Genomic DNA, 57671 nt, shown 5'->3' on the forward strand with positions numbered 1-57671 from the left:
GCTGCTCGGGCCGGTGAGCCGCGAAGCCTTGATCGCATCGCCGGAAGACTTCGTTCAACACCGACTGCAACGCCTGTACAACCCGTTCGACAGTGCTGGCATCGTGCCGATTGAACAGGACTGGTTCGGCCTCGCCGATCTGGCGCAACGGCAGCTGCCGCAACCGGGCAATATCCATCCGCGCCTCGATGGCATGCTGATCGCTGAACATGGCGGGCAGCGCTGGGCGGTCATCCATGCGCAAACCCATGGCGATGCGTTCGAAGATCGCCTGCCCATGCTGGTGGAGGATCTGGTCAGCGACGCCCGCCGTCGCGTCGAGGCAAATCAGGGCGAGCTGCTGGCCGCGGGCGGGTTGCTGCATGCCGCTTATGGGCAGCGACAGGCGCGCGAGGAGGCCAGCCTGATCGGCAGCATTTCGCTGGTAGCGACGCTCGCCTTGTTGCATGCACTGTTTCGTACACCGCGCGTCCTGCTGGTTGCGCTACCGGTCCTGGTCGGCGCGCTCAGCGGTGCCGCCGCCTGCATCGCACTGTTCGGCCAGATCCATGTGCTGACACTGGTGCTCGGCGCCAGCCTGGTCGGCGTCAGTATCGATTTCCCGCTGCACTATCTGTCCAAGAGCTGGACCTTGCAGCCGTGGCAGAGCTACCGGGCGTTGCGCCTGACGCTTCCAGGACTGGCGCTGGCATTGGCGACCAACGTCATCGGCTATCTGGCCATGGCGTTCACCCCGTTCCCGGCGCTGAGCCAGGTGGCGGTGTTTTCCGCCGCGGGCCTGCTCGGCGCCTTCGCCTGCGCCACGTGTTTGTTGCCATCGCTGCTGACCGCGCCGCTGCAGCCATGGCCCGCCCCACTGGGTTGGGCCGGGCATTGTTTGACGCTGCGCAATGCCTTGCTTCGCCGGCTCCCCACGCCGTGGCTGCTCGCCGGATTTGTGCTGTTCTGTATTGCCGGCGTCAGCCAAGTTTCCTTCAAGGACGATTTGCGCCAGTGGGTCAGCCGTGCGCCAGTGCTCCAGCAACAGGCCGAACGCATCGGCGAAATCACCGGCTTCGAACCGACCAGCCAGTATTTTCTGGTCCGCGCGGCGAATCCCGATGAGCTGCTGACGCGGCAGGAAGCGCTCGGCGTTCGCCTCGATGCGCTGGTTGCGGAGCAGAAACTTCACGGTTATTTGGCACTGAGCCAACTGGTCGCACCAACGTCGGCCCAGGAAAGCCTACATCTCGTGCTGCCGCACTTGCTGGAAGCCAGTCAGCCCCTACTGGAACTTGGCGTTACGCCCGAAATGCTCGACGCAGAGGTAACCGGCCTTCTGGCACAACCTCCGACGACCCTGGCAGATGTGCTTGCCGGACCGCTGGCAGAGCCATGGCGGCCGTTGTGGTTGGGCGTCCAAAATGATGGCTCGGTCGCTGGGTTGGTAAGCCTGCAAGGGCTTCGCGACAGCGCGGCGCTTCACGGCCTGGCCACCGATATCGATGGCGTCAGCCTGATTGACCGGCTGGCCGAACTGAACCGTCTGTTTGCCGATACCCAAGTCCAGGCCGCCCTCCTCAAACTGCTGGCCGCCGCGTTGATTCTCGCTTTGCTGTGCCTACCGTTCGGCTGGCGTGGTGCCCTGCGCTGCATTTCTGTGCCGCTGCTGTCGGCCCTCGGGAGCTTGGCCTGCCTGGGCTGGCTGGGTCAGCCGTTGACCCTGTTCGGTCTGTTCGGCTTGCTGCTAGTCAGCGCAATCGGTGTCGATTACGCCATTCTCATGCGCGAGCGAATTGGCGGCGCCGCCGTGAGTTTGGTCGGTACCTTGTTGGCGGCAGTCACTACTTGGTTGTCGTTCGGCCTCCTGGCCTTGTCGAGTACACCGGCGGTGAGCAACTTTGGCCTGGCGGTAGGGCTCGGTCTGGTGTTTGCCTTCGCCCTGTCGCCGTGGGCCGCCGAACCGGACGAGGAAGATGCATGCTGAGCTCGAAGCAAGCGGCCGCGCTGTTTGCACGGGCCCTTCAACTGAACCTGATTCCCTCAGCCTGCTGGGCTGCTTCCACCCTGCTGCCGGACGCGCTGGGCATCCGCCAGACATCAACCATCCCCTTTTGTCGAGTCAAGCAATGACCAAGGCATTCGTGAATCCTGAACAACGTAGCGTCGTCGTAATCGGAGCGGGGCCTTCCGGCGCCATCGCCGCCACCCTGCTCAAGCGCAAGGGCCACGACGTGCTGATCGTCGAGCGGCAGCGCTTCCCTCGCTTCTCCATTGGCGAGAGCCTGCTGTCGCATTGCCTGGATTTCGTCGAAGAGGCCGGGATGCTCGAAGCGGTCCGGGCCGCCGGTTTCCAGACCAAGCATGGCGCAGCGTTCGGCTGGGGCGAGCGCTACACCGATTTTGATTTCAGGGACAAATTCACCGAAGGCCACGGCAGCACCTATCAGGTTCAGCGCGCCGATTTCGACAAACTGCTGGCTGACCAGGCCGAATTACAGGGCGTGGAGATCCGCTACGAGGAAGAAATCATTTCGGTTGACTTCGAAGGCCTGCGCCCGTTGCTCCAGGCACGTCGTCTCGATGGCAGCGAATATGTGATCGAGGCGGACTTCATCCTCGACGCCAGCGGTTACGGCCGGGTGTTGCCGCGCCTGCTCGACCTTGAGGCGCCGTCGAATTTCCCGGTGCGCCGCGCCGTGTTCACCCATATCGAGGACAACATCGACGACCCGCGCTTCGATCGCGACAAGATCCTCATCACTACTCATCCCGAGCTTCGCGACGTCTGGTATTGGACCATCCCGTTCAGCAACGGCCGCTGCTCGCTTGGCGTAGTCGCCAGTGCCGAACGCTACGAAGGGCGGCCTCTCGACATGGATGCCTGCCTCAAGGCGTTCGTCAAGGAGGCGCCGAACCTCAGCGGCATTCTGAAGAATGCCGAGTGGGATACGCCAGCACGCTTGATCGGCGGCTATTCAGCCAACGTCAAAACGTTGCACGGTCCGGGCTTCGCCCTGTTGGGCAATGCGGCGGAATTCCTCGATCCGGTGTTCTCTTCAGGCGTGACCATCGCCATGCGTTCCGCGAGCATGGCAGCCGATGTGCTGCATCGCCAGCTGTCGGGCGAGACGGTGGACTGGGAAGTCGAGTTCGCCGCGCCGCTCAAACGTGGCGTGGATACATTCCGGACCTACGTCGAGGGTTGGTACGACTGCAGCTTCCAGGACGTGATTTATTACGAACACGCCCAGCCGGAGATACGTCGAATGATCAGCTCGATCCTCGCCGGCTATGCCTGGGACCTCAAGAACCCCTATGTCGCCGAATCCAAACGCCGCCTGCGTGTACTGGCCGAGCTCTGCGCGGCGGACACACCAGCATGAGCCTGTCGGCATGAACATGCTCGTTGTACGCATGCGAGCGCTGATATGGCTGCCGCTGCTGTTGTCACTCGCCGCTTGCGCCCAGCGCTTGCCGCTGCCAACGCAGACACCAGAGCTGCAGCTGCCCTTACAGCTGCATATTCAGCGCCACGGTTTCGGCGAAAGCCAGGACTGGCTGCTGGTCATTCAGCAGGACGGCGCCGCACTACGCTGGTCACTGCTTGATCCTTTGGGCATTCCGCTGGCACGCCAGCTTCTGAGCGACGGCGAATGGCACGCCGATGGTTTGCTTCCGCCCAACCCTGAGGCGCGCGAGTTGTTTGCCGCATTGCTGTTTGCGCTGACGCCGGCGGAGCAGTTGAGCACGCTGTATGCGAATACGCAGTGGAGTCAGCAAGAAAATGAACGAACGATGCGGCATGACGCTTCGTCGCCCTGGCGTGTGCGTTATCGACAGAATGACCGCTTCGAACTCGACGTCGGGCCGGCACTCACCTATCGTGTCGCCCCCATTGCTGCAGCCGCCGGAACCCGCCACTGATGACCGCTTATCTGAACGCCCTTGGGGTGATCTGCGCGCTGGGTCGCGGCAAGGCCGAGGTGGCGCACCGACTGCTGGCCGGAGACGGCTCCGGCATGCAGAACTGTCCAAAGAGGGTCGCCGGGCGCACGCTGCCAGTCGGCGCGGTAACTGCTGAATTGCCTTCGCTGGCGGGCGCCGAGTTGCACGATGCCACGCGCAACAATCAGCTGCTGTTGGCCGCGGCAGAAGAAATCCGCGCCGAAATCAGCGCGGCGATCATTCGCTTCGGCGCGGCCCGGATCGGCGTGGTCATCGGCACCAGCACGAGCGGCATTCAGGAAGCGACCCAAGGCGTCGCAGGGCTTGTCCGCGACGGACATCTGCCTTCCAGTTACCACTACCGTCATCAAGAGCTGAGCGCGCCGGCGAGCTTTCTCACCGATCTGTTTCAGCTCAGCGGTCCCAGCTATTCCATCTCGACGGCTTGCACATCCGGCGCACGGGCATTGCTCAGCGCCAAGCGTCTGCTGGATGCCGGCATCTGCGATGCGGTGCTCTGCGGCGGAGTCGATACGCTCTGCGACCTGACACTGCAGGGCTTTAGCGCTTTGGAGGCCACCAGCGAGCGGATCTGCAATCCGTTCTCCGTCTCCCGCGACGGCATCAACATTGGCGAAGCGGCGGCGTTGTTCCTGATGACCCGGGACGCAGCCCCTATCGCCCTGCTCGGCGGCGGCGCCAGCTCCGATGCGCATCATATTTCCGCGCCCGACCCGCAAGGCCAGGGCGCCATCGAGGCAATGCACAAAGCGCTGGCCAGCGCGTCGACTCGGGCGGAGCACATCAACTATCTGAACCTTCACGGCACCGCCACCCGCCACAACGACGCAATGGAAAGCGTCGCGGTCGCCGCGGTGTTTCCGGCCGGAGTGCCCTGCTCATCGAGCAAGCCCCTCACCGGACACACGCTGGGTGCCGCTGGCGCGCTGGAAGCCGCGTTCTGCTGGCTGGCCTTATCCGAGCACAACCCTACGCGGTTGCTCCCACCGCACTGCTGGGACGGCCAGCAAGACCCTGAATTGCCGCGCCTGAACCTAGTCGCAGCCGGCACGTCGATGGCAGCTACCGGCGCGCGGCGGATGATGAGCAACTCCTTTGCCTTCGGTGGCAACAACATCAGCCTGATCGTGGGGGACGCGCCGTGATCGACTGGCCGGTATCCGAGCTGCTGCCTCACGCAGGCGACATGATTCTGCTGGATGCGATCGAGGCATTCGACGCAGAGAGCATCGTTGCCCATTTGCAGGTTCGTTCTGGCGGCCTGTTCAACTTGGCCGACGGCAGTCTGCCAGCCTGGGTCGGCATCGAAATAATGGCCCAGACGGTTGCTGCGTTCGCCGGTTGCCAAGCGAGGTTGGCCGGCCAGCCGGTGGAGTTGGGCTTCCTGCTCGGCACCCGTAAATTTCAATGCAATGCAGAATACTTCCCCGTCGGTTGCCAGCTGCGTGTTCAGGCGCTTCGCTCGTTGCAGGATGACAACGGCATGGGTGTGTTCGAGTGTCATCTCGACGGGCCCGGCATCCATGCCGAGGCGCGTCTCAATGTGTTCCGCCCGCCCGAGGTGGCGAGCTATCTACAAGAGCCCACTCCATGACTGAAAGCATTCTCGTCACTGGCTCCAGCCGTGGCATCGGTCGCGCCATCGCCCTACGCCTGGCCAAAAGCGGCTACGACATCGTCCTGCATTGCCGTGCGCGACGCGACGAGGCCGAAACCGTACAAGCGCAGATTCAGGCGATGGGGCGTCAGGCACGGATTCTTCAATTCGACGTTGCCGACCGCGCTCAATGCCGCATGCAACTGGAAGCCGATATCGAAGCACATGGCGCTTACTACGGGGTGGTCTGCAATGCTGGTCTCACCCGCGACGGCGCCTTCCCCGCGTTGACCGAGGACGACTGGGACCTGGTGATGCGCACCAATCTCGATGGCTTTTACAATGTGCTGCAGCCGCTGACCATGCCAATGATTCGCCGCCGCCAGCCTGGGCGCATCGTCTGCATCACGTCGGTATCGGGACTGATCGGCAACCGCGGCCAGGTCAACTACAGTGCCTCCAAGGCCGGCGTAATCGGCGCAGCCAAAGCCCTCGCCGTCGAACTGGGCAAGCGCCGTATCACGGTCAACTGCGTTGCGCCGGGACTCATCGAGACGGACATGCTGGACGAAAACCTGCCCATCGAGGAGATGCTCAAGATGATTCCAGCCCAGCGCATGGGCTCGCCCGAGGAAGTCGCCGGTGCGGTGAATTTCCTGATGTCGGACGAGGCCGGCTACATCACGCGCCAAGTATTAGCGGTCAACGGCGGGCTGTGCTGATGAAACGTGTCGTCGTCACCGGCATGGCCGGGATCACTTCGCTGGGCAGCGATTGGGCTTCCATCGAGGGTAACTTCAGCGCCAATCGCAGCGGTATCCGCCGCATGCACGAGTGGGATCGCTTCACCGAACTCAATACGCGGCTGGCCGGCCCGGTGGACGATTTCGCCGTGCCCGGCCACTGGACGCGCAAGCAGCTGCGCAGCATGGGTCGAGTTTCGAAGCTGTCGGTGAAGGCTGCCGAGCAAGCATTGGAGCATGCCGGTTTGCTCGGCGACGGGTCGATTCGCGACGGCCGCATGGGTGTCGCCTGTGGCTCGTCCACCGGCAGCACCGAGGAGATCAAGGCGTTCGGCAATATGCTGCTGAACTCCGTGGCCGATGGGCTGAATGCCAACTCCTACATCCGCATGATGCCGCACACCACGGCGGCCAATATCAGCATCTTCTTCGGCTTGACCGGCCGTGTGATCCCCACCTCAAGCGCGTGCACCAGCGGCAGCCAGGGCATCGGTTATGCCTACGAGGCAATCAAATTCGGTCGTTTGCCGATGATGCTGGCGGGCGGTGCCGAAGAGCTCTGCGCCACCGAAGCGATGGTGTTCGACGCGCTCTATGCCACCAGCCTGAAGAATGACGCCCCTCACACATCGCCGCGCCCCTACGACGCCGGTCGCGACGGCCTTGTGATAGGCGAAGGTGCGGGCATGCTGGTGCTGGAAGAGTTGGAGCATGCCCTGGCTCGCGGTGCCACTATCCATGCCGAACTGATCGGCTTCGGCAGCAATGCCGATGGCTTGCACGCCACTAAACCCGAGCAGCTGACCATGCGTCGTGCGATGGAACTGGCGCTCGAGGATGCGGGGCTTCCAGCCGAGGCGATCGGCTACGTCAATGGCCACGGCACGGCCACCGAACAGGGCGACATCGCCGAGACGCTGGCGACTCAGGCACTATTCGGCTCACGCATGCCGATCAGCTCGCAGAAGAGCTTTCTCGGCCATACGCTAGGCGCCTGCGGAGCGCTGGAATCCTGGTTCAGCATCGAGATGATGAATCGTGATCGCTACATCCACACGCTGAACCTCGACAGCATCGATCCGCGCTGTGGCGAGCTGGACTATCTGACCGGCACACCGCGATCGATGCAGCATGAATACGTGATGAACAATAATTTCGCCTTCGGCGGCATCAATACCTCATTGATTTTCCGCCGCTGGGCTTGAGCGTTTACCCCCTCCAAAACACCGCAAGGAAAATGCAATGAAGAAAACCACATGGATCGGCGCCGCACTCGTGCTTTGTGCATTGCCCGGTATCAGCCAGGCCCGTGATACCACCCATTACCTGCCATTCGATCAGGTAGTCGCTGAAGCCACCGCCTCGGGCAAACTCGACGGCAGTGTCAAGTTCTACCTGGCCGGCAAGACGCCTGGCAGCGCGCAGGTCATCCGCCGAGATGTGTCGACCAGCAAGAAGACAAACGCCTTCAACAAGACCGACGAAGGCGCCTGCAGCTGGGCCCTGCAATCGGCGTTGATCAGCATGCAACAGGCAGCTAAAGCTGCCAACGCCAACGCCGTGGTGGACATTACAAGCAACTACAAGCACGTCGAATACAAGGACAGCCAGAAGTACGAGTGCCATGCCGGCGCTATCATGGCTGGTGTCGCGATCAAGGGTAATCTGGCCAAGGTCAAATAAGCCTGCTGCGCCCGGCCCCCTCGTGCCGTGCCGGGCGCGTGCTGACGTTTCGATCTCTCGCTTTTCTCTCCTCCGATTGTCAGTCGAGAACTGTACCCGACCGAACGAATAAGTGGACCCGCGAGTCAACAGAGTAGACCCGTTACTATCTTGAGGAGCAGCTCATGTTCGACAAACCGTCGCACAAATTCGAAGTCAATTACATCTTTCAGAACGACCCCCGCGTTCAGATCGTCGAGTCGGATGAAGAGCGTATGTCGCAGGGCAGCGCCGCGCGGCACCTGATTGAACTGCACAACGGCGATGCAGAAAACAGCCTGGTGATGCCCGATGCAGACGCAGATGAGGGCAAGTTGCTAGAGCAGGCCGAGGTGATGGGAATCACCGATATCCGAGTGACCAAGCTGATTCACGAGCATAAGCCAGGCACTACGCCCGGCCACTATCAACAGCCATAAACAAAAGAGCCGCTATAAGCGGCTCTCTTTTTCCATGTCAGCGGTGATATTGCGCCGATAGCTCGTGTACCGACTCGATAAATGCACCGGCATGGGCCGGGTCGACTTCTGGGGTAATGCCATGGCCGAGGTTGAACACGTGACCCTGGCCATGACCGAAGCTGGCCAGAATACGCCCGACCTCTGCACGGATTGCGTCCGGTTTGGCGAACAGAACACTGGGGTCCATATTGCCCTGCAGGGCAACCTTGCTGCCGACGCGTGCCCGTGCGGTGCCAATGTCGCATGTCCAATCGAGGCCTAGCGCCTCAGCTCCCGTATCGGCCATCGACTCCAGCCACAACCCACCTCCCTTGGTGAACAGGATCACTGGCACACGACGCCCGTCGTGCTCACGAATCAATCCATCAACGATCTTCTGCATATAAGCCAAGGAAAACTCTTGATAGGCCGCCGCAGAGAGGCTGCCACCCCAAGAGTCGAAAATCTGCACCGCTTGCGCCCCGGCGAGAATCTGCCCGTTGAGGTAGCTCGTGACCGACTGCGCCAGCTTGTCGAGCAGCGCATGCATGGCCTGAGGATTTTCGTAAAGCATGGCCTTGGACTTGCGGAAGTCCTTCGATGAACCGCCTTCAACCATGTATGTCGCCAGCGTCCAAGGACTGCCGGAAAAGCCGATCAGCGGGACCCGGCCGTTCAGTTCACGGCGAATGGTCCGCACGGCATTCATGACGTAGCCCAAATCCTGCTCAGGATCGGGAATCGGCAGCGCCTCGATGTCGGCCATGCTGCTGACGGTCTTTTTGAAGCGTGGGCCCTCACCGGTTTCGAAGTACAGGCCCAGGCCCATGGCGTCCGGCACGGTGAGGATATCGGAGAAGAGAATCGCAGCGTCCAGCGGATAGCGATCCAGTGGCTGCAGCGTGACCTCGCAGGCCAACTCGGGATTCATGCACAAGCTCATGAAGTCGCCCGCCTTGCTACGGCTGGCCCGATACTCGGGGAGGTAGCGTCCGGCCTGGCGCATCATCCACACCGGGGTGACGTCGACAGGTTGCTTGAGCAGGGCGCGAAGGAAGCGATCGTTCTTCAAGGCAGTCATGTCTGGGTTCCAGCAAAAAAGTGGCGGCATTGTCGCAAAGCGGAAAACAAAAGGCACGGCGAGTGCCGTGCCTTTTGTCTATAGGCCTGATTCAGGTCAGACGGGCTTGGTGCCGTAAAGCAAGCGTAGGGTGGATGTCGCTTTTTACATCCTCCTTGCCCCGCTCGTTGGGTCGGACAAGCGGGGCCCACCTACGAATCAAACTTCCAGGTAATCCAGAATCCCTTCGGCGGCCTGACGGCCTTCGAAAATCGCCGTCACCACCAGATCGGAACCACGCACCATGTCGCCACCCGCAAAAATCTTCGGATTGCTGGTCTGATGCTTGAACTCACCCATTTCCGGGGCTACTACGCGGCCTTGGTTATCGGTCTGAATGCCCTGACCTTCGAACCAGTCGGCCGGGCTCGGGCGGAAGCCGAAAGCGATCACCACGGCATCGGCGGGCAGCACTTCCTCGGAACCAGGAATCGGCTCGGGACTGCGGCGGCCACGGGCATCCGGTGCGCCGAGACGGGTCTCGACGACCTTGACGCCTTCGACCTTGCCTTCGCCTACGATGGCGATGGGTTGGCGGTTGAAGAGGAACTTCACGCCCTCTTCCTTGGCATTCTTCACTTCTTTGCGCGAGCCCGGCATGTTCGCCGCGTCACGGCGATAGGCACAGGTAACGCTTTTGGCACCCTGGCGGATGGAGGTGCGGTTGCAGTCCATCGCAGTGTCGCCGCCGCCCAGCACCACGACCTTCTTGCCCTTCATATCGACGAAGTCTTCCGGTGACTTCTCGAAGCCGAGGTTGCGGTTGACGTTGGCAATCAGAAAGTCCAGCGCATCGTGCACGCCCGGCAGATCTTCACCGGGGAAGCCACCTTTCATGTAGGTGTAGGTGCCCATACCCATGAATACTGCGTCGTACTCGGCCAGCAGCTGATCGATGCTGATGTCCTTGCCGATCTCGGTATTCAGGCGGAACTCAATGCCCATGCCGCCGAATATTTCGCGACGACGACTAAGCACGCTCTTTTCCAGCTTGAATTCAGGAATACCGAAGGTCAGCAGACCTCCAATCTCAGGATTCTTGTCGAAGACAACCGGCGTGACGCCGCTGCGTACCAGCACGTCGGCACAACCGAGGCCGGCCGGGCCGGCACCAATGATGGCAACCTTCTTGCCGGTCGGCTTGACCTTGGACATGTCGGGACGCCAGCCCATGGCAAAGGCGGTGTCGGCGATGTACTTCTCCACCGAGCCGATGGTGACCGCGCCAAAACCGTCGTTCAGGGTGCAGGCGCCTTCGCACAGGCGATCCTGAGGGCAGACGCGTCCACAGACTTCGGGCAGGGTGTTGGTCTGATGCGCCAGTTCGGCGGCTGCGAGGATATTGCCCTCGGAGACCAGCTTGAGCCAGTTGGGAATATAGTTGTGAACCGGGCACTTCCACTCGCAGTAGGGGTTACCGCAGCCCAGACAACGATGGGCTTGCTCGCAGGCGTTCTGCGGCTTGAAGGGTTCGTAGATCTCGACGAATTCCTTCTTGCGCTGACGCAGCAGCTTCTTCTTCGGATCCTTGCGCCCGACCTCGATGAACTGGAAGTCGTTATTCAGACGTTCAGTCATTTCAAAACCTCTTAGCGGCAGCCGCAAGCCCAAGGCTGCAAGCTGCATGACAATCACGGAGCGGGGCAAGCCTCAAGCTAGTGCCTGAAGCTGGCCGCTGAATCTGCTTTTTATTGGGGGTTCGCCCGAGTGCTCGACAACAGCAATGCCAGGTTCGCCGCCTTTGGCTTGACTAGCCAGAAGCGACGCAAGTAGTCGTCAAGGTTTTCGAGAAGCTTCGTACCCCATGCGCTGCCGGTTTCGGCGACATACTCGCGCAACACCTCTTGCAGATGACTACGGTGGGCTTCCATCGCCTCGCCCGTGATGCGCTGCAGGTTTACCAGTTCGTTATTTACGCGATCGACGAAGCTGTTATCCATGTCGAGTACGTAGGCGAAACCACCGGTCATGCCAGAGCCAAAGTTGTACCCGGTCTTGCCGAGCACGCAGACGAAGCCGCCGGTCATGTACTCGCAGCAATGGTCGCCGGTTCCTTCAACGACTGCATGAGCCCCGGAGTTACGCACGGCGAAACGCTCACCGGCGGTACCAGCAGCGAACAACTTGCCGCCGGTTGCGCCATACAGACAGGTATTGCCGATGATGGCCGAGTTCTGCGATTCGAACCCGCTGTTCTTCGGCTGGGTGACGACCAGTTTGCCACCGGTCATGCCCTTGCCGACGTAGTCGTTGGCGTCGCCTTCCAGATAGAGATGCAAACCACCGGCGTTCCAAACGCCGAAACTTTGGCCTGCCGTGCCCTTGAAGCGGAAAGTGATGGGCGCATCCTTCATGCCCTGGTTGCCGTGCACCTGAGCGATCTCACCGGAAACACGCGCACCGATGGACCGGTCACAGTTGCAGATATCCAGTTCGAATTCGCCGCCACTCTTGGCGTCGATTGCCGTGCGGGCGAGCTTGACCATTTCCTCAGCCAGCAGGCCCTGGTCGAACGGTGGATTCTTCTCCACCTGACAGAACTGCGGCTTGTCGGCAGGGATGTGATCGCTGCCGAGCAAGGGGGCCAAGTCGAGGTGGTTCTGCTTGGCGGTTTCACCTGGCAGCAACTCAAGAAGATCGGTGCGGCCGATCAGGTCCTGCAGGCTGCGTACGCCCAGCCTCGCTAGCCACTCGCGCGTTTCCTCAGCGACGAAGGTGAAGAAGTTGACCACCATGTCGACAGTGCCGATGAAATGATCCTTGCGCAGCTGATCGTTCTGCGTGGCGACGCCGGTGGCGCAGTTGTTCAGATGACAAATACGCAGATATTTGCAGCCCAGGGCAATCATTGGCGCAGTACCAAAGCCAAAGCTCTCGGCCCCGAGGATGGCCGCCTTGACCACGTCCAGACCGGTCTTCAGGCCACCGTCGGTTTGCACACGGACCTTGCCGCGCAGGTCGTTGCCGCGCAGGGTCTGATGGGTCTCGGCCAGGCCAAGCTCCCACGGCGAGCCGGCGTAACGGATGGAGGTCAGCGGCGAAGCGCCCGTACCGCCGTCATAGCCAGAAATGGTGATCAAATCCGCGTAGGCCTTGGCCACACCGGCGGCGATGGTTCCGACACCCGGCTCGGCGACCAGCTTGACCGACACCAGCGCCTTGGGGTTGACCTGCTTGAGGTCAAAGATCAGCTGGGCCAGGTCTTCGATCGAGTAGATGTCATGGTGCGGCGGCGGCGAAATCAAGGTGACGCCCGGCACCGCGTAACGCAGCTTGGCGATCAGACCGTTGACCTTGCCGCCCGGCAGCTGGCCGCCTTCGCCGGGCTTCGCGCCCTGGGCAACCTTGATCTGCAACACTTCGGCGTTGACCAGGTATTCCGGGGTGACACCGAAGCGACCCGTCGCGACCTGCTTGATCTTCGAGCTGCGCTCGGTGCGATAACGCGCAGGATCTTCGCCACCCTCACCCGAGTTAGAGCGCGCGCCGATGCGATTCATCGCAGCAGCAATGGCCTCATGAGCTTCCGGCGACAGCGCACCGAGCGAAATACCTGCCGAATCGAAGCGTTTGAGGATCTGCTCGAGCGGCTCGACCTCTTCGAGTGCCAACGGCTGATCCGAAACCTTCAGTTTGAGCAAGTCTCGCAGCATCGCTGCGGGACGCTGATCGACCAGCGTGGTGTATTCCTTGAAGCGGTTGTAATCGCCCTGCTGCACAGCGACCTGCAGCGCAGCCACCACGTCGGGGTTGTAGGCGTGGTACTCACCGCCGTAGACGAACTTCAACAGGCCACCCTGCTGGATCGGCTTGCGAGTACTCCAGGCTTCAACAGCGAGTGCTTTTTGCTCGGCTTCCAGGTCAGCGAAGCGCGCGCCCTTGATACGGCTGGCAACACCACGGAAGCTGACATCGACAACCTCATCGGCCAGGCCCACGGCTTCGAACAGCTGGGCGCCACGGTACGAGGTGATGGTCGAAATACCCATCTTCGAGATGATCTTAAGCAGTCCTTTGGAGATGCCCTTGCGGTAGTGCTTGAACACCTCGTAGAGGTCACCCAGCACTTCGCCGGTACGGATCAGGTCGCCGAGCACTTCGAAGGCCAGGAACGGGTAAACCGCCGTCGCGCCGAAGCCGATCAGCACGGCGAAGTGATGCGGATCACGTGCAGTAGCGGTTTCAACGAGGATGTTGCAGTCGCAGCGCAGGCCGGTTTCGATCAGGCGGTGATGCACCGCACCGACGGCCAGAGAAGCATGCACCGGCAACTTGCCCGGCACGATATGACGGTCACTGAGAACCAGCATGACCTTGCCGCTGCGCACCGCTTCCTCTGCTTGGTCGGCGATGTTGCGCACCGCGGCTTCGAGACCTATGGATTCATCGTAGTTGAGGTCGATCAGCTGCCGCTCGAAGCCCGGGCGATCGAGCTCCATGATGGTCCGCCACTTTGCCGGAGAGATTACCGGGGTGGTCAGAATCGCACGGTTGGCATGGTCTGCTGTTTCCTCGAAGACGTTGCGCTCGGCACCCAGGCAGGTCTCCAGCGACATCACGATGGATTCACGCAACGGGTCGATCGGCGGGTTGGTAACCTGCGCGAACTGCTGGCGGAAATAGTCGAACGGCGAACGTACGCGACGCGACAGCACGGCCATCGGCGTGTCGTCACCCATTGAGCCGACCGCTTCCTGGCCCTGCTCGGCGAGCGGACGCAGCACCTGGTCACGCTCTTCGAAGGTGACCTGGAACATCTTCATGTATTGCTTGAGTTGGTCGGCGTCATAGAACGCCGAGCCGTGGTCGTTATCGTCCAGGGTCGACTGGATGCGCAGTGCGTTCTGACGCAGCCAGGTTTTGTACGGATGCTGAGACTTCAGGCGGTTGTCGATGTCATCAGTATGCAGCACCTGCCCTGTTTCGGTATCGACTGCTAGGATCTGACCCGGGCCGACCCGGCCCTTGGCAATGACGTCTTCCGGCTTGTAATCCCATACGCCGACTTCCGAAGCCAGCGTGATGTAGCCGTTGGTGGTGGTTACCCAGCGCGCTGGGCGCAGCCCGTTGCGGTCGAGCAGGCAGATCGCATGGCGACCGTCGGTCAACACTACCCCAGCGGGACCGTCCCAAGGCTCCATATGCATGGAGTTGAATTCGTAGAAGGCTCGCAGATCCGGGTCCATGGTTTCGACGTTCTGCCAGGCTGGCGGAATGATCATGCGCAGGCCGCGGAACAAATCCATGCCACCGGTGACCAACAGCTCCAGCATGTTATCCATGCTTGATGAGTCGGAACCGGTTCGATTCACCAGCGGATCAAGGTTTTCCAGATCCGGAAGCAACTCATTGGCGAATTTCAGCCGGCGCGCCTGAGCCCAGTTGCGGTTACCGGTGATAGTGTTGATTTCGCCGTTGTGGGCAAGAAAGCGGAACGGCTGAGCGAGCGGCCATTGCGGCATGGTGTTGGTGGAGAAACGCTGATGGAATACGCAGATGGCGGTAGCCAGACGCTCGTCACCAAGATCCGGGTAGAACTGTGCCAGATCCGCCGGCATCATCAGGCCTTTATAGATGATGTCTTTGTCGGAAAGGCTGCAAACGTAAAAATCCTTGTCGCCAGCAAGAGCAACTTCGGCGCGGCGCCGGGCGAAAAACAGCTTGATGCCGAAATCGCGCTCGGACAGCCCTTCTGCCGAAACGAATACCTGCTCTATACGCGGCAGGCGCTCCAGCGCCAGGCGACCCAGCACGCTGGTATCGATCGGAACTTCACGCCAGCCGACCAGCGTCAAGCCTTGTGCGGCAATCTGCTCGTTAATGCTGGCTCGGGCCGCATCCGCTTTAGTCGCCTCTTGGCTGAGAAAGATCATGCCGACGGCATAGAGCGACGGCAGCTCGGCGCCGAAGTGCTGCCTCGCCATGGCTCGCAGGAATGCGTCAGGCTTTTGCATCAGCAGGCCGCAGCCATCGCCGGTTTTACCGTCAGCGTTGATGCCGCCTCGGTGAGTCATGCAGGTGAGCGATTGAATAGCAGTCTGAAGCAGGTGATGGCTTGCCTCGCCCTGCATGTGGGCGATCAGACCGAAGCCGCAGTTATCCTTGAACTCTTCAGGACGAAACAGACCTGCTCTCATAGGCACTCCACCAGCTAAAAACGTTGTAAATCAACCCCTTATTGACGGCGCACGGAACCGCCCCGTCATACACGTGGGCAAAAGGGGGAGCAGTTTACAAAGCCAGATAGAACGACACAATTTTATTTTTGCAAGCCCCAAAACGGTGCGCAACGCACTGTTTTGGGGCGACTATTAACGAGCCTGTACGATTTCCTGCTGCACGCTAGCGAAACTCCGCGCCCACGGCTTGCCTGCCTTCAACGAAGTCGGTAGTGCCTTGATGGCCTCAAGTGCCGCACTACGGTTGGCGAAATTGCCATGGGTGACCACATAGAGTGGCTTGCCCTCATGCTGTTTGACGAAATACCGATAGCTGTTGCCGTGCTGTTTCACCAAAGCTTCTGCATTGCTCCGGGTACGCGTTCCCAATACCTGAACCAGATAATTGGTGCCGGGCTGACTGGTATACCATGTCGCCGCGGAGGCGCCGGCCGCGGCAGGCTTTGTGACGATTTGTCGCTCTGGCTCGCGAGGAGCCTCGGCCGGAGCTGCTGGTTCGGAAGGCGGGTTTTGTACTGCAGAGGAGCCCGAGGCATCCTGAGCCGGAGCGACTTGCTCGTCGGGCGTTGCGGGCTCCTCCGGAGCCGATTCCGACGATTCATCTAGTTCAGCGTTGCCGGCGGCAGCGAGGGGCTCGCGAATAATGGGTTGTTCTGGCTGAGACTGAGTGTCGCCAGGCGTGGAATCACCAACAGATACACCAGCACCCGCGGCCTCCTCGCCCTTCGGCGAGGTCTCTGCAGAGCCCGTGCCGAGCGGCAGACTAGTGGTGGCAGGTACGGGCTGATCCCCCGCATCACGCATTAGAAACGCAATCACGACGACACACAGGACAGCAGCCAAAGCCAGAAGATGCTTCATCGGCAACGGCCAGCTCCATCCAGCCGATTTGCGAGCGCCCTTTGAGTGTTGCATCGCATCGATGAGCTCGTCCCGGGCCACCTGATTTATCGCACCCGGCCATCCGCCTGAGTTCTCGTGAATTCGCGCAATCTGCTCTTCGCTGAAACAGTCCAGGCTACTTCCGGCTCCTTCTAGGCGCAGCATCATATATTCCAGGGTCTCTTCTTCTTCGTAGGGCTGAAGCGCGATTACATGGAAGCGCTCCTCCCCTTCGACCAGCGCCTCCAGACGTGCCACCAGCGAGTGCTCACCGAACAGAAAGACGTGCGGCCGTCCTTCCGGGTTCCCCTGGGCCAATCGCAACAGCGTTTCTACCGCAGCGCCTGTAAGGCGCTCGGCATCATCGACCAGCAGGTATACCTCCTGCCCGGTCAGCGCCAATTGAATGATTTGTGCCATGATCGAATCGAAGTCAGCGCTCGGGCTACCCAACGCCTGGGCGATCTGTTGCAAGACGATGTTCGAATCGGTGGTCTCCTGTGGTGAGATGACCACGCTCTGAACCGATTGTTTGTTGCTGCTCGCAACGAGCGCCTGACGCACCAGCGTCTTACCACTGCCTTCAGGCCCAGTCACCACCAACAGCAACTGGCTGTAGCGGGCAAGATGATGCAACTGCCCCAGCACCGGCTTGCGCTGGGCCGGAAAGAATTTGAAGCCAGGCACGCGAGTAGCGAAAGGATCATGACTGAATCCGTAGTGGTTCAGGAATGAATCGTCGGCGGACAAACTGGTCATGGAATTAGGTTCTCGACTGTTGCATAAGCGCGTCGTAATTGACGTTCAATGTGGCTTCCAACACTTCGCGAGGGAAGTCGCCTGTTACCACGGCCTCGCCTAATCGCCTGAGCAGCACCAGTCTCAGCTGGCCGTTCAGGACTTTCTTGTCGACAGCCATATGCCGCAAAAAGTCATCGGCATTCATGTCGGCAGGCGGCACTACCGGCAGGCCGGCACGCGACAGCAAGCGCACGGCACGATCCCGTTCACCCTCAGAGATCCAACCGAGCTGTCGCGACATTTCCAGCGCCATCACTGTGCCGGCCGATACCGCCTCGCCGTGTAGCCAGACACCGTAACCCTGATGGGTTTCGATCGCATGGCCGAAGGTATGCCCCAGATTGAGCGTCGCGCGGATGCCCGACTCGCGCTCGTCCGCACCGACCACCTTAGCCTTTGCAGCACAGGACCGCCGAATTGCTTCGGTGAGCGCTGGCTGATCAAGCGCCCGAAGCTTGTCGACGTTATCTTCGAGCCATCCGAGGAAAGGCTCATCACAGATCAGACCATACTTGATCACTTCGGCCAGACCGGCCGACAGTTCACGCGCCGGTAAAGTCACAAGAGTGGCGGTATCGATCAACACTGCCTGCGGCTGATAGAAGGCGCCAATCATGTTCTTGCCAAGCGGATGATTGACACCTGTTTTGCCACCTACCGAGGAATCGACCTGCGACAAAAGCGTGGTGGGCACCTGGATAAAATCGACGCCGCGCTGGTAACTCGCGGCAGCGAAACCAGCCATATCGCCGATGACCCCACCGCCCAGCGCAATCACCGTAGTGTTACGGTCATGCCTGGCAGTTAGCAGCGCGTCAAAGATTGACTGCAATGTCTGCCAATTCTTGTGCGCCTCGCCGTCTGGAAGGATGACGGGGGTAATGACGTAATCGGAAAGGCTGTGCGAAAGGCGCTCAAGATACAGCGGAGCGACAGTGTCGTTTGTGACTATGGCAATTTGCTTGCCACGGATGTGACGGGATAACAGCTCGCTGCGATCGATGAGCTGCTCGCCAATGAAGATCGGATAGCTACGCTCGCCGAGATCGACCTGTAGAGTCTGCATGGGGCCCCCACGGTTAAAGGGAGCTAGGATAGCGCAGATCGGCCCAGGCTTTCACGAGGTGCAAGGGATTGAAGCTGATCGAGGATTTCCACCACAACCAACCGCGGAGGACGTTCATCCGTCTCGACGATAATATCCGCGATTTCGCGATACAGGGGATCCCGCACGGCCATCAAGCCAACCAGTATCTCGCGGGGATTGGGTGTCTGCAGAAGCGGCCGATTGCGGTCCCGAGAGGTTCGGTCGAGCTGCTGCTCGACCGATGTACAAAGATAGATTACCCGCCCGCCGTGCCGTAATACCCGACGATTATCCTGTCGGAGCACAGCACCACCACCAGTTGCGAGGACGACGCCGCGCATCTGGCATATGTCATTGATGGCGGCATGCTCTCGCTCGCGGAAACCTTGCTCGCCTTCGACATCGAATATCAATGGAATGCTGGCGCCCGTGCGCTGCTCGATCTCCTTGTCGGAATCCCGAAATGGCAGGCGCAGCTCCTTGGCGAGCAGGCGCCCAATGGTGCTTTTACCTGCTCCCATCGGGCCCACGAGGATAATGTTTTCCACCGATATCAACGATTCACTGCAATAGCCTGGTGATTGAGGATTCTCGGCGTCAGGAAAATCAGGAGCTCAGACTTCGCGTCAGATACGATGTCTCGCCGGAACATGCGCCCAAGATAAGGTAGATCGCCCAAGAAAGGAACCTTATCCACCGATCTGCTCTGCGTGTTGGAGAAGACGCCACCGATTACAACGGTTTCGCCGTCATTAACAAGAATCTTGGCATTTACCTCGTTCTTGCGAATGCTCGGGGTTCCGTTGACCGCATTGGCAAAGTCCGGCTCGTCCTTAGTGACTTTCACTTCCATGATAATGCGATTGTCTGGAGTGATCTGAGGTGTAACTTCAAGCGACAGAGCAGCCTCGACGAAGGTGACGGAGGTAGCGCCGCTGGAGCTGGCTTCTTGGTAAGGAATTTCGGAACCCTTAAGGATCTTGGCCGTTTCCTTGTCAGCAGTCATAACCTTCGGCTGGGATACAACCTCGCCATTACCGGACTTCTCCATTGCCGACAGCTCAAGGTCGAGAATAAGGTTATCGGTTATATAGCCAATCCCGATACCCGAGGTAGCGCCCGTCACTCCCAGATCAACAAACGGAACGTTGCCGTTGCTGTCCTCGCCCGAGTCACCGTTCTCATCACCCGACTCGTCGTTTCCATATACAAGCCCGCGACCATTGGCGAAAACCTGCGAACCACCCCAGCGCACCCCCAGGCTTTTGTCATAATCAACGTTGGCTTCGACGATCCGAGCCTCGATCATCACTTGCCGCACCGGAATATCCAGCTGTGCGACGATCCGCCTCAGCTCATCCAAACGTTCTTGTGTCTGATAAGCGATGATGTTGTTGGTGCGATCATCGACAGCGATCGAGCCACGGTCTTCGCTCGCGCCGTCCGTGCTCGTCACCGACTGGAACAATTGGGCAATATCGGCCGCTTTTGCGTAGTTGACCTGCACAACCTCGCGCCGCAGTGGCGCCAGCTCGGCAATCTGCCGCTGCGATTCAAGCTCTTGCCGCTCACGGGCAGCAATCTCGTCCGCTGGCGCTACCAGCAGCACGTTGCCAACCTGGCGCTTGTCGAGCCCTTTGGTTTTCAACACCAGATCCAGCGCCTGGTCCCAAGGAACGTTCTGCAAACGCAGTGTAATGTTGCCCTGCACCGTATCGCTGGCGACCAGGTTGAGGTCGGTAAAATCGGCGATCAACTGCAGAACCGAGCGTACATCGATATCCTGGAAATTCAGCGATAGCTTCTCTCCGGAGTAGGTGAAATGCTCTGTCTTGCGTTTCTCGGCATCGGCTTCGCTAAGCGGCTTGACACTGATAGTCAGCTTGTCGTCGGTCTGGTAGGCGAGATAGTCGTACCGCCCGGTGGGCTCGATTGCGATGCTCGCGCCGCCAGCCTTGCTGCTCGAATCAACAAACTTGACCGGGGTAGCGAAGTCCTGCACATCAAGTCTCACACGCAGCGCTTCAGGCAATTGAGTCTCGGCGAAGGAAACTCGAATCTTACCGCCCTGCTCTTCGATACTCGGACTGATCGAAGGATCCGACAGCGTAATGACCACATTGCCAGCACCGTCTTCCCCTCGACGGAAATCAACATTGTTGATCGCCCTGCTCACAGCTGCTTGGGCGATCGGAGCAGCCTTGCTCACTGGCGCCACCGGCGCAGCTGAGACCGCAGTTGACGATGCGCCGCTTTCGCCAAGCACGATGAATAGGTTATTGCCGTCTACACGAGTCGAATATGGAACCAGGGACGTGAGATTGACAATCAGACGAGTACGCCCTTGAGCTTCCACCACCGTCACGCTCCGCGCATTGCCGACACCGAGCTCGCGGGTTTTCATATCAAGATTGCTGGACACGCCCGGCAGATCAAGAGCAATGCGTGCAGGCTGATCAAGCGTGTAACCCCGCGGAGTGGGCACTGGCTCATCAAAAGCCAGCTTCAACTCGACACGATCGCCTGGTAACGATGCAACATCGAGGGTATTCAGAGACGCCGCTAGCAGAGCGGGCGAAATGAACGCCGCCAGCAAGGACAAGCCGAGACGAGAGAGGGTGGTATTCATAAAAGGCTTCCGTTGTGCAGACCGGTATAGGTTTTCCATTTTTGCCCCAACTCAGGAGCGCTCTTTCAAAGTCAGGCTACGCGGGCGCTCAAGCCACCCACCCTCTCCGTCAGGAACGATTTCAAGCACATCCACCTCGGCTTCGCTGATTTCAACGATACGGCCGTGATTGCGCCCCAGATAGTCACCGACCTTGACTCGGTGAACCCCGTCGCCACCTTTTATCAAGGCGTATTTACCGGCATCATTGGTCAGCGTGCCGACCATGACGAAATTTTCGATATTGAATTCTTCCAGGAACTGCTTGATACGCGTTTCGTCAGGCCGAATGTCTTTCGAGCCTTTCTGCCGCTGCGTCAGATCTATCTTCGTTGGCGGCTGAAACGGATGTCGCAGGGACGCAGCACTGTAAGTGAACGCCTCATACGGCAGGAACGCTGGCAGCGGCTCGATCGAGCCTTTTGGCTTGGCCCGTACCTCGTCCATGTATGCTCGCAAATCGTCGAAGTTGCCATTGCCACCACATCCGGCCAGCAGAGCCAGGCCCAAGCCCAGCGCGATAAGTCGGGCTCCATTCATTTCTGCAGCCCCTTGTCGTTATAGCGATACGTCTTGGCCAAGATACTCATGCGCAACTTAGAAGATGAATCCTTGCTTTCAGGTGCAATTTCGAAGTCATGCAAAGTGACGATCCGCGGCAGGCTCGACACTCCACTGACGAAAGTCGCCAGGTCGTGGTAGCTTCCGATCACCTTAATTTGTATCGGCAGTTCGATATAAAACTGCTGGATCACCTCCGGCAGTAGTTTGATTTCTTCGAACTCAAGCCCGCTACCTAAACCGGTACGAGTTATATCCTCAAGCAAACCAGGCACTTCAGTGTCGCTGGGCAACTGGCGCAGCAAGGCACCAAACGACGCTTCCATCTCGACCATCTGAGCTTTGTAGGCTTCGAGGTTCGCAGCTTGGAAAGCCTTCGAGGAGAACTGCTGCTTCAATGTCTCTTCTTGCGCCCTTTGCTGCTCAAGGCTGACCTGCATATCACTGAGGTAGAAGTAATAGCCACCTCCGAGAACCAGAACCATCAGCAGTATCGCGGCAATGACCTTTACCGCCGCAGGCCAGGAACCAAGATTATTCATATCCAGATCGGACAAATCGACGCTGCGGAGGCTCTCCATGGAGCTCGCCAGACTCATGGCTTATCTCCTTCGGTAGCAGCTGCCGGCTGCGTTTGCTGTACGGTGAGCTGGAAGACGTTCTCCTGCTCGACAGCGCCCGCGGTGACGGCCTTCACTTCGTTCAGATTTGGCGCTTCCAGCCATTCAGAGCCGTCCAAGTTGCGCATCAGGTTAGAGACCCGGTTGTTGGATTCCGCGCCACCGACAATGGCGATATTCTTGCCGGTCATCTTCAAGCCGGTGAAATACACGCCATCGGGCAGAGTACGTACCAGCTGATCGAATATCCGACCGATGATGGGCCGATTGCCCTGCAAGTCCTGAATGATCTTCATCCGCTCAAGCAATTGCTGCCGACGCTCTCGCAATTCTTTGATTTCCACGATCCGTGCATCCAGTACGGCAATCTCTTTGCGGACGAAATCGTTGCGCGCGTTCTGCTGCTCGATGGCGTGAGTAAAATATTGATCCGCGAGAAACAGCATGCCCACCGCCACGAGGGCAACGCCTGCGAGGGAAACCAGGAAGCGCTGCTTACGCTCTTCGCGAAGCTGCTCACGCCAGGGCAGAAGGTTAATCTGGGCCATCAGTCGAAACTCCTCAACGCCAACCCGCAGGCAATCATCAGGGACGGCGCATCGCTGGCGAGAGCGCCCGCGTTGACCTTGCTGCTTAAGGCCATATCGGCAAACGGGTTGGCGACTAAAGTCTGGGTTCCGATTTTCTGCTGAATCAACCGATCCAATCCGGGAACCGAAGCAGTTCCGCCCGCCAGAAGGATGTAGTCCACGTCATGGAACTGCCCCGCTGCGAAGAAGAATTGCAGCGAGCGTGACACCTGCTGAACGACTGCTTCCTTGAACGGTTGCAACACTTCGCTGTCGTAGTCATCTGGAAGGCCACCCTGTTTTTTCGCCAGGCCAGCTTCCTCCATCGACAGACCGTATCGACGCTGAATTTCTTCGGTAAGCTGCCGTCCGCCAAACAGCTGCTCGCGCGTATAAATGGTGCGACCGTTGTGCAACACGCTCAGCGTGGTCATGGTGGCGCCGATATCCACGAGCGCGACGGTGAGCTCATCGTGACCAGCATCCAGCTGCGGCGCGAGCAGCCCGTAGGAGCGCTCCAACGCATAGGCTTCGACATCTACGACCTTGGCGGTCAGCCCTGCCAAGGCGAGAGCCGCCTCGCGAATTTCCACGTTCTCCTTACGGCACGCTGCGAGCAGCACCTCAACACGGCCGGGAGAACGAGCTGCAGCCCCCTGCACCTCGAAGTCGATCGCAACCTCTTCGAGCGGATAAGGAATGTACTGGTCTGCTTCTATCTTCAGCTGGTTTTCCAGGTCGTCGTCGGTCAGACCTGCTTCCATCTCGATGCTTTTGGTGATAACTGCCGAGCCGGAAACTGCTACGGCGGCCGACTTAACCCCAGTTTTAGCCTTGGTCAGCAACCGGGTCAGCGCCTGACCCACGCCCTCCAGCTCGGCGATATTCTTTTCCACCACAGCATTTGGCGGAAGCGGTTCGACTGCATAAGACTCAACCCGATAACGGGAGCCCGAGCGGCTTAATTCGAGTAGCTTGACGGATGTCGAACTGATGTCGATCCCAAGCAGCGTGTTCGCTTTCTTCGTGAAGAGCCCTAGCACGGCCGATTTCCTATCTTTATCCGCTACTTACGGATTAATTATGTTTATCCACATTAGATAACAGCCTTGACAGAAGCGCAAATGGCTCCCCAGCAAAAAATCCGCTTATAATGTGACCGGTTTTCCCTTTCGGCATCGTCTGCGGCTTACACCCCATTCCCCACCCTGGATTCAACGAACCCTGATGCGTTTCCTGAAGTTTTTCTTATGGTCGTGCTTGGCTATTTTCTGCGGACTTCTGCTCAGTCTCAGTGGCGCTTTTCTCTATCTCGGCCCTAATCTGCCATCGGTCGAATCGCTACGCAGCATACAGCTCCAGATTCCTCTGCGTGTCTATAGCAATGACGACAAGCTGATCGCCGAGTATGGCGAAATGCGCCGCTCCCCAATTGGCTTCGATGAAATACCTAAAGACTTCATCGCCGCGCTATTGGCGGCCGAAGATGACAACTTCGCGAATCATTATGGCGTTGATGTTTCCAGCCTGATGCGCGCTGCCACGCAATTATTGAAAACCGGCGAGATTCAGACCGGCGGTAGCACCATTACCATGCAGGTTGCGAAGAATTACTTCCTCACCAGCGAGCGAAGCTTTTCACGCAAGATCAGCGAAATTCTTCTAGCTCTGCAGATCGAACGAGAGCTGAGCAAGGACGAAATTCTTGAGCTGTACGTCAACAAAATCTACTTGGGCAACCGCTCCTACGGCATCGAGGCGGCAGCTCATGTTTACTACGGAAAATCAATTGGCGAGCTGAGCCTGGCACAAATGGCAATGATCGCTGGCTTACCCAAGGCTCCATCGGCGTTTAATCCGCTGGCCAACCGAGAGCGTGCCAAGGAAAGGCGCGACTGGATTCTTGGGCGCATGTATGGGCTTGGGTCAATAGACGAATCCCGTTATCAGCAAGCGATGGCGGAAATCGTGGACGCCTCCTATCACGGCTCCTCACCAGAGCTCGACGCCCCTTATGTAGCCGAGATGGCACGCGCCGAGATGGTTGGCCGCTTCGGCAGCGCCGCCTATACCGATGGCTTTCGCGTCTACACGACGCCCACTAGCGAGCGGCAGGTCGCTGCCAATCGATCCCTTACGCAGGGACTGATCGAATATGACCAGCGTCACGGCTATCGAGGGCCGGAAGCCCAACTGGGGGGCACTGATCGTGAAACCTGGCTTAAGGAACTTAGCGAGTATCGAAGCCAATCCGGCCTGCTACCCGCTGTTGTCAGTCAGATTTCCAACGACGCAATCCAGGTCATGCTCCGTGATGGTACCGAGCGAAGCGTTAGCTGGGACAGCATGAAATGGGCTCGCCCATTCATTAATACCAACAGCCTTGGACCGCAACCCAAGGCTCCCTCCGACGTGGTCAAGATGGGAGACGTCGTCCGCGTTCTTATCTCGGATGGTGAATTGTTGTTCAGCCAGACACCCCAAGCCCAGGCTGCTCTGGTATCGATCGACCCCCTTGACGGATCCATCGAAGCGCTGACCGGCGGCTTTTCTTTTGGTCAAAGCAATTACAACCGCGCCATTCAAGCAAAACGTCAGCCAGGCTCCAGCTTCAAACCCTTCGTCTATAGTGCGGCACTGGACGCGGGATTCACAGCCGCGACCTTGGTTAACGATTCGCCCATCGTTTTTGTCGAGGAAGATCTAGACCGTGTTTGGCGGCCAAAAAATGATAACAACACGTTCCTTGGCCCAATCCGTCTGCGCGAAGCACTTTATAAATCCCGCAATCTAGTCTCGATTCGCCTACTGCAGACCCTTGGAATTCCAGACACTATCGACTACATCAAACGCTTTGGATTTAAAGCCGAAGACCTGCCTGCGAATCTATCACTGGCGCTTGGTACAGCGACCCTAACGCCAATGGAAATTGCCATCGGCTGGACCGCGTTCGCGAACGGCGGCTATAAGGTGGATCCCTATCTCATCGAGCGCATCGAGGATCGAGACGGCAAAGTAATATTCGAAGCAAACCCGGCACGCGTACCCGAGGACAGCACTGCTCGTTCAGCTCAGGCAGAAGAAGATCAAGCAGCGATAACCACCTATGCACAGAGCGACAAACCGCTAATTAGCGATTCGGAGCTAGTCAAGCAGCCGCCAGTGTACGCCGAGCAAATCATCGACGAACGCACCGCCTATATCATGACCAGCATGCTGCAGGACGTTATCAAGCGCGGGACAGGCAGAAGAGCCCTGGCGATGGGCCGTGGTGATATTGCGGGCAAGACCGGTACTACCAATGAATCCAAGGACAGCTGGTTCTCTGGTTATAACGCAGACATCGTAACGACCGTCTGGGCCGGCTTCGATCAGCCGCAGAGCCTAGGTCGTCGGGAATACGGGGGGACGGTGGCGCTGCCTATCTGGATGAAGTATATGAGCTCGGTACTGGAAGGCACGCCCGAACATGCACCTCCAGAGCCAGAAGGAATCATGACGCTGCGAATCGACCCCAAGAGTGGTCGTGCAGCCGCCCCCGGAACGCCCGACGCCTATTTCGAACTGTTTCGAAGCGAAGACTCCCCGCCTAACATGGACGAGTTGGCTCCGGGCTCCGTTGTGCCCGGCAGTCCGCTGCCGGCATCCGAGGCAGCACCGCTCGACCTGTTCTGAAGGTCCGAGACATACTGTTCAAACACGGCTGAAAGCTGGCTGGCGGATGGATCCGCCAGCCAGCTTGAGGGCGAAGGCCCCGAAGTTATTTTTCATACCCGGCAAGCCCCATGGCTTTAATGCCGAACGCGAAACGTCGTCCTTGCAATGAAGGTAATCAGCCGGCTCCTGGAAAAGCGATAGCAGACAAAACAAAACCCCGACCGAAGGGCCGGGGTTTTGTTTTGTCTGCTACCAGCCCTGCCGAAGCAGAGCCTTATTCAAGAACGAGCGGTGTCCAGCTAGCCGTTGAATACGTCGTCAACCGATTTCAGCGGATAGTTCGACGGATACGGCAGCGTCGCCACGCCGCTTTCGATCGCGGCTTTGGCCACGGCATCCGAAACCAGGGTGATCAAGCGGGGATCCATCGGCTTCGGAATAATGTATTCGCGACCGAACTGCAGCTGATCGACACCATAAGCAGCCGCGACTTCCGCCGGAACCGGCAGCTTGGCTAGATCGCGCAGGGCAACTGCAGCAGCGATCTTCATCTCTTCATTGATGCGTGAAGCCCGAACATCCAACGCCCCACGGAAAATGAACGGGAACCCCAGCACGTTGTTGACCTGGTTCGGATAATCCGAACGGCCAGTGGCCATGATTACGTCGGAGCGGGTTGCGTGCGCCAGTTCCGGGCTGATCTCGGGATCGGGGTTCGAGCAAGCGAACACTACCGGGTTCGCCGCCATACGCTTGAGACCTTCGGCACTCAGCAGATTGGCGCCAGACAGACCGACAAAGACGTCGGCGCCGTCGAGCGCGTCATCTAGGGTGCGCTTGCCGGTTTCATGGGCAAACACAGCCTTGTATTGGTTCAAATCGTCCCGGCCGGCGTGGACTACGCCCTTGCGGTCGATCATGAAGATGTTCTCGATCTTCGCGCCCATACTGACCAGTAGCTTCATGCAGGAGGTTGCCGCAGCACCAGCACCCAGGCAGACGATCTTGGCTTCCTCAAGCGTCTTGCCCGCGATTTCCAATGCATTGAGCATGCCTGCTGCGGTCACGATGGCGGTTCCGTGCTGGTCATCGTGGAACACCGGAATATCGCACTGCTCGATCAAAGCCCGTTCGATCTCGAAGCACTCGGGTGCCTTGATGTCTTCCAGGTTAATTCCACCGAAGGTGATAGAAATACGCTTGACCGTATCGATGAACGCCTGCGGGCTTTCCGCATCGACCTCGATGTCGAACACATCGACGCCGGCGAAACGCTTGAACAGAACACCTTTGCCTTCCATCACGGGCTTGGAGGCCAGAGGCCCCAGATTTCCCAGGCCAAGAATTGCCGTGCCATCGGAAATTACCGCTACCAGGTTGCCTTTACCGGTGTATCGGTAAGCCAGTTGCGGATCGCGGGCGATTTCTCGTACCGGCTCCGCTACGCCAGGACTATAGGCCAGCGACAGATCGCGAGCGGTGGAGGTGGGCTTGGTCAGCTCGACACTCAGCTTTCCCGGACGGGGCTGCGAATGATAGTCGAGAGCGGCAGTTTTCAGGTCAGTCATGAGGCATTCCGCTTATTTTTTCTGGGACAGACAGGCGGTCGAGGATACGCCAAGATCGATCGCCGTCACAAGCCAATGGGAAAGCTGCCTGTCAAGAGCTCGGCCTACGACTTTCAGCTGACGGGCGAGCCAACTACTCCGCATTCCCGCGTAACCCGGGACTCACGTCAGGGTAGCGGAGCAAGCATCGAAGGATGGTCGACCTGAAGCATCCAGCGGGCCTGCCGCGACAAATCCGCACGCCCCTTACGATCAATCACCCACCCTCTCGCCTCAATCTCCCTGCCTGGCAAATCCGATAGCGAGTACTCAGTGAACGCCGCAGCGGCCCGATAGGGAATCTTCAATACCATCGAGCCTTTCAGCTCCAGCCAGATACCACCCCGATTCTTCTCCAGCCGATCGACACGCGCCTTCACAACCGCAAAGCCACCTCGGCGCAAGCGCTCGGCTGCAATTATCGGCGACTGACGCCATACCCCCTTTCCAGTGGCACGAGCCTTGCGCTCGGCGCCTCGATGGCAGCTCGCCAACAATGTATTTGGCGCAATGGCGACGAAATAGCCCAACCCTTCAGCGAGCAGGGCAGCTTCGAGATTCTCGCCGCGCTCATTGAATACATGGGCTAGAACCCGACCGTAATGGTCTTTGGCGTCCTGGCCAAGACGCAGATTTACATGTCCATCACTGGCGCTGATCAGTGCCTGCAGACGCCGCTTGGCCGCCTCTGCAAAGGGTTCGGCGTTGCGACCTTTGCGTCCTACTTCAGGTGCGTTCAGACCAATGAGCCGGACATTGCGTCCGTCTTCCAGACGAAGCGTGTCGCCGTCGATGACCTTTGCCACAACCACTTGAGACAGCGGACCGCTGACAGAACAAAGCGCCTGCGCCTGCAGGCTGAAAATGGCGGAAACGAAAAAGGCGCCCACTAGGGACGCCTTTTTTAGGTGCACGGAAAGCCTCATGGGACTCCCGTCGCGGCGCTGCTTACTTGGCGCCGAACACACCGAAACGCTGCTTGAAGCGGTCGATACGGCCGCCGGTATCCAGCACTTTCTGCTTGCCGGTGTAGAAAGGATGGCACTCGGAGCAAACGTCGATGCTCATGTTCTTGGCCAGCGTGGAACGAGTCTTGATGACGTTGCCGCAGCTGCAAGTGGCTTCGATTTCTACGTAGTTAGGATGGATATCGGCTTTCATGGAAGAATCCTCTAAGACTTGTGCCGCCACCCGACCCTATGTCGAGTACCGCACGGAAGGACGCGGATGATACCAGAGCAGGGTGTCGATGCAAGCGCAGGCGGTCGCGCGGCTGGGCAAGGCGGGGATACCTGCCGCTTTGCATGCGGCTCGACGATTGTTAGCGGGTCGGCGGGCTGCCGGATCGTTTACCATCTACATCCGTCGTCAAGGACCTCCGTGTGCCTCAGCCCATACTTCGCCTCGCGCTGCCTTCTCCCCTGCGCAGACTTTTCGATTACCTGCCACCAGCGGGCGTGCCCTACGCCGTATTACGGCCCGGCATGCGGCTACGTGTACCCTTTGGGCGACGCGAGGCGATCGGCGTTCTGGTGGAGCTGGTGACACACAGCAAAGTGCCCGAAGGGAAACTCAAACCCGCGCTGGAACTCCTCGACGCCCAACCGCCACTGCCATCTGCACTGTTCAAGCTGTGTCTATGGACAGCGCAGTACTACCAACACAGCCTCGGCGATACCCTCAATTGGGCGCTGCCGGTGCTGCTGCGTCAGGGTGAGCCTGCCGAAGCGCGGCAGGAGCGCTTCTGGCATGCCGCGACCGGCGCACGGCCAGAAGATCCGCGACTGAGCCGAGCGCCGCGCCAGCGCGAGGCGCTGAAAGCCATCGCCCAGCACCCGCATGGTGTCGCCCATTCCCTGCTGAACCAACTCCAGCTGAGCAAAGACAGCCTCGACCTGCTGTTGCAGAAAGGCTTGCTGCGGGTCGAGACGCGGCGCAACCACCAGTCCCCACGACACCAAGGCAGCTGGTTGCTGCAGCCTGAGCTGCCGCTTAACCAGGAACAGCGCGCCGCGTTCGAGGCCATCCGTGCCGGCTTCGATGGCTTTCAGGTGGCGCTGCTGGCAGGCGTCACCGGCAGTGGCAAGACTGAAGTCTATCTGCAGCTCATCCATCGAGTGCTCGAAGCCGGCAAACAGGCACTGGTGCTGATTCCTGAAATCAACCTCGGCCCGCAGACCCTGGCCCGCTTCGAGCAGCGCTTCAATGCCCGCATCGCCTTGCTGCACTCCAACGTCAATGACCGAGAACGACTGGACGCTTGGCTGGCGGCGCGCGATGGCGAAGCCGACATCATCATCGGCACCCGCTCGGCACTGTTCACGCCGATGAAGAATCCCGGCCTGATCATCCTCGACGAGGAACACGACGCCTCCTATAAACAACAGGAAGGCCTGCGCTATCACGCCCGCGATCTGGCGGTGGTCCGGGCACGCCAGGAAAACCTGCCGATCCTGCTGGGCTCGGCCACCCCGTCACTGGAAAGTCTGCACAATGCTCACATTGGTCGTTATGCACTGCTCAAGCTGACCCAGCGCGCTGGCGGCGCACAAGCTCCGCGCTTCCTGCGCCTGGATGTAAAAAGCCGGCCGCTGGACTCCGGCATCTCCGGCCCGTTGCAGCAAGCCATGGCACAGACACTGGCGGCCAGGCAACAGGTGCTGGTGTTTCTCAACCGCCGCGGCTTCGCTCCCTCGCTGCTGTGTCACGACTGCGGCTGGCTGAGCCAATGCCCGCGCTGTGACGCTCGGATGACACTGCATCAGCGCCATAACGAGCTGCGCTGTCATCATTGCGGCCATGCGGAGCGACCACCGTCGAACTGCCCGGACTGCAGCAAAGTCGATCTGCGTCCCGTGGGCGCCGGTACCGAGCGCGCAGAGGACAGACTCAGCGTCCTGTTTCCCGACTACCCGGTGCTGCGTATCGACCGCGACAGCACATCACGTAAAGGTTCGATGGAGCAGCTGTTAGCCACCATCAACCGCGGCGAACCCTGCCTGCTGGTGGGCACCCAGATGCTCGCCAAGGGGCATCACTTCCCCCGCGTTACTCTGGTCGCGATTCTCGACGCCGACGGCGGGTTGTTTTCCGCCGACTTCCGCGCCAGCGAGCGAATGGCCCAGTTGATCGTCCAGGTGGCCGGCCGTGCAGGGCGCGCCGAGGAGCCGGGCAAAGTCATCATCCAGACCCATCTCGCCGATCACCCGCTACTGGTCCAATTGACCGAACAGGGCTATTTCGCTTTTGCCGACCAGGCACTGAGCGAACGCCGCGCGGCCGGCCTACCACCGTTCAGTCATTTGGCGCTGCTACGCGCGGAAGCACCGAAACCCGGTCAGGCCGAGGATTTTCTCGATCAAGCCTGCAGCCAGGCGGAACAGCTGATAGCACAGCTGAGTCTTTCCGGCGTGGAGTTGCTGGGTCCGGTTCCGGCGCCAATGGAGCGACGGGCCGGGCGGTTTCGTGCGCAACTGCTGTTACAAGCCAATGCCCGAGCGCCTCTGCATAAGCTGATGAGCGCCTGGTTGCCCATGGTGGAAACGCTCCCCGGCAGCCGAACGGTGCGCTGGTCGCTGGATGTCGATCCAATCGACCTTTTTTAAGCATTGAGCATCAAGCAGGAGCAAGAGCGCTGCTTGCCTCAAACTGCAGCTTGAAGCGTGTCGCTTGCACCTGCTTCCAATGGCTTGTAGCTTGCCGCTGCTCTTATAATGCGCAGTTTTCGACCAAAGCCTTCGGGCCTACCGAGCAAATGATGAAAGACAGCATTCGCCATCTGATCCAGCAAGCCCTCACCCGCCTCACCGCTGAAGGCGTGCTGCCCGAAGGGCTGACGCCAACGATTCAGGTGGAGAACACCCGCGACAAGACCCACGGGGACTTCGCCAGCAACATCGCCATGATGCTGGCGAAACCGGCTGGAATGAAGCCACGCGACCTGGCGCAAAAGCTGATCGAGGCATTGCCGGCGGACGCCAGTATCAGCCAGGTCGAAATCGCCGGCCCCGGATTTCTCAACTTCTTCCAGAACAGCGCAGCGCTGGCCGAGCGCCTTGACGCCGCACTTGTCGATCCGCACCTATGTGTGAGCAAGACGGGTCCGGTGCAACGAGTCGTCGTCGATCTGTCCTCACCCAACCTAGCCAAGGAGATGCACGTTGGCCATCTGCGCTCGACCATCATCGGCGACGCGGTTGCGCGGGTTCTAGAGTTTCTCGGCGACGAGGTGATCCGTCAGAACCATGTCGGCGATTGGGGCACCCAGTTCGGCATGCTGCTGGCTTACCTGGAAGAAAATCCTGCCGCGGCCGAAAGCGAGCTGTCCGATCTGGAACAGTTCTATCGCGCGGCGAAGCAGCGTTTCGACGACTCCGCCGCGTTCGCTGAGCGCGCCCGTGAATTGGTGGTGAAGCTGCAAGCCGGCGATACCGACTGCCTGCGCCTGTGGACTCGCTTCAACGAGATTTCCCTTTCACATTGCCAGAAGGTCTACGACCGGCTCAACGTCAAGCTCACGCCAGCGGACGTCAAGGGCGAAAGCGCCTACAACGCCGAGCTCGGTGAGATCGTCGCGTCACTCAAGACCAAGGGCCTGTTGAGCGAAAGCAACGGCGCCCAGTGCGTGTTTCTCGATGAATTCAAGAACGCCGAAGGTAATCCCCTTCCCGTGATCGTGCAAAAGGCGGGCGGCGGATATTTGTATGCCACCACCGACCTCGCATCCATGCGTTACCGTAGCCAGCAGCTGCACGCTGATCGTGCCCTGTATTTCGTCGATCAGCGACAAGCTTTGCATTTCCAGATGGCTTTTGAAGTCGCACACCGCGCCGGCTTCGTGCACAGCGGGATGCAACTCGAGCATATGGGTTTTGGCACCATGAATGGCGCCGATGGCCGCCCGTTCAAAACCCGCGACGGCGGCACGGTGAAGTTGGTCGACCTGCTCGACGAGGCAGAACAGCGCGCCTACAGCCTGGTGAAAGAGAAGAATCCTGATCTAGACGAAGCTGAACTGCGGAGCATCGCTCGTGCCGTGGGCATCGGCGCGGTGAAATACGCAGACCTGTCCAAACATCGCACCAGCGATTACAGCTTCAACTTCGAACAGATGCTCAGCTTCGAGGGCAACACCGCGCCCTACCTGCTTTACGCCTACACCCGTGTCGCCAGCGTGTTTCGCAAGCTAGGGACAGGGATGGAGGGCCTTGCCGGCACGATCCAGCTCGACGCGGAGCAAGAACAGGCGCTGGGCGCCAAACTGGCGCAATTCGCTGAAGTGCTCAACGGCGTCGGCGAGAAGGGTGTCCCACACTTGCTGTGCAGCTACCTATACGATCTCGCCGGGCTGTTTTCCAGTTTCTACGAGCATTGCCCGATACTCACCGCGGAGAGCGAAACCGTGAAACAAAGTCGCCTGCGCCTGGCTGCCCTCACCGGCAAGACCCTCAAGCAGGGCCTGGAATTGCTGGGCCTGGAAACCCTGGAGCGGATGTAAGTGGTCGCCAAGAAGAAACCCGCACCGAAGCGCGGGGCGAGCCGTTACCAGGCACCCGCGAAAAAGCCCGTTCCCGGCTGGATATGGTTGCTATGCGGCCTAGTGATTGGCGGTTTCATCGTGTTCCTGATGAATCTGCAACCCGGCGGGGACGAAATCAAGCGTGCCAAGGATGCACCCCAGCCCAAAGAGCAGCCGAAGCGCTCACCGCCAGCGACGGGCCAATCGGTCAAGCCGAAATATGACTTCTACACACTGCTGCCGGAGTCGGAAGTGATCCTGCCACCGGAGGAGCCCAAGCCGGAAGCACCAGCGCCAGTCACGCAGGAAGAGGCCGCTAAGATTGACGCGGCCCGCGCCGAAGCCGCTTTGAATGGAAAGGTCCCGCCGCCCCCGCCTACCGTGGCGAAAGCGCCGGTCACGCAGTTCTTCCTTCAAGCGGGTTCGTTCCGGCAGAAACCAGAAGCCGAAAAGGTCCGCGCGCAGATCATCCTGCTCGGCCAGGACGTGCGCGTCGAAAACGTCACGGTCCGTGATGAAGTCTGGTATCGAGTACTGGTCGGACCCTATGCCGACCGGGATCAGCTCGGCAAAGCGCAGAAGACCCTAGCTGCAAGCGGTTACAACAACCTGCTGCTCCAGCAACGGCAGGCGCGCTGATAGCGAATCGGGAGGCACAACGCCTCCACGATCCGTCCGCATGTTGGCTATTTGTCTCCAGGTACGGAGCGGGGCCAGTGACAGATGTTGCCTGAGCGGCCTAGCTTTCCCGTGGCGCGTAAGCGAAGACATCGGCGCGCATCTGTGTCGCATCCATCCCCGCTTCAACCAACGCGTCGAGCGTTCCGTAAATCATCGCAGGCGAGCCGCTGGCATAGACATGCAAGGATCTGAGATCGGCGAAATCCTCGCAAACAGCCTCATGCAGCATGCCGCAACGCCCGTCCCATCCACAGACGTCGCTAACCACCTGATGCAGGAATAGATTCGGCATGCCTTGCCATTCGTCCCAATGCGTTAATCGATAGAAATCTTCCGGTCGCCGCACGCCCCAGTACAGATGCACCGGATGGGTAAACCCCTCGGCCCGGCAATGCTCGATCAGACTGTGCATTTGCGCCATTCCAGTTCCTGCCGCGATCAGCACCAGCGGGCCATCCGGAAGCTCGGCGAGATGAGCGTCGCCAAACGGCATTTGCACCTTTACCAAGCCTTGCCGACGAATGAATTCGAGCAGCTCGACAGCCGAGCTCTCGCGCGCCAGCACATGGAGCTCCAGCTCGCGCCCCCGGTCGGGAGCGGACGCCAGCGAGAAGGCGCTGAATTCGCCATTTTCCCGCTCCAGCAGCACGTATTGCCCGGCGTGATAGCGTGGCGGCTTGCCTGCCGGTGCACGCAGCAACAGACGAAACACGTCGCCACCGACCTCTTGGCAGCTGATCAGCTGACAGCTCAGCGTCCGCACCGGCAACTCGCCCGGAGCGAGAACACCATCCCAGAGCAATACGCAGTCTTCTTCGGGCTCGGCCAGACATGTGAAGACCTCGCCGTGGTCGACGCTTTCTCCGTGTTGACGCACCTGGCCACTGACCAGCAGCGCCGCACAAATCAAGCAATTGCCGTTGCGACAGGCCTGAGGACACTCGTAGCCCAACCGGCGCGCGGCATCGAGGATCCGTTCGCCACGCTCGACTTCAAGCACGGCGCCGGAGGGTTGCAAGGTAACTTTCATGAACTGGAAAACCTGAATAGACAACAGCTGATCATCAGTCGATGCCCAGCTCGGCCCAGAGTTCGTCGACGCGGCGCTTGACCGCTTCGTCCTGAACAATGGCGCGGCCCCACTCACGAGTGGTCTCGCCCGGCCATTTATGGGTGGCATCGAGCCCCATCTTGCTGCCTAGACCGGAGACTGGAGAGGCGAAATCGAGGTAGTCGATCGGCGTATTTTCGATCAGCACCGTGTCGCGCTTCGGATCCATACGTGTGGTGATGGCCCAGATCACGTCGTTCCAATCGCGCGCGTTGATATCGTCATCAGTGACGATCACGAACTTGGTGTACATGAACTGCCGTAGAAAGCTCCATACGCCGAGCATCACCCGCTTGGCATGGCCAGGGTACTGCTTCTTCATGGTCACCACCGCCATGCGGTAGGAGCAGCCTTCCGGCGGCAAATAGAAATCGGTGATTTCCGGAAACTGCTTTTGCAGGATTGGCACGAAGACTTCGTTGAGCGCCACCCCGAGAATCGCCGGCTCGTCCGGCGGGCGGCCTGTGTAGGTGCTGTGATAGATCGCATCGCGACGCCTGGTGATACGCTCGACGGTGAAGACGGGGAAGCGATCGACTTCGTTGTAATAGCCGGTGTGGTCACCGTAGGGGCCTTCATCGGCCATTTCGCCAGGTTGGATGTAGCCCTCAAGCACAATCTCAGCGCCAGCCGGCACCTGCAGATTACTGCCACGGCATTTCACCAGCTCCGTGCGGCTACCGCGCAACAGGCCGGCGAAGGCGTATTCGGAGAGCGAATCGGGCACCGGGGTAACCGCGCCGAGAATGGTCGCCGGGTCCGCCCCGAGCGCCACCGCAACCGGATAGGGACGGTCAGGATATTTTTCGCACCACTCGCGATAATCCAGCGCGCCGCCACGATGGCTGAGCCAGCGCATGATCACCTTGTTGCGGCCAATTACTTGCTGACGATAGATACCAAGGTTCTGCCGCTCTTTGTTGGGCCCCTTGGTGATGGTGAGGCCCCAGGTAATCAGCGGTCCGGCGTCGCCCGGCCAACAGGTCTGCACCGGCAGCGCGGACAGGTCGACATCATCACCTTCCAGAATTACTTCCTGGCAGGCCGCATCCTTCAGCATCTTGGGCGCCATGCTGATGACTTTCTTGTAGATCGGCAGCTTGCTCCAGGCGTCCTTGAGGCCTTTCGGCGGCTCCGGCTCTTTCAGAAAGGCCAGCAGCTTGCCGATCTCGCGCAGCTCCGAAACGTCCTCGGCGCCCATCCCCAGCGCTACGCGCTTGGGTGTGCCGAACAGGTTGCCCAACACCGGCATATCGAAGCCGGTCGGGTTCTCGAAGAGCAGCGCTGGACCCTGTTTACGCAGGGTACGGTCGCAAATCTCGGTCATTTCCAGAACGGGAGAGATGGCGGTCGAGACGCGCTTGAGTTCGCCGCGCTGTTCCAAGCCACTGATAAAGTCGCGTAAATCGCGATACTGCATGCTTGAGCCTCGCATCGGCCGGCAAGTGTCGAGGCGCAGAGTTTAGCCTTGGCGCGGCCGATTCCAAACCTGCAGATAGACGAAGGCCGGGTTTCCCCGGCCTCGGTGGCGCGACCGGACGCTTACTTACGCTTCATCGACATGAAGAATTCGTCGTTGGTCTTGGTGTCCTTGAGCTTGTCCAGCAGGAACTCGATGGCGGCGCTTTCATCCATCGGATGCAAGAGCTTGCGCAGAATCCAGATGCGCTGCAGCTCTTCCTCGCTGGTCAGCAGCTCTTCACGGCGAGTACCCGAACGATTGATGTTAATCGCCGGAAATACACGTTTCTCGGCGATGCGACGATCGAGTTGCAGCTCGAGGTTGCCAGTGCCCTTGAATTCCTCGTAGATCACCTCGTCCATCTTCGAGCCGGTTTCCACCAGCGCGGTGGCGAGAATGGTCAGGCTGCCGCCTTCCTCGATGTTGCGCGCAGCGCCGAAGAAACGCTTGGGCTTCTCCAGGGCGTGAGCATCGACACCACCGGTCAGCACCTTGCCGGAGCTCGGAATCACAGTGTTGTAGGCACGCGCCAGACGCGTAATGGAATCCAGCAGAATAACCACGTCCTTCTTGTGCTCGACCAGGCGCTTGGCCTTTTCGATCACCATTTCCGCAACCTGCACGTGGCGGGTCGGCGGCTCGTCGAAGGTCGAGGCGACCACTTCGCCGCGCACGGTGCGCTGCATTTCGGTCACTTCTTCCGGGCGCTCGTCGATCAGCAGAACGATCAGGTGGCACTCGGGATTATTGCGGGTGATGTTGCTGGCAATGTTCTGCAACATGATGGTCTTGCCCGCTTTCGGCGGAGCGACGATCAGCCCGCGCTGGCCCTTGCCGATCGGTGCGCAAAGGTCAATCACGCGACCGGTCAGGTCCTCGGTGGAGCCGTTGCCGGCTTCCATCGTCAGACGCTGGTTGGGGAACAGCGGCGTCAGGTTCTCGAACAGGATCTTGCTCTTCGCGTTCTCCGGCCGATCGAAGTTGATCGTGTCGACCTTGAGCAAGGCGAAGTAACGTTCGCCTTCTTTCGGCGGGCGAATTTTACCGACGATGGTGTCACCGGTACGCAGATTGAAGCGGCGAATCTGGCTCGGCGAGACATAGATGTCATCAGGCCCGGCGAGATAAGAAGAATCCGCAGAGCGCAGGAAGCCGAAGCCATCCTGGAGAATCTCCAGCACGCCGTCACCGGAGATTTCCTCACCGCTTTTCGCGTGCTTCTTTAGCAGGGAGAAAATCACGTCCTGCTTGCGCGAACGGGCCATGTTGTCGATGCCCATCTGTTCGGCCATTTCCAGCAGTTCGGTGATGGGCTTTTGCTTAAGTTCGGTCAGATTCATAGAAAGAGTCAGGAAGGATGAAGAAAGCGATTAGCTTGAGAAGCCGCGCAGCAAGAGACGAACTGGTTCGTTGTGCTTTATGAGGCTGAAGTGCGTCGGCGACGGCATGCAGGGGGCGACGGAGAAGCGTCGCAAGGCCGAATTTAGCATCACGCAGGCGAAGCGTCCACCCTGCCATTAGAAAAAAGCCCCCGCATTTGCGAGGGCTTTGAAAAGAAGAGCTTTTTAACTTAGATGTTGCTGTCGAGAAACGCAGCCAGCTGCGACTTCGACAAAGCGCCAACCTTGGTGGCTTCGACGTTGCCGTTCTTGAACAACATCAGGGTCGGGATACCGCGCACGCCATACTTTGGCGGGGTTTCCTGGTTTTCGTCGATATTAAGCTTGCAGACCTTGAGCTTGCCCTCGTAGTCCTTGGCAATCTCGTCGAGTACCGGAGCGATCATTTTGCATGGACCACACCACTCGGCCCAGTAATCGACCAGAACAGGACCGTCCGCCTGGAGCACATCCTGCTCGAAGCTGCTGTCGCTGACATTGTTGATGTACTCGCTCATGGAATTTCTCCAGGGGTCAAAACCGAAAGTGATGCCATCATAGCCCGGCTTGATGCGGACCGAAAGTCGCAGCCCGTCGCTCGGGCAATTGGCGCATCGCCGCGAACCTGGCTATTAGCACAGGACCAGGATGGTGCTGCATGGTGCTGCGCATTGGCGGATAACGACGATCATGTCAGGATGTCGGCGTTTTGCACAGAGACTGACCCATGCGCCCACCAGCCGCCGAACCCTCTCCGATGATCGCCGCCCTCGATCTCGGATCGAACAGCTTTCACATGGTGCTGGCCCGCACCAGCAACGGAGAGATGCGTATCATCGAGCGGCTCGGCGAGAAGGTTCAGCTGGCTGCAGGCATAGATGAGAACCGCTTGCTCGACGAGCAAGCCATGCAGCGCGGCCTCGACTGCCTGCGCCGCTTCGCCCAACTGGTCAATCATTTGCCCCAGGGAACGGTTCGCGTGGTGGGCACCAATGCCCTGCGCGAGGCCCGCAATCGTGCGCAGTTCATTCGCCAGGCCGAGACGATCATCAACCATCAGGTCGAGGTGATATCCGGCCGCGAGGAAGCGCGGCTGATTTATCTTGGCGTATCGCATACCTTTCCCGCGGCCCCTGGCAAACGGCTAGTCGTCGATATCGGTGGCGGCAGCAGTGAGTTCATCATCGGCCAGGGCTTCGATTCGCTGCTGCGCGAAAGCCTGCAAATGGGTTGCGTGAGCTTCACCCAGCGGTTCTTCCGCGATGGCAAGATTACCCCCGCGCACTATGCCCAGGCCTACACGGCAGCGCGGCTGGAACTGATGAGCATTGAACACGGCCTGCGCCGGCTCGGCTGGCAGGATGCGGTCGGCGCATCCGGCACCATACGCGCCGTCGGGCTGGCGATCAAGGGTGCCGGTCTGAGCAACGGCGAGGTCACCAGCGATGGGCTCGGCTGGCTCAAGCGCAAGATGTTCAAACTGGGCGACGTGGAAAAGCTCGACATGGACGGCATCAAGCCCGACCGCAAGAGCATCTTTCCAGCCGGCTTGGCAATTCTCGAGGCGATTTTCGATGCGCTGGAGCTCACCAGCATGGCCCACTCCGAAGGCGCGTTACGCGAAGGCGTGCTCTACGACCTCATCGGCCGGCATCACCAGGAAGACATCCGCGACCGCACCCTGAGCTTTCTCATGGAGCGTTACCACGTCGACACCGAACAGGCAGCTCGGGTCGAAAGCAAGGCGTTGGAAGCCTTCGATCAGGTGTCGGCCGACTGGGGCCTGGATGAAGATTGGCAGCGCGAATTACTTGGCTGGGCGGCGCGCATCCATGAAGTCGGCTTGGACATCGCGCACTACCACTATCACAAGCATGGCGCCTACCTGATCGAGCATTCCGACTTGCCGGGATTTTCGCGTCAGGACCAGCAGATGCTGGCTCTGTTGGTTCGCGGCCATCGCCGCAACATACCCAAGCAAAAGTTCGAGGAGCTGAGTGAGGATGGCATCAAGTTGACCCGCTTGTGCGTGCTGCTGCGCTTCGCCATTCTTTTCCATCACATTCGCGGGCCGCAGCAGGCGCCGGCATTTCAGCTCAAGGCAGACGACAGCAGCCTCGACGTGGCCTTCCCCGACGGCTGGCTGGAAAACAATCCGCTGACTCAGGCCGATTTCGCTCAGGAAGCCGACTGGCTCAAGCGCATCGATTTCAACCTGACGGTGCGCTGATCGCCTCCGCAAATCGGCCCACCAGCCTGACAACGGACCCTTGACCGGATCAGCGAGCGGTCGGGCTACCGAGGCGCTCCAACAAGGTGTTTTGCACATTGCGCGGGTTCTGGTTTCCACTCGGACTGTTGCGCAGATAGGTGCCGTCAGGTTGCAGCGTCCAGCTCTGGGTGTTGTCCGTGAGGAAGCCTTCGACCTCCTTCTTCACACGAGTGACCAGCTTCTTGCCCTCGACGGGGAAACAGGTTTCGACGCGACGATCCAGGTTGCGCTCCATCCAATCGGCGCTGGATAGGTAGAGCTTCTCGTCGCCGCCATTGAGAAAGTAGAAGACCCGGCTGTGCTCGAGGAAACGACCGATAATCGAGCGCACCTGGATGTTGTGCGACACCCCGACGATTCCCGGACGCAGGCAACACATGCCGCGCACGACCAGGTCCACACGCACCCCGGTCTGGCTGGCCTTGTACAGAGCGCGAATCATCTTCGCGTCGGTCAACGAATTGACCTTGAGGATAATGTGCGCCGGCTTGCCTTCGCTTGCATGCTGGGTTTCCTGCGCGATCATGTCGAGCAGTGTTTTTTTCAGGGTGAAAGGCGCATGCAGGAGCTTCTTCATGCGCATGGTCTTGCCCATACCGATCAACTGGCTGAACAGCTTGGACACGTCTTCACAGAGCGCATCATCGGATGTCAGCAGGCTGTAGTCGGTATACAGCCGCGCATTGCCGGCGTGATAGTTGCCGGTACCCAGATGGGCGTAGCGTCGCAGCTCGCCGTTCTCGCGACGCAGGATCAGCATCATCTTGGCGTGGGTCTTGTAGCCGACCACGCCGTAGATCACTACCGCGCCGGCCTGCTGCAGTCGGCTCGCCAACTGGAGGTTGGATTCTTCATCGAAGCGCGCGCGAAGCTCGATCACCGCGGTAACTTCCTTGCCATTGCGCGCCGCTTCTACCAGCGCGTCGACGATCTCGGAGTTAGCGCCGGAACGATAAAGTGTCTGCTTGACGGCAAGCACGCAAGGGTCCTTGGCAGCCTCACGCAAGAGGTCGACCACAGGCGTGAACGACTCGTAGGGATGCAGCAACAGGATGTCCTGCTTGCCGACGACATTGAAGATGTTTTCGCTGTTCTGCAGCAGCTTGGGGATTGCGGGTGTAAACGGCGTGTACTGCAGTTCCGGATGACTATCCAGACCGGTGATACCGAACAGTCGGGTCAGGTTGACCGGCCCGTTGACCCGATAGAGTTCGCTCTCGCTCAGGCTGAACTGCTTGAGCAGGAAATCCGCGAGGTGATTGGGGCAGGTATCGACCACCTCCAGCCGCACCGCATCGCCGTAACGCCGGGAGATCAGCTCGCCGCGCAGCGCCCGTGCCAGATCCTCGACATCCTCGGTATCCACGGACAGGTCGGCGTTGCGCGTCAGGCGGAACTGATAGCAGCCCTTGACCTTCATGCCGTGGAACAGATCGTCCGCGTGCGCATGAATCATCGATGACAGGAACACGTAGTTGGCGCCCGCTCCCCCGACTTCTTCGGGTACGCGAATCACCCGGGGCAGCAGACGCGGCGCCGGAATTATCGCCAGCCCCGAATCGCGACCGAAGGCATCGATGCCTTCCAGCTCGACGATGAAGTTGAGGCTCTTGTTCACCAGCAGCGGGAACGGATGGGTCGGATCCAGACCGATGGGGGTGATGATCGGCGCGATCTCGTCGCGAAAATAACGGCGCACCCAGGTCTTGATCTTGGCCGTCCAGTAGCGGCGGCGGATGAAGCGCACCTGATGCTTGGCCAGCTCGGGCAGCAGCACTTCGTTGAGGATCGAATACTGTCGGCTAACCTGCTCATGGACCAGTTCGGAGATCCGCGCCAGCGCCTGGTGCGGCTGCAGACCATCAGCGCCTGCCTGCTCACGGGCGAAGGTGACCTGCTTCTTCAGCCCGGCGACGCGAATCTCGAAAAACTCATCGAGATTGCTGGAAAAGATCAGCAGGAACTTCAGCCGCTCCAGCATTGGATAGGACTCATCCAACGCCTGCTCCAGCACCCGGATATTGAATTGCAGCTGCGACAGCTCACGATGGATATAGAGGCTGCTGTCGTCCAGGTTCGGCACCGGTTGCACCGGTGCGGTGACTGGCGCTTCCTCTACCCTCTCCGCCTCGGGTAGCACTTCCTGGGATGGTTGCGCCTCGCTGACGGGCAGCTGCAATTCGCTCTCGCTGAGTCCCTGGTTGGTCATCGATCTGCCTCGGAAGGGGCTACTGCCCCTGCTTTAATTGTTGTGCCGCCTGCTTGGCGAAGTAGGTCAGGATGCCATCTGCGCCAGCACGCTTGAAGGCAGTCAGCGATTCAAGAACCACTGCCTCGCTCAGCCAGCCGTTCTGGATAGCAGCCATGTGCATCGCATATTCACCACTGACCTGATAGACGAAGGTCGGCACGCGAAAGGCATCCTTTACCCGCCAGAGAATGTCCAGGTAAGGCATTCCCGGCTTGACCATGACCATATCGGCGCCTTCGGCCAGATCGGCGCCCACCTCGTGCAGCGCCTCGTCACTATTGGCGGGGTCCATCTGATAAGTGTTTTTGCTGCCCTTGCCCAGGTTCGCCGCTGAACCCACTGCATCACGGAAAGGGCCGTAGTAGGCGCTGGCATACTTGGCCGAATAGGCCATGATGCGCACGTTGTGGTGATCGGCCAGTTCAATTGCCTCGCGGATCGCCTGGATACGCCCGTCCATCATGTCCGAAGGCGCCAAAACCTGAGCCCCGGCCTCGGCGTGGGAGAGCGCCTGGCGAACCAGCGCATCGACAGTCACATCGTTCTGCACGTAGCCCTGCTCATCGAGAATGCCGTCCTGGCCGTGGGTGGTGAACGGATCCAGCGCGACGTCCGTGATGATCCCAAGCTCGGGAAAGCGTTCACGCAGCGCGCGAGTGGCACGCTGAGCAATACCGTCCGGATTCCAGGCCTCGGCGGCATCCAAGGATTTTTTCTCCAGCGGCGTGACCGGGAACAGCGCCAATGCCGGAATGCCTAGCGCGACCAGTTCCTCCGCCTCTTCAAGCAGCAGGTCGATGGAAAGGCGTTCTACACCTGGCATCGACGGCACCTGCTCGCGGCGGTTCTCGCCGTCGAGGACGAATACCGGCAGGATCAAGTCGTCCACGCTCAGCAGATTCTCGCGAACCAAGCGGCGGGAAAAATCATCACGACGGTTGCGACGCAGGCGAGTGGCAGGGAACAGTCGATTGGCAGGAACGAAACTCACAGCGAACTCCCGGCCCGCAGAACGGGCGAATATGACGTTTATAGACCGACTTAGTGACCGAATGATGACAGCGCCATGCGGCTCGGTGGTCGAATACCATCATTGTCGCCACCCACGACAGGTACTTCCAGTGCTTTGATCGAGCAACCGCCGGGCTGAAGCCTGCCGGCTAGAGCCCGCTTCGACTGAACACCCGTTACAAAGACGTATCAAACCCACTATGCACGGCTTACCGCGAATCTCGCCAGGGATTAGCATTAATGTTGTCCGCCAGGCTCTCTTGCCGGGCCGCCGAATCTGATCAGGAGTATCCCTATGAACAAAAAGGTCGCCGTGATTCTTTCCGGCTGTGGCGTTTACGACGGTTCGGAAATCTACGAGAGCGTGATTACCTTGCTGCGTCTGGACCAGCGTGGCGCCACGGTTCAATGCTTCGCACCGAACATCGAACAAATGCATGTGATCAACCACCTCACCGGCGACGAAATGCCAGAAAGCCGCAACGTACTGACCGAGTCCGCACGCCTGGCTCGCGGGAACATCAAGAATCTGGGTGAGGCGAGCGCCGACGACTTCGACGCGCTGATCATGCCTGGCGGATTCGGCGCGGCAAAAAATCTCTCCGACTTCGCTACCCAGGGAGCCGGCTGCAAGATCCTTCCGGACGTGCTGTCTGTCGCGCAGGCTTTCGCCAAAGCTGGCAAGCCGGTCGGCATGATGTGCATCGCACCAACCATGGCGGCACAAATTTTCGGACCAGGCGTGGTCTGTACGCTCGGCAACGACGATGATCCCGCGGCAGCCGCATCGCGGGAAATGGGTGTCGAGCATCAGGCTTGCGATGTCACCGAAATCGTCGAGGACTCGAAGCACAAGCTGGTGACGACCCCCGCCTACATGCTTGCTCAATCAATCAGCGAAGCCGCGACAGGCATAAACAAGCTGGTCGATCGGGTATTGGAACTTACCAGCAAGTAACCACCTGTCTCGCCTGTCCGGCATCCCGAGCACAGGACTCGGGATTTTTCACCCCGCTCGTGGCTATACGGCCAATCGTACCGGCGCTCCTGCCGTGGCACTGGTCAATCCCGTCATCCTCCGGCAGCTTTCCCTTACCTGCCAGGATGCCGCCCCCATGACCAACAACATCGACACCATCGAAGAGCAACAACAAGCCGTGCGCAAGCTCTTCGAGCGCATTCCCTTCAATGAGTATTTGGGCATCGAGCTAGACGAAGTATCTCGCCAGCGAATTGTCATGCACCTGCCGATGAAACATGAGCTGGTCGGCAACTTCTTTCACGGCATTCTCCATGGCGGCGTAATCGCCTCTCTGCTCGACGTTGCCGGTGGAGCTATGGCGATGATTGGTGCCTTCGAGAAGCATCAGCACCTGACGACCGAAGAACGCGCCGTGCGGCTTTCACGTCTCGGCACTATTGATCTGCGAATCGATTACTTACGGCCGGGACGAGGCAAGCGTTTCAGCGCCAGCGCGACGCTGTTGCGTTCCGGCAACAAGGTAGCCGTGGTTCGCTCCGAACTGCATAACGAGGAAGGGGTGCTGGTGGCGGTAGGCACCGGCACTTATCTTTGTGGGTAAGCTGAAGGCTGGACGCGCCAGACTTCTGAAGGTTTGCTCTTCCGAAGTTGATGCCGCCTATCGGCTTTTTTTCATCAACTGCGCAAGCAGCCGATCCAACGCGTTGGCGAAGGCCTGCCGGTCGCGCTCACCGTAAGCAGCTTGACCGCCGCCCACTTGCCCTAGCTCGCGCAGGTCCGTAAATAAATTGCGCACCGCCAGGCGCTCGCCCATGTTGCGCTCATCGAACTCGCGCCCGCGCGGGTCGAGGGCAGCCACGCCCTTTTTGACCAGCCGATCCGCCAGCGGCACGTCGCTGCAAATCACCAGCTCGCCGGGCTGGGCGTACTCAACCAAGTAATCGTCCGCGGCGTCCGGACCGCTCGGCACTACGATCAGCCGTACGCAGGCGAAGGCCGGCTTGATCTGGCTTTGTCCGGCCACCAGCACCACCTCGAATTTGCGCTTGAGGGCAAATTTGATTACTTGATCCTTCGCCGCCTTTGGGCAGGCGTCGGCATCAATCCACACGCGCAACGTCCCGACTTCCGTCACACCACTGCCCGCCGCACCGTAGCCAGTAATGCCGCCGCGCCGGCGAACATCACCGCGAAGCTGCGATTGACCAGACGTTGTTGGCGCGGGGTACGCAACAGCCGCAACACCTTGGCGGCCAAGCCGGTATAACCGGCCATGACGATCAGATCGACCACTACCATGGTTGCGCCCATTTGCAGATACTGCAGCACGAGGTCGCGCTGCGGATCGAGAAACTGCGGCAGCACCGCGAGGATAAAAACGATCGCCTTGGGGTTGCTGGCGTTAACCAGAAAGCCGCGCAATACCAATGTCAGCGGTCGGCCGATCGGCCGCGGCGCGGAACTGTCATCGAGCATTTCCGGCATCGCCTGCCACTGTTTCAGCGCAAGCCATAAGAGATAGGCGACGCCGAACCATTTGATCACGCTGAAGGCCAGCGACGACGTCGCCAACACGGCGCCGACGCCCGCCGCCACCACCGCAATCTGCAGCGCCAGCGCCAACTGCAGACCAATGGCATTCCAATAGCCGCGCCAGAATCCGTACTGTAGTCCACAGGACATCGAGGCAATCGCCCCCGCGCCCGGCGACAGGCTGATGACCCAACAGGCGACGAAGAAGGCAAGCCAGGTTTCGGGCGTCATGTTTGATCCTCACTCGGCTGCGCCAAGCAGGCGCAGCCAGCTATGCGGGTTAGCCTGGCATGTCCTTGCCGAGCTTGACCGGGTCCTTCAGTTTGCGATTCATCGCCTTGCGCATACGGATGTTGAGCGCTTCTACCGCCAGCGAGAACGCCATCGCGAAGTACACGTAGCCCTTGGGCACGTGCGCGCCGAAGGCCTCAGCAACCAGCAGGGTGCCGACCACGATAAGGAACGACAGCGCAAGAATCTTCAGCGTTGGATGCTTCTCGATGAAATTACTGATAGTGCCGGCTGCCAGCATCATCACCCCAACGGCGATGACAATCGCGGCAATCATCACCTGCACGTTGTCCACCAAACCCACCGCAGTAATCACCGAGTCCAGCGAGAAGACGATATCGATCACCGCGATCTGCAGAATGATGCCAATGAAGCCGGCCTTGACCGCGCCGCCGGTGGTACCGTCCTGGCCTTCTTCGCCTTCGACGCTGTGCCAGATCTCCATCGTGCTTTTGAACAGCAGGAACAAACCGCCGAAGAACAGGATAAGGTCACGACCGGACACGCCATGCTCGAACACCGTGAACAAATCGTTGGTCAGGCGCATCACCCAGGCAATCGACAACAGCAGTAGGATTCGCGTCCCCATTGCCAGCGCAAGCCCGAAGAAGCGCGCCTTGGGTTGCTGTTCCTTCGGCAAGCGTCCGACCAGAATGGAAATGAAAATGATGTTGTCGATGCCGAGGACGATTTCCAAGGCGGTCAGGGTCAGAAACGCGACCCAGATTTCTGGACTGCTAAGCCATTCCATGAGTATTACTCGTGTGTGTTGTGATTGAGGGTCTGTATGTCGGTCCCGCGCCAACGGCGCACGACTTTCTGAAAGAACAAGCTGTTGGGCACCTGAACAATTGCACCGGTTCCACTTTCGGATGCCTCTTCAAGCGTGGTGTAAAGCAGGTTGATATCGATGACTCGGCCCTTGACGATGGGCTTTTCGAAGCTTTCGACCAGCTCCACCACATCGCCCAACCGAAAGGGCCCAACCGTCATGATCAGCACGGCGCAGAGTAGGTTGGAGAGCACGCTCCAGATAGCGAAGAACGCAATCGCTGCCACTGCCACGAACCCGGAGAAGGCGGTCCAGAGCACCGTTGCGGACACCCCGAAGCGCTCCAGCACCATGATCATCGCGCCGCCAATGATGAACCAGCGAATACCACCACGCAGCGGCAGGAGCAACTCGGGCGGAAGCGGATAACGACTGCCAAGCCTCGTCAATCCGCGCACCACCAGGCGCTGCAAAATGTAAGCGACCAGCAGGATCAGCAGCACCTGCAATCCGAGCAGTAACTGGTCACGCCATTCTTGGGAAAGAAGCAATATCTGATCGTTCATGCGCTGGCCTCGAGTTGACTCTGCAATGCTTCGAGCGCCTCAAGCGCTTCCAGCCAGGCCTCTTCCAGCTCGCTCTCGCGTACCTTCAACTCCGCCTGTTTGGCGAGCAACTCACGTAGTTCGTCCTTGCGCGCCGCCTCGTACATCGCAGGATCGCCGAGGCGCTCTTCGAGCACAGCCAGCTTGTCGTGGACGCCGGCCAGGTCTTTTTCCAGCTTGTCTGCCTGCCGCTTGAGCGGCGCCAGCTGCTGACGTAGCGCTGCTGCAGCCTGACGCAAGGCACGCTTGTCTGTCTTGTCACCGGCAGGCTCGGCGGTGCTCACCGGCTGCTGGCGGGCCCGGTAATCCACCAACCACCGGGCATAGTCTTCGAGATCACCGTCAAACGCAGCGATCCGCCCTTCAGCCACCAGCAGAAACTCATCGGTGGTGCTCTTGAGCAGATGGCGGTCGTGCGACACCACCAGTACAGCGCCTTCGAAATCCTGCAGCGCCAGCGTCAATGCCAGACGCATTTCCAGATCCAGGTGGTTGGTCGGCTCGTCGAGCAGCAGCAGGTTGGGTTTACCCCAGGCAATCAGCGCCAGCGCCAGCCGAGCCTTCTCGCCACCGGAAAAGTTGAGTACCGGTTCATCGCAGCGATTGCCGCGAAAATCGAAACCACCCAGGAAGTCGCGTAATACCTGCTCCCGCTCGCCCGGCGCGATGCGCTGCAAGTGCAGCAGTGGGCTGGCCCTGGGGTCCAGCGCGTCGAGCTGATGCTGGGCGAAATAGCCGATCACCAAATTCTCGCCGCGTTGCAGGCGGCCGCTTAATGGCTGCAACTCGTTTGCCAGCGTCTTGATCAGCGTGGACTTGCCCGCACCGTTGGGGCCGAGCAGGCCGATCCGTGCGCCGGGTACCAGTTGCAGTTTGACCTTGTCCAATACCACTTTGTCGCCGTAACCGAGGCGCCCCTCAGCCAGATCCAGCAGCGGGCTAGATACCTTGTCCGCTTCGCGGAAGACAAAGTCGAACGGCGAATCGATATGTGCCGGCGCCAGCTCCTCGAGCTTTTCAAGCGCCTTGATTCGACTCTGTGCCTGGCGTGCCTTGCTCGCCTTGGCCTTGAAGCGGCGGATGAAGTCTTCCATGTGTTCGCGCTGCGCCTGTTGCTTCTCGAATGCCTGCTGCTGCTGTGCCAGCCGCTCGGCACGCGCCCGTTCGAAGGCCGAATAGCCGCCTCGGTAAAGGGTCAGCTTGCGCTGTTCGACGTGCACGACGTTGCCCACGACCTCGTCGAGGAAGTCACGGTCGTGCGAAATCAGCATCAACGTACCGGGATAGCTCTTGAGCCAAGCTTCAAGCCAGAGAATGGCATCCAGATCGAGGTGGTTGGTGGGCTCGTCGAGCAGCAGCAAATCGGAGGGGCACATCAGCGCCTGCGCCAGGTTCAGGCGCATCCGCCAACCACCGGAAAAGCTGCTGACCGGAAGATCCATCTGCTCGTTGGCGAAACCCAGGCCGGCGAGCAGCTTGCGCGCACGCGCATCGGCGGTATAACCGTCAGCGTTGTCCAACTCGGTATGCAGGCGCGCCAGCGCCGTGCCGTCATGGGCAGCCTCGGCGGCGGCCAGCGCCGCCTGGACGCGACGCAACTCGGTATCGCCGTCGAGCACGTAATCCACGGCCAGGCGATCGAGCGTATCGACCTCCTGACGCATATGGGCGATACGCCAGTCCGGCGGCAATCGGCAATCGCCGCCATCAGGAGCGAACTCCCCGCGCAGCAAGGCGAAAAGGCTAGATTTACCGGCGCCGTTGGCACCAACCAGCCCGACCTTCTGGCCAGGGTGAAGGGTCAGCTCGGCGCCTTCGAGCAAACGCTGCGGGCCGCGCTGTAGAGTCAGGTTCTGAAGTCGGATCATAATGGCGGCGGAGTTTATCAGGTCGCCTGGAAATCCATCCGGTGCCAATGAAAAAAAGCAGTTACCGATGACTACCGATGAACTGTGGAATTTTGCCGTCGCCTGCTACGCCAAACCTGGCGTGGAAGCCGCTTGCCTCGAACTGCAGACGGCTGGCGCAGATGTTTGCTTGATGTTGACCGGCGCCTGGCTGGATTGCCGCGGCATCGCCCGTGACGAGATGCGGCTGGCGCAGCTGAAAGAAATCAGCGATGTCTGGCGGAGCCAGGTGGTCGCACCACTGCGCAGCCTTCGCCAAGGCTGGCGTAAACAGGCCGCAAACGATGAAGAATTGGCTGCTCTACGCGAGCGGGTAAAAAAACTGGAACTGGACGCCGAGCGCGTCCAACTCCAGCGCTTGCAACATGCAACGCGGCACTGGACGACAAAGAGCCGAACAACTGATTGGCTGGAGCGGCTCTGCGCCGATCTCAACGGCGAACTACACGCACCGCTGGAAGTACTGCGACGCGCGGCGAATCAGCTCGCGCTGGGCGACGACTGATTTTCAGTTTCGTTCGTGGCTGCGGCCGGCTTGCGCGAAGCTATTGGCTTGCGCGCTGCAGGCTTCTTCGCGGCGGGCTTGCCAGTTGCCGGAGTAGATTGTTCCGCTGAAGGTCGCTTACTGCGGCTTCCGGCTGGACGAGACGCGCCCGTCGCCGGCGCGTTGCGTGCGGATGGTTTGGCCGCGGTCGGCGTCTCCGATGTAACGATCTCCGCAGCGGCGGGTTTAGCGCGGCTTCCGGCGGAACCAGGGGTTACTGTCGAAACCTTGGGCGTCGCTTTGGCAGTGGGCCGCTTGGCTGGAGTACCTTTGGCAGTGGGCTTGGTGGAGCTGGTGGATGCCTTGCTCGGGGCCTTAGCGGTAGGAGACGGGGCCTGCTTGCCACGTGACGCCAGGGCTTGCGCAGCGGCCTTTTCAACCTGAGTGACGCCTTGGGCGAGATTTAGGCTTTGTTCCACATCGCGCTTCAATTCAGACAGATAGCTCAGCGTTTCGCCTTGCCGCGCCTGTAGCAAAGCGAGCATATCTTCGAGTTCGACGAGCTTGGCACGGGCTTTGGTCTTTTCCTTCGACTTGCCCGCGCCACCCGCATCGTCGAGTTTGACTCGGGCCTTGGTGAGTTTTTCCTGTGCCTTTTCACACTGCTTCTCAAGCTTGGCAAGCAGAGTTTCCGTGTCCTTCTGCGCCTCGTTGCAAGCCGTTTCCAGATGCTCCACCAAGCTGCGCGACAGCTGCTGCAGCAAGTCCAACGGCGTGGTTACAGAGTTCTTCTTCGTAGGCATGAAGGCGCCTCCTGGCGGGATGGTGCAGCAATACTGGATGGGCAGCAGCAGTCGACCAACAGCCCCAAAACGGCATGCCGCGCGCAGCGCCTATTTAAGCTCGACCAGGGTCAGGCGGTAGCGGCGGCCTGCTTATGCGCCGTGTGCAGCACTTCGATCAGGCAGTCTTCAAGCTCGAAGCGCTCGTGCAGCAGTCGCCCAAGACAATTCAACTCATCCGGCAGGCCTGGGCTGTCGAGGCAGTCACCATTATCGCAACGATCATTGAAGGCCACCGCAACCTCGGTAATCGCTTCGATGCGCGGATAGATCTGATGGGCTAGGTCGAGGCCGCGCTTGTCTCCGAATGCTTCGGCTTCATCGAGCAACTGCTCGTATATCTCAAAATGTCCGGCCGACACGTAGTCGAGCAGAATTTCACAAAATTTCTGCAAGGCGGAGCGGCTCGCGGTGGCGTCGCTTACATGCAACCCATCGAATGCGTTGATCAGTGCGTGGCGCTCTTGCAGCCAACGGTCGATCAGCAAGTGCACACCTCCCCAGCGTTCCTGGGCGTTCCGACAGCTCTCGAGCATGATGACCTCACTTCCCTTATCAATGATGCTTGTTGCGCCTTCCAAGACGATGTTTTGTCTGGGGATAATGGCCTCGGGTGAGTGACAGCGAATTGGCAGAAAACCGACACTGCCCGAGCAGACTATGCCGCGACGATCGAAGCATCAAGCAGCGCGGACGAAATTCTCTAGCAACAATAGTGACGAATCGCTTCGCTCTGGATCATTGACCGCCAAGCGCAGCGATCATTCATCCACCCCGAAAAAAAGCCTCAATCGCGCCGCAGCAGTTGCCAAAGACAGAAAATCGCCATGGCGATAAACGCCAGCAAGGTCCACTCGGGGATACTCAGACCCAGCAATGTCCAGCTGACTTCGGCGCACTCGGCCGTACCGTGAAGCACCAGTCGGGCAATCTCCTGGAACGGCAATGCATTCATCATGTATTCGAGACTGGGCAGGCAGCTCGGCAGCTGATCGGCCGGCATGTTCTGCAGCCATATCTGACGTATGGCTGTGGCACCACCGGCGAGCGCGGATAGCAGCGCCAGAATCGAATAAACGCGGCGGCCGGTGGTGCGCGGACCATGAATCGCAGCGACCAGGCAAACCAGGCCGAAAGCGATTACGCAGATGCGCTGAACGATGCACAAAGGGCACGGCGCCAGACCGACTACATGTTCCAGATAGAGCGCAGCGATCATCATCAGCACGCTGCCGATGAAGGCTAGAAGAAATAGCGAACGTGGGCTGGCCAGGTTCATGGTGACTCCGCAGACAGGGAAAAGCTCGCTACGGTAGTGCTGCGCGCGGCGAGCTGCAAGCGCTATGCAAGACTCGACGCGGCGGCACGGGATGGCCGTCACGCGCTTTGCCGGCCGTTAGCTGCCGCTGATGACCTGCAGTTGGCTACCGCCTGATCGATCGAGGAGCCCGAGCCCTTCTTGGAAGAGCCGATTGCTGCGCTCGTTGTCACCTAGCTGTGCCAGCAGGCGCGCAAGCTCGGCGCAGGTTTCCGCACGGTGTTCGAAGCGCAGGCTCGCTTCCAGGTAATCGCGTGCTTTGCCCCAGAGTTCATTGCGCAAGCTCAAACGCCCAAGCGCAAGCAGCAGCTCGGCATTTTCCGGGTGGCCTTTCAGCCAGGCCTCCGCATGCGCCAGTTGGCGCGACGGCTCGCGTCCGCGCACACGCCCATAGCGCTCAACCAGACGATCATCGAACTGACGCTTGAGCGCGGCATAGAGAACCTCTTCTGCTTTCTCTTCGGCACCCAGCCGACTAAGACCGTCAGCGTAGGCACGTACCACCAACGGTTCGCTGCGTAACGCGTTTGGTACGGTCTGCCAGCGTTGGTTAAGCAATTGCTGGTCATCATCTTCGGCACTGCCTTGAGCCTGACCGGCTTGCTCCAGCGCGGCCGTCCAGGTCAGCAACTCCAGCTCGCTCAAGCGCGCAGGCGGCAGAACGCGATGCTTGTGCAGTTCCGGCAGCAACCGGCACAGCGCGGGCCAGTCCTGCAGCTGGACATAGAGCTGCTGCAGCAGAGTTAGCACGTACGGATGCCGCGGATGGTCAGCATGCAGCGCATTCAGTGACTCACGAGCTTCGCCGTATTGCCCGCGTGCGATCTGTAACTGAGCCTGGGTCAACCCAACCGCAAGCGTGGCCTGCGGTTCGCGCTTCCTCGCTTCTTGCAGCAGCTCGTCACTCTGCTCGTATTCACCCAACTCGCTGGCGGCACGGGCCGCACCAAGGTAATGCACCAGAGGATGATGATCGTGCTCGGCGGCGGTACGTAGATGGCTGAGCGCCTGGCTCCACTGGCCTTCGGCCAATTCCCGCAGGCCTGTTTGCGAGGCCTTGGCAACGCGGCGTGCACGATGGCGCCGCGACCAGGGATTGGCCAGGGTACCGGAGGTATAAAGCAACCCCAGCACCCAGTGCACCACTATAGCCACAAGCCAGAGGCAGGCGATCAGCCCCAGAAATACCCAGAAGCTCGACTCATAGCGAAAACGGTCATAACTGATCAGGACGTAGCCGGAATCTTGAAAAATGGCCCAGCCGAGAAAGCCGACAATGGCGAGCAGGACGACGAGTATGATGGCCAGCCGTTTCATATGCGCTGCCCCTCCTCGCCAGTCCGCTCAACCTCGGGTGCCTGTTCAGCTTCGCCAGCGGATTGCTCACTTGCACCTTGCTCAGAAGATTCGGCGCTCTCGGCAGATTCGCGCTCCTGCACATAGGCCTGCATGGCCTTCAATGCGGGCGACAAATCCGGCAGGGTGACCGATACCTGCCGCTTTGCAAGCGCCTCGATGCGATCACGCAGCCCGCGGCTCTGACCGTTCTCTTCGCTGAAGTGGTCCTCGATCAGCCGAGCAGCCTGGCTCAGGGACTGCCGATAAACTTCCGCGTTGCCGTTGAGCACGGCCCACTGCGCCTGCTCGATAGCCAACGAAAGGGCCAGCCGCACCTGCGCCAGGCTCTGACCGGCAAGCAGCGGCTTGACATCGGTGCCGGCGTTGAAATCAATCCGCACGTAGCGTGTCAGCTCATTAAGCCAACGCTGCCAGCGGCTTTCGCTCTGCGTCTCAGGCTGGCTTTGGCCGTTCTCGAATTCAGGGGCCAAACCGCTAAGCTGATTGGCCTGACCGCGCAACGCACCCAGTTGCAGGAACAGGCCGGTACGGTCCAGCTCCGGCAAACTGCGCAGCGCTTCGAGACCCTCCAGCAGCTTCTGTCGGGCCCCGTAAGCGCCCGGATCGTCCTGCTTGCGCAAGATCAGATCTGCTTCTGCAATCAGCGATTCGGCGCTATTCACGTCCTGCATGGCCGACAGCCGCAACATGGCCATGCGCAACAAATGCTCGGCTTCAGCGAGTCGCCACTGCTCGCGGCTGGCTCCGAGTACCTGCTCGACCCGCCCGGAAAGCCGTTGCTGGTCGCTTTGCAGTTCCGAAAGCAGACGCCGCCGATCTTCCAGTTGCTCTGCTGAGGGCAACTGTTCCAGCCGTCCCAGACGACTGGCCAGTTGCTGACTGTGCTCGCTCAATTGACGTGCCTGCTCGCGAGTGGCTTGCGCCGCTTCGAGCTGCTGCTGTTCTTGCTGGCTCATTTGTTGCGTCTGCCAGACGCTGTAGCCGCCAGCAGCCAGACCGGCAAGTCCGACCAGCAGCGCAAATCCGGCCAATCCGCGGCCGCTGCTATCGGTCTTCTGTGTGCTGCTTGCCGGCCTCTTCGGTGGAATGTCTTTAGCGGGTATGACGGGGTCGTTGCCCGTGGGTTGCTGCGGTGCCTTATCGGGATCTACTTCGCTCACGTTTCCATCCTTTGCATCAGAAAGCGGGCTCGGGATTTTCCCGCAGCGCCGCCAGCAAAGCCGCGGTTCCGGCACCACGGCAGTCCACTATTGTTTTGGCGCCCAACGCCACGGCCATCTCGGCCACACGCGGGCTCGGTACGAACAAGGGTAGTTCACGCAACAGGGACCAGTCGGAGCCAGCCAGCTCGCGCAACGACTCCAAGCCCTGCCCACTGCTGACCATTACCGCATTCAGCCGTTCCGAACGAAGGGTCTTGACCAGTATTCCGGGCGGGTAGTCGGGAAGATAGCGTCGATAGAGTTCGAGACAATCGACTTGAGCGCCACGACTGCGGAGCGTCTCGGCAATATGCTCACGACCGCCTTCGCCGCGCAGGATCAACACCTTTGGATCCGCCACCTCGAGCGCTTGGGCCAGACGCGGCAGAGCGAGTAACGCTTCGCTATCGTCGCCGCTGGCAGGCCAGCTGGCATCCAGTCCGAAGCCTTCCAGTATCGCTCCGGTCGCGGCTCCGACGCTGAACCAGACCGGTCCGAACGGCGGCTGTGGCCAATAGCGATCAAGCAGTTGCAACCCCAGCCTTGCGGCCGGCTTGCTGACCACCACGACGGCAGAATAGCGATCCAGCTTGAGCATCGTCGCGCGCTGCTCGGCCGTCTCGACTAAGGGCTCGATAGCAAGCAACGGCAGGCTGCTGCTCTGAATCCCCGCCTCGGACAGCGCCGCCGCCAGGGCGACGCTGTCTTCAGCAGGACGCGTTAGCAGCAGACGCCAACCGCTCACGCCTTGCCGGCCTCGCCATAGACATCCTGAAGAATTTTTTCCGCGCCCTGCTCCAGCAGCGCTTCGGCAACCCGCACGCCCAGTGCTTCGGCTTCAGCGACAGGCGCGCGGTCTTCGGCACGGAGCAACAACGTGCCATCAGGTTGCCCCACCAAACCGCGCAGCCACAGCTGATCGCCTTCGAGCACCGCATAGCAGGCGATCGGCACCTGGCAACCGCCGTTCAGATGACGGTTCAAGGCGCGCTCGGCGCTGACCCGGATGGCGGTCTGCGGGTCGTTCATGCACTGCAGCAGCTCATGCAATGCGATATCGCCGGTACGGCACTCGATGCCGACCGCGCCCTGTCCACCCGCTGGCAGGCTGTCCTCAACGCTGATGCTGGAACGAATGCGCTCACCGAAGCCGAGGCGAATCAGGCCGGCGGCGGCGAGGATAATGGCGTCGTATTCGCCAGCATCGAGCTTGGCCAACCGGGTGTTCACGTTGCCGCGCAGGAACTGGATCTTCAGATCGGGACGCCGCGCCAGCAACTGAGCCTGGCGCCGCAGACTCGAGGTACCTACAACCGAACCGGCGGGCAGCGCGTCGAAATTCTCATAATGAGTGGAGACGAAGGCATCGCGCGGGTCTTCACGCTCGCAGATGCAATACAGGCCAAGCCCCTCGGGAAACTCCATGGGCACGTCTTTCATGGAATGCACGGCAATGTCCGCTTCGTTCTCCATCAGTGCCGTTTCCAGCTCTTTGACGAACAGGCCCTTGCCACCGATTTTCGCCAGAGGAGCATCGAGCAACTTGTCACCGCGACTGACCATCGGCACCAGACTGACCGTCACCTCCGGATGTGCGGCTTCAAGGTGCGCCTTGACGTACTCGGCCTGCCACAGGGCCAGGGCACTCTTGCGGGTGGCGATACGAATTTCGCGAGACATGACGATTCCAGGCAAATGAACTGCCGCGGATGATAACAGGCCCTCAAGCCTCAAGCCTCAAGCCTCAAGCCTCAAGCCTCAAGCCTCAAGCCTCAAAGCTTGGGGCTTCTGCTTCATGCGGATATTCTTTTGGCTTGTCGCTATTACAGGTTCTGCATCAACTTGCGCACCCCAGCGACGTGACGTCGGCTGACCGTCAGCGGCTCGCCTTCGAGGCCCTTGAGGAATAGCTGAAAATGACCGAGCGGAGTGCGCTGCAAGCGTTCGATGCGATCGCGGTAGACCAACGCATTACGATGGATGCGCACGAAGCGATCACCGAACTCATCCTCGAGCGCCTTGAGCGGTTCGTCCAGCAGCACCTCGCCGCCCTCATGACGCAGGGTGACGTACTTGTGATCGGCAATGAAGTAAATCACCAGTGGCAACGGAATCAGCTCGATGCCCTTGCGGGTCCGCGCGCTGATGTGGCTGCGCGGTCCCGTACCGGCGATCGCGGCGGGACGGGTGAGCGCGGCGAGCTGGACCCGGTTCGGCCGTTCGGCTTTTTTCAGCGCCTCGGCGAGATGCTCCGGGCGCACCGGCTTGACCAAGTAGCCAACCGCACTGACCTGAAAGGCATCAAGGGCGAATTCATCATGGGCCGTACAGAAAATCACGGCAGGGGGGGCATCGCGCTCGCATAACTTGGCTGCGACCTGAAGACCATCGAGGCCCGGCATACGGATATCCAGCAGCACGATATCAGGACGCAGCTCCTCGATCAGGGACAGCGCTTCCTGGCCATTGGACGCAGAAGGTTCCAGGACA

General features: G+C 59.9%; 51 protein-coding genes (2 of these 51 running past the window's edge). 18 read left to right on the top strand and 33 right to left on the bottom strand.

All coding sequences use genetic code 11. From position 1 onward, the window contains the following. From D7241_RS09095 to D7241_RS09140, 10 genes are all read left to right on the top strand, one after another. Positions 1 to 1966 carry the 3' portion of an MMPL family transporter gene (locus tag D7241_RS09095; RefSeq protein ID WP_408101259.1) on the top strand. It extends 374 nt beyond the left edge of the window, so 1966 of the gene's 2340 nt are visible here — the last part of the coding sequence; its start codon lies beyond the left edge, outside the window; its stop codon occupies positions 1964 to 1966. Further along, on the top strand, positions 1960 to 2112 hold the full coding sequence (locus D7241_RS09100; RefSeq protein ID WP_408101260.1) for a hypothetical protein: 153 nt from the start codon (positions 1960 to 1962) through the stop codon (positions 2110 to 2112). Before D7241_RS09095 ends, D7241_RS09100 begins: the two co-directional genes overlap by 7 nt. Next, positions 2109 to 3365 (top strand): NAD(P)/FAD-dependent oxidoreductase, encoded by a 1257-nt coding sequence (locus D7241_RS09105; protein ID WP_408101261.1) that lies wholly within the window; start codon positions 2109 to 2111, stop codon positions 3363 to 3365. Before D7241_RS09100 ends, D7241_RS09105 begins: the two co-directional genes overlap by 4 nt. Before the next feature lie 31 nt (positions 3366 to 3396). Beyond that, positions 3397 to 3906, top strand: coding sequence for a DUF3261 domain-containing protein (locus D7241_RS09110; RefSeq protein WP_408102306.1), 510 nt, complete (start codon positions 3397 to 3399; stop codon positions 3904 to 3906). Beyond that, positions 3906 to 5093, top strand: a complete 1188-nt coding sequence (locus D7241_RS09115; RefSeq protein ID WP_408101262.1) for a beta-ketoacyl-[acyl-carrier-protein] synthase family protein — start codon at positions 3906 to 3908, stop codon at positions 5091 to 5093. The genes D7241_RS09110 and D7241_RS09115 overlap by 1 nt, the downstream gene beginning before the upstream one ends. Continuing rightward, positions 5090 to 5542, top strand: a complete 453-nt coding sequence (locus D7241_RS09120; RefSeq protein ID WP_408101263.1) for a 3-hydroxylacyl-ACP dehydratase — start codon at positions 5090 to 5092, stop codon at positions 5540 to 5542. Before D7241_RS09115 ends, D7241_RS09120 begins: the two co-directional genes overlap by 4 nt. Beyond that, positions 5539 to 6267, top strand: a complete 729-nt coding sequence (fabG, locus tag D7241_RS09125; RefSeq protein WP_408101264.1) for a 3-oxoacyl-ACP reductase FabG — start codon at positions 5539 to 5541, stop codon at positions 6265 to 6267. The genes D7241_RS09120 and fabG overlap by 4 nt, the downstream gene beginning before the upstream one ends. Further along, positions 6267 to 7493 (top strand): beta-ketoacyl-ACP synthase, encoded by a 1227-nt coding sequence (locus tag D7241_RS09130; protein ID WP_408101265.1) that lies wholly within the window; start codon positions 6267 to 6269, stop codon positions 7491 to 7493. Before fabG ends, D7241_RS09130 begins: the two co-directional genes overlap by 1 nt. Before the next feature lie 37 nt (positions 7494 to 7530). After that, positions 7531 to 7971, top strand: a complete 441-nt coding sequence (locus D7241_RS09135) for an excinuclease (RefSeq protein ID WP_255980091.1) — start codon at positions 7531 to 7533, stop codon at positions 7969 to 7971. 164 nt (positions 7972 to 8135) lie between these two features. After that, complete coding sequence (locus D7241_RS09140) at positions 8136 to 8429, top strand: hypothetical protein (protein ID WP_408101266.1); 294 nt, start codon at positions 8136 to 8138, stop codon at positions 8427 to 8429. Positions 8430 to 8466: 37 nt separating this feature from the next. Here D7241_RS09140 and hemE read toward each other — a convergent pair whose 3' ends face one another. The 11 genes from hemE to D7241_RS09195 form a co-directional block, all read right to left on the bottom strand. Beyond that, positions 8467 to 9531 carry a uroporphyrinogen decarboxylase gene (gene hemE / locus D7241_RS09145; RefSeq protein WP_408101267.1) on the bottom strand — a complete coding sequence of 355 codons (1065 nt, stop codon included), beginning with the start codon at positions 9529 to 9531 and terminating at the stop codon, positions 8467 to 8469. 198 nt (positions 9532 to 9729) lie between these two features. Further along, on the bottom strand, positions 9730 to 11148 hold the full coding sequence (locus D7241_RS09150; protein ID WP_255980085.1) for an FAD-dependent oxidoreductase: 1419 nt from the start codon (positions 11146 to 11148) through the stop codon (positions 9730 to 9732). 110 nt (positions 11149 to 11258) lie between these two features. Further along, positions 11259 to 15707, bottom strand: a complete 4449-nt coding sequence (gltB, locus tag D7241_RS09155; RefSeq protein WP_408101268.1) for a glutamate synthase large subunit — start codon at positions 15705 to 15707, stop codon at positions 11259 to 11261. 174 nt (positions 15708 to 15881) lie between these two features. Continuing rightward, complete coding sequence (locus D7241_RS09160) at positions 15882 to 17390, bottom strand: SPOR domain-containing protein (RefSeq protein WP_408101269.1); 1509 nt, start codon at positions 17388 to 17390, stop codon at positions 15882 to 15884. Positions 17391 to 17394: 4 nt separating this feature from the next. Beyond that, complete coding sequence (gene aroB, locus D7241_RS09165) at positions 17395 to 18498, bottom strand: 3-dehydroquinate synthase (RefSeq protein ID WP_408101270.1); 1104 nt, start codon at positions 18496 to 18498, stop codon at positions 17395 to 17397. Positions 18499 to 18521: 23 nt separating this feature from the next. Continuing rightward, on the bottom strand, positions 18522 to 19067 hold the full coding sequence (gene aroK, locus D7241_RS09170) for a shikimate kinase AroK (RefSeq protein WP_408101271.1): 546 nt from the start codon (positions 19065 to 19067) through the stop codon (positions 18522 to 18524). A gap of 5 nt (positions 19068 to 19072) precedes the next feature. Then, the gene (pilQ, locus tag D7241_RS09175; RefSeq protein ID WP_408102307.1) at positions 19073 to 21148 is read right to left on the bottom strand and encodes a type IV pilus secretin PilQ; all 2076 of its coding nucleotides are present in this window, start codon (positions 21146 to 21148) and stop codon (positions 19073 to 19075) included. A 51-nt stretch (positions 21149 to 21199) separates the two neighbouring features. Further along, positions 21200 to 21727 (bottom strand): type 4a pilus biogenesis lipoprotein PilP, encoded by a 528-nt coding sequence (gene pilP, locus D7241_RS09180; RefSeq protein WP_255980072.1) that lies wholly within the window; start codon positions 21725 to 21727, stop codon positions 21200 to 21202. Next, complete coding sequence (gene pilO / locus D7241_RS09185; protein ID WP_255980070.1) at positions 21724 to 22347, bottom strand: type 4a pilus biogenesis protein PilO; 624 nt, start codon at positions 22345 to 22347, stop codon at positions 21724 to 21726. Before pilO ends, pilP begins: the two co-directional genes overlap by 4 nt. Further along, complete coding sequence (gene pilN, locus D7241_RS09190; protein ID WP_408101272.1) at positions 22344 to 22916, bottom strand: type 4a pilus biogenesis protein PilN; 573 nt, start codon at positions 22914 to 22916, stop codon at positions 22344 to 22346. Before pilN ends, pilO begins: the two co-directional genes overlap by 4 nt. After that, a complete protein-coding gene (locus D7241_RS09195) occupies positions 22916 to 23980 on the bottom strand; it encodes a pilus assembly protein PilM (RefSeq protein WP_408101273.1) in 1065 nt (354 codons plus the stop codon). The genes pilN and D7241_RS09195 overlap by 1 nt, the downstream gene beginning before the upstream one ends. A 184-nt stretch (positions 23981 to 24164) precedes the next feature. On the opposite strand from D7241_RS09195, the gene D7241_RS09200 reads away from it, so the two are divergent. Then, on the top strand, positions 24165 to 26612 hold the full coding sequence (locus tag D7241_RS09200; protein ID WP_408101274.1) for a penicillin-binding protein 1A: 2448 nt from the start codon (positions 24165 to 24167) through the stop codon (positions 26610 to 26612). Positions 26613 to 26893: 281 nt separating this feature from the next. Here the strand turns inward: D7241_RS09200 and D7241_RS09205 are convergent, their stop codons facing one another. The 3 genes from D7241_RS09205 to rpmE form a co-directional block, all read right to left on the bottom strand. Beyond that, positions 26894 to 28162, bottom strand: coding sequence for a malic enzyme-like NAD(P)-binding protein (locus tag D7241_RS09205; protein WP_255980062.1), 1269 nt, complete (start codon positions 28160 to 28162; stop codon positions 26894 to 26896). A gap of 167 nt (positions 28163 to 28329) precedes the next feature. Then, positions 28330 to 29127, bottom strand: a complete 798-nt coding sequence (locus D7241_RS09210) for a thermonuclease family protein (RefSeq protein ID WP_408101275.1) — start codon at positions 29125 to 29127, stop codon at positions 28330 to 28332. Positions 29128 to 29149: 22 nt separating this feature from the next. Continuing rightward, entirely contained in the window at positions 29150 to 29362 is a 213-nt protein-coding gene (rpmE, locus tag D7241_RS09215) for a 50S ribosomal protein L31 (RefSeq protein ID WP_122167025.1), read from the bottom strand. Positions 29363 to 29583: 221 nt separating this feature from the next. Here rpmE and D7241_RS09220 point away from each other — a divergent pair, with 221 nt between their 5' ends. The 3 genes from D7241_RS09220 (at position 29584) to D7241_RS09230 (ending at position 34358) form a co-directional block, all read left to right on the top strand. Beyond that, the gene (locus tag D7241_RS09220) at positions 29584 to 31806 is read left to right on the top strand and encodes a primosomal protein N' (RefSeq protein ID WP_408101276.1); all 2223 of its coding nucleotides are present in this window, start codon (positions 29584 to 29586) and stop codon (positions 31804 to 31806) included. 152 nt (positions 31807 to 31958) lie between these two features. Beyond that, a complete protein-coding gene (gene argS / locus D7241_RS09225; RefSeq protein ID WP_408101277.1) occupies positions 31959 to 33698 on the top strand; it encodes an arginine--tRNA ligase in 1740 nt (579 codons plus the stop codon). Beyond that, the gene (locus D7241_RS09230) at positions 33699 to 34358 is read left to right on the top strand and encodes an SPOR domain-containing protein (RefSeq protein ID WP_408101278.1); all 660 of its coding nucleotides are present in this window, start codon (positions 33699 to 33701) and stop codon (positions 34356 to 34358) included. 100 nt (positions 34359 to 34458) lie between these two features. Here D7241_RS09230 and D7241_RS09235 read toward each other — a convergent pair whose 3' ends face one another. The 4 genes from D7241_RS09235 to trxA all read right to left on the bottom strand — a co-directional run bounded on the left by D7241_RS09235 (position 34459) and on the right by trxA (position 38870). Next, positions 34459 to 35430, bottom strand: a complete 972-nt coding sequence (locus tag D7241_RS09235) for a CDP-6-deoxy-delta-3,4-glucoseen reductase (protein WP_408101279.1) — start codon at positions 35428 to 35430, stop codon at positions 34459 to 34461. A gap of 34 nt (positions 35431 to 35464) precedes the next feature. After that, positions 35465 to 36931 (bottom strand): 4-hydroxy-3-polyprenylbenzoate decarboxylase, encoded by a 1467-nt coding sequence (ubiD, locus tag D7241_RS09240; RefSeq protein ID WP_408101280.1) that lies wholly within the window; start codon positions 36929 to 36931, stop codon positions 35465 to 35467. A gap of 122 nt (positions 36932 to 37053) precedes the next feature. Beyond that, positions 37054 to 38313, bottom strand: a complete 1260-nt coding sequence (rho, locus tag D7241_RS09245) for a transcription termination factor Rho (RefSeq protein WP_256047780.1) — start codon at positions 38311 to 38313, stop codon at positions 37054 to 37056. Between the two features lie 230 nt (positions 38314 to 38543). After that, complete coding sequence (gene trxA, locus D7241_RS09250; protein ID WP_021207111.1) at positions 38544 to 38870, bottom strand: thioredoxin TrxA; 327 nt, start codon at positions 38868 to 38870, stop codon at positions 38544 to 38546. A 209-nt stretch (positions 38871 to 39079) separates the two neighbouring features. On the opposite strand from trxA, the gene ppx reads away from it, so the two are divergent. Then, positions 39080 to 40582, top strand: a complete 1503-nt coding sequence (ppx, locus tag D7241_RS09255; RefSeq protein WP_408101281.1) for an exopolyphosphatase — start codon at positions 39080 to 39082, stop codon at positions 40580 to 40582. Between the two features lie 49 nt (positions 40583 to 40631). Here the strand turns inward: ppx and ppk1 are convergent, their stop codons facing one another. Both ppk1 and hemB read right to left on the bottom strand, forming a co-directional pair. Beyond that, on the bottom strand, positions 40632 to 42833 hold the full coding sequence (gene ppk1 / locus D7241_RS09260) for a polyphosphate kinase 1 (RefSeq protein ID WP_408101282.1): 2202 nt from the start codon (positions 42831 to 42833) through the stop codon (positions 40632 to 40634). 19 nt (positions 42834 to 42852) lie between these two features. After that, positions 42853 to 43866 carry a porphobilinogen synthase gene (gene hemB / locus D7241_RS09265; protein ID WP_408101283.1) on the bottom strand — a complete coding sequence of 338 codons (1014 nt, stop codon included), beginning with the start codon at positions 43864 to 43866 and terminating at the stop codon, positions 42853 to 42855. 315 nt (positions 43867 to 44181) lie between these two features. Between hemB and elbB the strand changes: the two genes are divergently transcribed. After that, positions 44182 to 44844, top strand: a complete 663-nt coding sequence (elbB, locus tag D7241_RS09270) for an isoprenoid biosynthesis glyoxalase ElbB (RefSeq protein ID WP_255980040.1) — start codon at positions 44182 to 44184, stop codon at positions 44842 to 44844. Positions 44845 to 45001: 157 nt separating this feature from the next. Then, entirely contained in the window at positions 45002 to 45469 is a 468-nt protein-coding gene (locus tag D7241_RS09275; protein WP_255980038.1) for a thioesterase family protein, read from the top strand. A 57-nt stretch (positions 45470 to 45526) separates the two neighbouring features. On the opposite strand, the gene D7241_RS09280 is transcribed toward D7241_RS09275, so the two are convergent. From D7241_RS09280 to D7241_RS09300, 5 genes are read right to left on the bottom strand one after another with little or no spacing between them, the layout of a single operon-like run. Next, positions 45527 to 45985 carry a YaiI/YqxD family protein gene (locus D7241_RS09280; protein ID WP_408101284.1) on the bottom strand — a complete coding sequence of 153 codons (459 nt, stop codon included), beginning with the start codon at positions 45983 to 45985 and terminating at the stop codon, positions 45527 to 45529. 14 nt (positions 45986 to 45999) lie between these two features. Further along, the gene (locus tag D7241_RS09285) at positions 46000 to 46632 is read right to left on the bottom strand and encodes a LysE family transporter (RefSeq protein ID WP_408101285.1); all 633 of its coding nucleotides are present in this window, start codon (positions 46630 to 46632) and stop codon (positions 46000 to 46002) included. 49 nt (positions 46633 to 46681) lie between these two features. After that, complete coding sequence (locus tag D7241_RS09290; RefSeq protein ID WP_255980032.1) at positions 46682 to 47443, bottom strand: TerC family protein; 762 nt, start codon at positions 47441 to 47443, stop codon at positions 46682 to 46684. Positions 47444 to 47448: 5 nt separating this feature from the next. Further along, entirely contained in the window at positions 47449 to 48030 is a 582-nt protein-coding gene (locus D7241_RS09295) for a mechanosensitive ion channel domain-containing protein (RefSeq protein WP_408101286.1), read from the bottom strand. Beyond that, positions 48027 to 49937, bottom strand: coding sequence for an ATP-binding cassette domain-containing protein (locus D7241_RS09300; protein ID WP_408101287.1), 1911 nt, complete (start codon positions 49935 to 49937; stop codon positions 48027 to 48029). The genes D7241_RS09295 and D7241_RS09300 overlap by 4 nt, the downstream gene beginning before the upstream one ends. Before the next feature lie 67 nt (positions 49938 to 50004). Here D7241_RS09300 and D7241_RS09305 point away from each other — a divergent pair, with 67 nt between their 5' ends. Further along, entirely contained in the window at positions 50005 to 50481 is a 477-nt protein-coding gene (locus D7241_RS09305; RefSeq protein ID WP_408101288.1) for a TIGR02444 family protein, read from the top strand. Here D7241_RS09305 and D7241_RS09310 read toward each other — a convergent pair. The 8 genes from D7241_RS09310 to D7241_RS09345 all read right to left on the bottom strand — a co-directional run. Next, a complete protein-coding gene (locus tag D7241_RS09310) occupies positions 50457 to 51263 on the bottom strand; it encodes an AlgP family protein (protein WP_408101289.1) in 807 nt (268 codons plus the stop codon). The genes D7241_RS09305 and D7241_RS09310 overlap by 25 nt on opposite strands. A 110-nt stretch (positions 51264 to 51373) precedes the next feature. Beyond that, a complete protein-coding gene (gene rsd, locus D7241_RS09315; protein ID WP_255980022.1) occupies positions 51374 to 51838 on the bottom strand; it encodes a sigma D regulator in 465 nt (154 codons plus the stop codon). A gap of 251 nt (positions 51839 to 52089) precedes the next feature. Then, entirely contained in the window at positions 52090 to 52581 is a 492-nt protein-coding gene (locus D7241_RS09320; protein ID WP_408101290.1) for a disulfide bond formation protein B, read from the bottom strand. Between the two features lie 117 nt (positions 52582 to 52698). Next, positions 52699 to 53937 (bottom strand): heme biosynthesis HemY N-terminal domain-containing protein, encoded by a 1239-nt coding sequence (locus tag D7241_RS09325; RefSeq protein ID WP_408101291.1) that lies wholly within the window; start codon positions 53935 to 53937, stop codon positions 52699 to 52701. Continuing rightward, positions 53934 to 55139, bottom strand: coding sequence for a uroporphyrinogen-III C-methyltransferase (locus D7241_RS09330; RefSeq protein ID WP_408101292.1), 1206 nt, complete (start codon positions 55137 to 55139; stop codon positions 53934 to 53936). Before D7241_RS09330 ends, D7241_RS09325 begins: the two co-directional genes overlap by 4 nt. A 16-nt stretch (positions 55140 to 55155) precedes the next feature. Then, positions 55156 to 55926 carry a uroporphyrinogen-III synthase gene (locus D7241_RS09335; RefSeq protein ID WP_408101293.1) on the bottom strand — a complete coding sequence of 257 codons (771 nt, stop codon included), beginning with the start codon at positions 55924 to 55926 and terminating at the stop codon, positions 55156 to 55158. Further along, positions 55923 to 56861, bottom strand: a complete 939-nt coding sequence (gene hemC / locus D7241_RS09340; RefSeq protein WP_408101294.1) for a hydroxymethylbilane synthase — start codon at positions 56859 to 56861, stop codon at positions 55923 to 55925. The genes D7241_RS09335 and hemC overlap by 4 nt, the downstream gene beginning before the upstream one ends. Positions 56862 to 57004: 143 nt before the next feature. After that, positions 57005 to 57671: the 3' portion of a LytR/AlgR family response regulator transcription factor gene (locus D7241_RS09345; protein ID WP_408101295.1), read on the bottom strand. It continues 80 nt past the right edge of the window; 667 of the gene's 747 nt are visible here — the last part of the coding sequence; the start codon falls outside the window, past its right edge — the gene reads right to left on this strand; its stop codon occupies positions 57005 to 57007.

Source organism: Stutzerimonas sp. VN223-3 (assembly GCF_045999685.1).
GTDB classification, from domain to species: Bacteria; Pseudomonadota; Gammaproteobacteria; order Pseudomonadales; family Pseudomonadaceae; genus Stutzerimonas; species Stutzerimonas stutzeri_AR.

Excerpts from the sequence above, each read along its gene's own strand:
- D7241_RS09200 (WP_408101274.1), top strand. The coding sequence starts at position 24,165 with ATGCGTTTCCTGAAGTTTTTCTTATGGTCGTGCTTGGCTATTTTCTGC.
- D7241_RS09150 (WP_255980085.1), bottom strand. The coding sequence starts at position 11,148 with ATGACTGAACGTCTGAATAACGACTTCCAGTTCATCGAGGTCGGGCGC.
- D7241_RS09205 (WP_255980062.1), bottom strand. The coding sequence starts at position 28,162 with ATGACTGACCTGAAAACTGCCGCTCTCGACTATCATTCGCAGCCCCGT.
- D7241_RS09210 (WP_408101275.1), bottom strand. The coding sequence starts at position 29,127 with ATGAGGCTTTCCGTGCACCTAAAAAAGGCGTCCCTAGTGGGCGCCTTT.
- D7241_RS09305 (WP_408101288.1), top strand. The coding sequence starts at position 50,005 with ATGACTACCGATGAACTGTGGAATTTTGCCGTCGCCTGCTACGCCAAA.
- argS (WP_408101277.1), top strand. The coding sequence starts at position 31,959 with ATGAAAGACAGCATTCGCCATCTGATCCAGCAAGCCCTCACCCGCCTC.
- D7241_RS09275 (WP_255980038.1), top strand. The coding sequence starts at position 45,002 with ATGACCAACAACATCGACACCATCGAAGAGCAACAACAAGCCGTGCGC.
- D7241_RS09135 (WP_255980091.1), top strand. The coding sequence starts at position 7,531 with ATGAAGAAAACCACATGGATCGGCGCCGCACTCGTGCTTTGTGCATTG.
- rsd (WP_255980022.1), bottom strand. The coding sequence starts at position 51,838 with ATGCTCGAGAGCTGTCGGAACGCCCAGGAACGCTGGGGAGGTGTGCAC.
- pilQ (WP_408102307.1), bottom strand. The coding sequence starts at position 21,148 with ATGAATACCACCCTCTCTCGTCTCGGCTTGTCCTTGCTGGCGGCGTTC.
- pilP (WP_255980072.1), bottom strand. The coding sequence starts at position 21,727 with ATGAATGGAGCCCGACTTATCGCGCTGGGCTTGGGCCTGGCTCTGCTG.
- D7241_RS09290 (WP_255980032.1), bottom strand. The coding sequence starts at position 47,443 with ATGGAATGGCTTAGCAGTCCAGAAATCTGGGTCGCGTTTCTGACCCTG.
- gltB (WP_408101268.1), bottom strand. The coding sequence starts at position 15,707 with ATGAGAGCAGGTCTGTTTCGTCCTGAAGAGTTCAAGGATAACTGCGGC.
- elbB (WP_255980040.1), top strand. The coding sequence starts at position 44,182 with ATGAACAAAAAGGTCGCCGTGATTCTTTCCGGCTGTGGCGTTTACGAC.
- trxA (WP_021207111.1), bottom strand. The coding sequence starts at position 38,870 with ATGAGCGAGTACATCAACAATGTCAGCGACAGCAGCTTCGAGCAGGAT.
- D7241_RS09295 (WP_408101286.1), bottom strand. The coding sequence starts at position 48,030 with ATGAACGATCAGATATTGCTTCTTTCCCAAGAATGGCGTGACCAGTTA.
- D7241_RS09235 (WP_408101279.1), bottom strand. The coding sequence starts at position 35,430 with ATGAAAGTTACCTTGCAACCCTCCGGCGCCGTGCTTGAAGTCGAGCGT.
- pilO (WP_255980070.1), bottom strand. The coding sequence starts at position 22,347 with ATGAGTCTGGCGAGCTCCATGGAGAGCCTCCGCAGCGTCGATTTGTCC.
- ppx (WP_408101281.1), top strand. The coding sequence starts at position 39,080 with ATGCGCCCACCAGCCGCCGAACCCTCTCCGATGATCGCCGCCCTCGAT.
- ppk1 (WP_408101282.1), bottom strand. The coding sequence starts at position 42,833 with ATGACCAACCAGGGACTCAGCGAGAGCGAATTGCAGCTGCCCGTCAGC.
- hemE (WP_408101267.1), bottom strand. The coding sequence starts at position 9,531 with ATGACTGCCTTGAAGAACGATCGCTTCCTTCGCGCCCTGCTCAAGCAA.
- D7241_RS09285 (WP_408101285.1), bottom strand. The coding sequence starts at position 46,632 with ATGACGCCCGAAACCTGGCTTGCCTTCTTCGTCGCCTGTTGGGTCATC.
- D7241_RS09310 (WP_408101289.1), bottom strand. The coding sequence starts at position 51,263 with ATGCCTACGAAGAAGAACTCTGTAACCACGCCGTTGGACTTGCTGCAG.
- ubiD (WP_408101280.1), bottom strand. The coding sequence starts at position 36,931 with ATGCAGTATCGCGATTTACGCGACTTTATCAGTGGCTTGGAACAGCGC.
- D7241_RS09130 (WP_408101265.1), top strand. The coding sequence starts at position 6,267 with ATGAAACGTGTCGTCGTCACCGGCATGGCCGGGATCACTTCGCTGGGC.
- D7241_RS09320 (WP_408101290.1), bottom strand. The coding sequence starts at position 52,581 with ATGAACCTGGCCAGCCCACGTTCGCTATTTCTTCTAGCCTTCATCGGC.
- hemC (WP_408101294.1), bottom strand. The coding sequence starts at position 56,861 with ATGTCTCGCGAAATTCGTATCGCCACCCGCAAGAGTGCCCTGGCCCTG.
- D7241_RS09105 (WP_408101261.1), top strand. The coding sequence starts at position 2,109 with ATGACCAAGGCATTCGTGAATCCTGAACAACGTAGCGTCGTCGTAATC.
- D7241_RS09325 (WP_408101291.1), bottom strand. The coding sequence starts at position 53,937 with ATGAAACGGCTGGCCATCATACTCGTCGTCCTGCTCGCCATTGTCGGC.
- D7241_RS09115 (WP_408101262.1), top strand. The coding sequence starts at position 3,906 with ATGACCGCTTATCTGAACGCCCTTGGGGTGATCTGCGCGCTGGGTCGC.
- rho (WP_256047780.1), bottom strand. The coding sequence starts at position 38,313 with ATGAATCTGACCGAACTTAAGCAAAAGCCCATCACCGAACTGCTGGAA.
- pilN (WP_408101272.1), bottom strand. The coding sequence starts at position 22,916 with ATGGCCCAGATTAACCTTCTGCCCTGGCGTGAGCAGCTTCGCGAAGAG.
- aroB (WP_408101270.1), bottom strand. The coding sequence starts at position 18,498 with ATGCAGACTCTACAGGTCGATCTCGGCGAGCGTAGCTATCCGATCTTC.
- D7241_RS09160 (WP_408101269.1), bottom strand. The coding sequence starts at position 17,390 with ATGACCAGTTTGTCCGCCGACGATTCATTCCTGAACCACTACGGATTC.
- rpmE (WP_122167025.1), bottom strand. The coding sequence starts at position 29,362 with ATGAAAGCCGATATCCATCCTAACTACGTAGAAATCGAAGCCACTTGC.
- fabG (WP_408101264.1), top strand. The coding sequence starts at position 5,539 with ATGACTGAAAGCATTCTCGTCACTGGCTCCAGCCGTGGCATCGGTCGC.
- D7241_RS09300 (WP_408101287.1), bottom strand. The coding sequence starts at position 49,937 with ATGATCCGACTTCAGAACCTGACTCTACAGCGCGGCCCGCAGCGTTTG.
- D7241_RS09110 (WP_408102306.1), top strand. The coding sequence starts at position 3,397 with ATGCGAGCGCTGATATGGCTGCCGCTGCTGTTGTCACTCGCCGCTTGC.
- D7241_RS09140 (WP_408101266.1), top strand. The coding sequence starts at position 8,136 with ATGTTCGACAAACCGTCGCACAAATTCGAAGTCAATTACATCTTTCAG.
- D7241_RS09100 (WP_408101260.1), top strand. The coding sequence starts at position 1,960 with ATGCTGAGCTCGAAGCAAGCGGCCGCGCTGTTTGCACGGGCCCTTCAA.